This is a genomic window from Streptomyces sp. D2-8, from assembly GCF_023184515.1.
Classification (GTDB): Bacteria; Actinomycetota; Actinomycetes; order Streptomycetales; family Streptomycetaceae; genus Streptomyces.
Window position 1 is genome coordinate 1 of sequence record NZ_JAAHBP010000030.1, and the last position, 55,253, is coordinate 55,253.

49 protein-coding genes and 6 pseudogenes (1 of these 55 running past the window's edge) are annotated in these 55,253 nt (G+C 72.6%); 29 read left to right on the plus strand and 26 right to left on the minus strand.

What is annotated here, in order from left to right; all coding sequences use genetic code 11:
- Positions 1-190 (plus strand): annotated as a pseudogene (locus tag G3I77_RS36585) (IS256 family transposase); the annotation flags it as partial.
- A gap of 222 nt (positions 191-412) precedes the next feature.
- Here the strand turns inward: G3I77_RS36585 and G3I77_RS36590 are convergent.
- The 5 genes from G3I77_RS36590 to G3I77_RS36610 all read right to left on the minus strand — a co-directional run bounded on the left by G3I77_RS36590 (position 413) and on the right by G3I77_RS36610 (position 3,113).
- On the minus strand, positions 413-775 hold the full coding sequence (locus G3I77_RS36590; RefSeq protein ID WP_248510911.1) for an NUDIX domain-containing protein: 363 nt from the start codon (positions 773-775) through the stop codon (positions 413-415).
- A 103-nt stretch (positions 776-878) separates the two neighbouring features.
- Positions 879-1,139, minus strand: a complete 261-nt coding sequence (locus G3I77_RS40985; RefSeq protein WP_308311440.1) for a hypothetical protein — start codon at positions 1,137-1,139, stop codon at positions 879-881.
- Between the two features lie 425 nt (positions 1,140-1,564).
- A complete protein-coding gene (locus tag G3I77_RS36600; RefSeq protein ID WP_248510914.1) occupies positions 1,565-2,389 on the minus strand; it encodes a rod shape-determining protein in 825 nt (274 codons plus the stop codon).
- Positions 2,386-2,757, minus strand: a complete 372-nt coding sequence (locus G3I77_RS36605; RefSeq protein WP_248510922.1) for a TraR/DksA C4-type zinc finger protein — start codon at positions 2,755-2,757, stop codon at positions 2,386-2,388. The genes G3I77_RS36600 and G3I77_RS36605 overlap by 4 nt, the downstream gene beginning before the upstream one ends.
- A gap of 44 nt (positions 2,758-2,801) precedes the next feature.
- Positions 2,802-3,113, minus strand: coding sequence for a TraR/DksA C4-type zinc finger protein (locus G3I77_RS36610; protein ID WP_248510923.1), 312 nt, complete (start codon positions 3,111-3,113; stop codon positions 2,802-2,804).
- A 374-nt stretch (positions 3,114-3,487) separates the two neighbouring features.
- Between G3I77_RS36610 and G3I77_RS36615 the strand changes: the two genes are divergently transcribed.
- From G3I77_RS36615 to secD, 4 genes are all read left to right on the plus strand, one after another.
- Entirely contained in the window at positions 3,488-4,441 is a 954-nt protein-coding gene (locus G3I77_RS36615; protein ID WP_248510925.1) for a sensor histidine kinase, read from the plus strand.
- Between the two features lie 2 nt (positions 4,442-4,443).
- Positions 4,444-5,127 (plus strand): response regulator transcription factor, encoded by a 684-nt coding sequence (locus tag G3I77_RS36620; protein WP_248510927.1) that lies wholly within the window; start codon positions 4,444-4,446, stop codon positions 5,125-5,127.
- Between the two features lie 68 nt (positions 5,128-5,195).
- Positions 5,196-5,621 carry a hypothetical protein gene (locus tag G3I77_RS36625; protein ID WP_248510929.1) on the plus strand — a complete coding sequence of 142 codons (426 nt, stop codon included), beginning with the start codon at positions 5,196-5,198 and terminating at the stop codon, positions 5,619-5,621.
- Between the two features lie 86 nt (positions 5,622-5,707).
- Positions 5,708-7,945, plus strand: coding sequence for a protein translocase subunit SecD (gene secD, locus G3I77_RS36630; RefSeq protein ID WP_248510932.1), 2,238 nt, complete (start codon positions 5,708-5,710; stop codon positions 7,943-7,945).
- On the opposite strand, the pseudogene G3I77_RS36635 reads toward secD, so the two are convergent.
- From G3I77_RS36635 to G3I77_RS36650, 4 genes and pseudogenes are all read right to left on the minus strand, one after another.
- Positions 7,935-8,436: pseudogene (locus tag G3I77_RS36635) on the minus strand (glycosyltransferase); the annotation flags it as partial. The gene secD and the pseudogene G3I77_RS36635 overlap by 11 nt on opposite strands.
- Before the next feature lie 83 nt (positions 8,437-8,519).
- A complete protein-coding gene (locus G3I77_RS36640; RefSeq protein ID WP_248510933.1) occupies positions 8,520-9,527 on the minus strand; it encodes a peptidase in 1,008 nt (335 codons plus the stop codon).
- 231 nt (positions 9,528-9,758) lie between these two features.
- On the minus strand, positions 9,759-10,244 hold the full coding sequence (locus G3I77_RS36645) for an SRPBCC family protein (protein ID WP_248510934.1): 486 nt from the start codon (positions 10,242-10,244) through the stop codon (positions 9,759-9,761).
- Between the two features lie 289 nt (positions 10,245-10,533).
- Positions 10,534-10,821 (minus strand): zinc-ribbon domain-containing protein, encoded by a 288-nt coding sequence (locus tag G3I77_RS36650; RefSeq protein ID WP_248510935.1) that lies wholly within the window; start codon positions 10,819-10,821, stop codon positions 10,534-10,536.
- On the opposite strand from G3I77_RS36650, the pseudogene G3I77_RS36655 reads away from it, so the two are divergent.
- Positions 10,814-11,466: pseudogene (locus G3I77_RS36655) on the plus strand (DUF5949 family protein). The gene G3I77_RS36650 and the pseudogene G3I77_RS36655 overlap by 8 nt on opposite strands.
- A 54-nt stretch (positions 11,467-11,520) precedes the next feature.
- On the opposite strand, the gene pgm reads toward G3I77_RS36655, so the two are convergent.
- Together pgm and G3I77_RS36665 are read right to left on the minus strand one after the other, a co-directional pair.
- Complete coding sequence (gene pgm / locus G3I77_RS36660) at positions 11,521-13,161, minus strand: phosphoglucomutase (alpha-D-glucose-1,6-bisphosphate-dependent) (protein WP_248510936.1); 1,641 nt, start codon at positions 13,159-13,161, stop codon at positions 11,521-11,523.
- 229 nt (positions 13,162-13,390) lie between these two features.
- Entirely contained in the window at positions 13,391-13,819 is a 429-nt protein-coding gene (locus G3I77_RS36665; protein ID WP_248510938.1) for a hypothetical protein, read from the minus strand.
- A gap of 137 nt (positions 13,820-13,956) precedes the next feature.
- Between G3I77_RS36665 and G3I77_RS36670 the strand changes: the two genes are divergently transcribed.
- Together G3I77_RS36670 and G3I77_RS36675 are read left to right on the plus strand one after the other, a co-directional pair.
- Positions 13,957-14,103, plus strand: a complete 147-nt coding sequence (locus tag G3I77_RS36670; RefSeq protein WP_179878731.1) for a hypothetical protein — start codon at positions 13,957-13,959, stop codon at positions 14,101-14,103.
- A gap of 106 nt (positions 14,104-14,209) precedes the next feature.
- Complete coding sequence (locus tag G3I77_RS36675) at positions 14,210-15,076, plus strand: hypothetical protein (protein WP_248510939.1); 867 nt, start codon at positions 14,210-14,212, stop codon at positions 15,074-15,076.
- Between the two features lie 7 nt (positions 15,077-15,083).
- Here G3I77_RS36675 and G3I77_RS36680 read toward each other — a convergent pair whose 3' ends face one another.
- Positions 15,084-16,034, minus strand: a complete 951-nt coding sequence (locus tag G3I77_RS36680; protein ID WP_248510941.1) for a DUF1731 domain-containing protein — start codon at positions 16,032-16,034, stop codon at positions 15,084-15,086.
- Positions 16,035-16,150: 116 nt separating this feature from the next.
- On the opposite strand from G3I77_RS36680, the gene G3I77_RS36685 reads away from it, so the two are divergent.
- Complete coding sequence (locus G3I77_RS36685) at positions 16,151-16,477, plus strand: antibiotic biosynthesis monooxygenase (RefSeq protein WP_248510943.1); 327 nt, start codon at positions 16,151-16,153, stop codon at positions 16,475-16,477.
- Positions 16,478-16,551: 74 nt separating this feature from the next.
- On the opposite strand, the gene G3I77_RS36690 is transcribed toward G3I77_RS36685, so the two are convergent.
- Positions 16,552-17,904, minus strand: coding sequence for a diacylglycerol kinase family protein (locus G3I77_RS36690; protein ID WP_248510945.1), 1,353 nt, complete (start codon positions 17,902-17,904; stop codon positions 16,552-16,554).
- 315 nt (positions 17,905-18,219) lie between these two features.
- Between G3I77_RS36690 and G3I77_RS36695 the strand changes: the two genes are divergently transcribed.
- The 4 genes from G3I77_RS36695 to G3I77_RS36710 all read left to right on the plus strand — a co-directional run bounded on the left by G3I77_RS36695 (position 18,220) and on the right by G3I77_RS36710 (position 22,538).
- Complete coding sequence (locus G3I77_RS36695; RefSeq protein ID WP_248510947.1) at positions 18,220-18,726, plus strand: SRPBCC family protein; 507 nt, start codon at positions 18,220-18,222, stop codon at positions 18,724-18,726.
- Positions 18,726-19,772, plus strand: coding sequence for an LLM class flavin-dependent oxidoreductase (locus G3I77_RS36700; RefSeq protein WP_248510949.1), 1,047 nt, complete (start codon positions 18,726-18,728; stop codon positions 19,770-19,772). Before G3I77_RS36695 ends, G3I77_RS36700 begins: the two co-directional genes overlap by 1 nt.
- 65 nt (positions 19,773-19,837) lie before the next feature.
- Positions 19,838-20,284: a hypothetical protein gene (locus G3I77_RS36705; RefSeq protein ID WP_248510951.1), complete on the plus strand. Its 447-nt coding sequence runs from the start codon at positions 19,838-19,840 to the stop codon at positions 20,282-20,284.
- Between the two features lie 1,150 nt (positions 20,285-21,434).
- A complete protein-coding gene (locus tag G3I77_RS36710) occupies positions 21,435-22,538 on the plus strand; it encodes a GNAT family N-acetyltransferase (protein ID WP_248511084.1) in 1,104 nt (367 codons plus the stop codon).
- A 75-nt stretch (positions 22,539-22,613) separates the two neighbouring features.
- Here the strand turns inward: G3I77_RS36710 and G3I77_RS36715 are convergent, their stop codons facing one another.
- Positions 22,614-23,204, minus strand: a complete 591-nt coding sequence (locus G3I77_RS36715) for a hypothetical protein (protein WP_248510953.1) — start codon at positions 23,202-23,204, stop codon at positions 22,614-22,616.
- Positions 23,205-23,353: 149 nt separating this feature from the next.
- On the opposite strand from G3I77_RS36715, the gene G3I77_RS36720 reads away from it, so the two are divergent.
- Both G3I77_RS36720 and G3I77_RS36725 read left to right on the plus strand, forming a co-directional pair.
- Positions 23,354-25,921, plus strand: coding sequence for a SpoIIE family protein phosphatase (locus G3I77_RS36720; protein WP_248510955.1), 2,568 nt, complete (start codon positions 23,354-23,356; stop codon positions 25,919-25,921).
- A 113-nt stretch (positions 25,922-26,034) separates the two neighbouring features.
- On the plus strand, positions 26,035-26,727 hold the full coding sequence (locus G3I77_RS36725; RefSeq protein WP_248510957.1) for a GAF and ANTAR domain-containing protein: 693 nt from the start codon (positions 26,035-26,037) through the stop codon (positions 26,725-26,727).
- A gap of 22 nt (positions 26,728-26,749) precedes the next feature.
- Here the strand turns inward: G3I77_RS36725 and G3I77_RS36730 are convergent, their stop codons facing one another.
- Positions 26,750-28,873 (minus strand): SpoIIE family protein phosphatase, encoded by a 2,124-nt coding sequence (locus tag G3I77_RS36730; protein ID WP_248510959.1) that lies wholly within the window; start codon positions 28,871-28,873, stop codon positions 26,750-26,752.
- A gap of 212 nt (positions 28,874-29,085) precedes the next feature.
- On the opposite strand from G3I77_RS36730, the gene G3I77_RS36735 reads away from it, so the two are divergent.
- Positions 29,086-29,814: an ankyrin repeat domain-containing protein gene (locus G3I77_RS36735; RefSeq protein ID WP_248510969.1), complete on the plus strand. Its 729-nt coding sequence runs from the start codon at positions 29,086-29,088 to the stop codon at positions 29,812-29,814.
- A 10-nt stretch (positions 29,815-29,824) separates the two neighbouring features.
- On the opposite strand, the gene G3I77_RS36740 is transcribed toward G3I77_RS36735, so the two are convergent.
- On the minus strand, positions 29,825-30,007 hold the full coding sequence (locus G3I77_RS36740; protein WP_248510970.1) for a hypothetical protein: 183 nt from the start codon (positions 30,005-30,007) through the stop codon (positions 29,825-29,827).
- Positions 30,008-30,429: 422 nt separating this feature from the next.
- On the opposite strand from G3I77_RS36740, the gene G3I77_RS36745 reads away from it, so the two are divergent.
- The 4 genes from G3I77_RS36745 (at position 30,430) to G3I77_RS36760 (ending at position 35,645) form a co-directional block, all read left to right on the plus strand.
- Positions 30,430-31,251: a chitosanase gene (locus G3I77_RS36745; protein ID WP_248510973.1), complete on the plus strand. Its 822-nt coding sequence runs from the start codon at positions 30,430-30,432 to the stop codon at positions 31,249-31,251.
- An 88-nt stretch (positions 31,252-31,339) separates the two neighbouring features.
- Positions 31,340-32,299 (plus strand): DMT family transporter, encoded by a 960-nt coding sequence (locus G3I77_RS36750; RefSeq protein ID WP_248510975.1) that lies wholly within the window; start codon positions 31,340-31,342, stop codon positions 32,297-32,299.
- Between the two features lie 58 nt (positions 32,300-32,357).
- A complete protein-coding gene (locus G3I77_RS36755; RefSeq protein ID WP_248510977.1) occupies positions 32,358-34,619 on the plus strand; it encodes an MMPL family transporter in 2,262 nt (753 codons plus the stop codon).
- 219 nt (positions 34,620-34,838) lie between these two features.
- A complete protein-coding gene (locus tag G3I77_RS36760; protein ID WP_248510980.1) occupies positions 34,839-35,645 on the plus strand; it encodes a YsnF/AvaK domain-containing protein in 807 nt (268 codons plus the stop codon).
- 106 nt (positions 35,646-35,751) lie between these two features.
- Here G3I77_RS36760 and G3I77_RS36765 read toward each other — a convergent pair whose 3' ends face one another.
- The 4 genes from G3I77_RS36765 to G3I77_RS36780 all read right to left on the minus strand — a co-directional run bounded on the left by G3I77_RS36765 (position 35,752) and on the right by G3I77_RS36780 (position 40,518).
- On the minus strand, positions 35,752-36,519 hold the full coding sequence (locus G3I77_RS36765; RefSeq protein ID WP_248510982.1) for a sulfite exporter TauE/SafE family protein: 768 nt from the start codon (positions 36,517-36,519) through the stop codon (positions 35,752-35,754).
- A gap of 185 nt (positions 36,520-36,704) precedes the next feature.
- Positions 36,705-38,738 carry a DUF1996 domain-containing protein gene (locus G3I77_RS36770; protein ID WP_248510984.1) on the minus strand — a complete coding sequence of 678 codons (2,034 nt, stop codon included), beginning with the start codon at positions 38,736-38,738 and terminating at the stop codon, positions 36,705-36,707.
- Positions 38,739-38,990: 252 nt separating this feature from the next.
- Entirely contained in the window at positions 38,991-39,671 is a 681-nt protein-coding gene (locus tag G3I77_RS36775) for a lytic polysaccharide monooxygenase (RefSeq protein WP_248510987.1), read from the minus strand.
- A gap of 214 nt (positions 39,672-39,885) precedes the next feature.
- Positions 39,886-40,518, minus strand: coding sequence for a GNAT family N-acetyltransferase (locus G3I77_RS36780; protein WP_248510990.1), 633 nt, complete (start codon positions 40,516-40,518; stop codon positions 39,886-39,888).
- A gap of 111 nt (positions 40,519-40,629) precedes the next feature.
- Between G3I77_RS36780 and G3I77_RS36785 the strand changes: the two genes are divergently transcribed.
- Positions 40,630-41,766 (plus strand): YihY/virulence factor BrkB family protein, encoded by a 1,137-nt coding sequence (locus G3I77_RS36785; protein WP_248510993.1) that lies wholly within the window; start codon positions 40,630-40,632, stop codon positions 41,764-41,766.
- A gap of 111 nt (positions 41,767-41,877) precedes the next feature.
- Here G3I77_RS36785 and G3I77_RS36790 read toward each other — a convergent pair whose 3' ends face one another.
- From G3I77_RS36790 to G3I77_RS36800, 3 genes are all read right to left on the minus strand, one after another.
- The gene (locus G3I77_RS36790; protein WP_248510995.1) at positions 41,878-42,330 is read right to left on the minus strand and encodes an NAD(P)H-dependent oxidoreductase; all 453 of its coding nucleotides are present in this window, start codon (positions 42,328-42,330) and stop codon (positions 41,878-41,880) included.
- A 68-nt stretch (positions 42,331-42,398) separates the two neighbouring features.
- Positions 42,399-42,893 carry a DUF3618 domain-containing protein gene (locus G3I77_RS36795; protein WP_248510997.1) on the minus strand — a complete coding sequence of 165 codons (495 nt, stop codon included), beginning with the start codon at positions 42,891-42,893 and terminating at the stop codon, positions 42,399-42,401.
- Positions 42,890-43,333 carry a phage holin family protein gene (locus tag G3I77_RS36800; RefSeq protein WP_248510999.1) on the minus strand — a complete coding sequence of 148 codons (444 nt, stop codon included), beginning with the start codon at positions 43,331-43,333 and terminating at the stop codon, positions 42,890-42,892. Before G3I77_RS36800 ends, G3I77_RS36795 begins: the two co-directional genes overlap by 4 nt.
- 150 nt (positions 43,334-43,483) lie before the next feature.
- On the opposite strand from G3I77_RS36800, the gene G3I77_RS36805 reads away from it, so the two are divergent.
- Positions 43,484-43,933, plus strand: a complete 450-nt coding sequence (locus G3I77_RS36805; protein WP_248511001.1) for an SRPBCC family protein — start codon at positions 43,484-43,486, stop codon at positions 43,931-43,933.
- Between the two features lie 59 nt (positions 43,934-43,992).
- On the opposite strand, the gene G3I77_RS36810 is transcribed toward G3I77_RS36805, so the two are convergent.
- Both G3I77_RS36810 and G3I77_RS36815 read right to left on the minus strand, forming a co-directional pair.
- A complete protein-coding gene (locus G3I77_RS36810; RefSeq protein ID WP_248511002.1) occupies positions 43,993-48,321 on the minus strand; it encodes a cation-translocating P-type ATPase in 4,329 nt (1,442 codons plus the stop codon).
- 16 nt (positions 48,322-48,337) lie between these two features.
- Complete coding sequence (locus tag G3I77_RS36815; protein ID WP_248511003.1) at positions 48,338-48,892, minus strand: hypothetical protein; 555 nt, start codon at positions 48,890-48,892, stop codon at positions 48,338-48,340.
- 298 nt (positions 48,893-49,190) lie between these two features.
- Between G3I77_RS36815 and G3I77_RS36820 the strand changes: the two genes are divergently transcribed.
- The 5 genes and pseudogenes from G3I77_RS36820 to G3I77_RS36840 all read left to right on the plus strand — a co-directional run bounded on the left by G3I77_RS36820 (position 49,191) and on the right by G3I77_RS36840 (position 53,686).
- The gene (locus tag G3I77_RS36820) at positions 49,191-49,868 is read left to right on the plus strand and encodes a nucleotidyltransferase family protein (RefSeq protein ID WP_248511004.1); all 678 of its coding nucleotides are present in this window, start codon (positions 49,191-49,193) and stop codon (positions 49,866-49,868) included.
- Between the two features lie 10 nt (positions 49,869-49,878).
- The gene (locus tag G3I77_RS36825; RefSeq protein ID WP_248511005.1) at positions 49,879-50,166 is read left to right on the plus strand and encodes a BON domain-containing protein; all 288 of its coding nucleotides are present in this window, start codon (positions 49,879-49,881) and stop codon (positions 50,164-50,166) included.
- Positions 50,163-50,927, plus strand: a complete 765-nt coding sequence (locus tag G3I77_RS36830) for a metallophosphoesterase (RefSeq protein ID WP_248511009.1) — start codon at positions 50,163-50,165, stop codon at positions 50,925-50,927. Before G3I77_RS36825 ends, G3I77_RS36830 begins: the two co-directional genes overlap by 4 nt.
- 229 nt (positions 50,928-51,156) lie before the next feature.
- Positions 51,157-52,126, plus strand: a pseudogene (locus tag G3I77_RS36835) (alkaline phosphatase D family protein).
- A gap of 189 nt (positions 52,127-52,315) precedes the next feature.
- The gene (locus G3I77_RS36840) at positions 52,316-53,686 is read left to right on the plus strand and encodes an alpha-lytic protease prodomain-containing protein (RefSeq protein ID WP_248511011.1); all 1,371 of its coding nucleotides are present in this window, start codon (positions 52,316-52,318) and stop codon (positions 53,684-53,686) included.
- A gap of 7 nt (positions 53,687-53,693) precedes the next feature.
- Here the strand turns inward: G3I77_RS36840 and G3I77_RS36845 are convergent.
- Positions 53,694-54,501, minus strand: a pseudogene (locus G3I77_RS36845) (serine hydrolase domain-containing protein); the annotation flags it as partial.
- Here G3I77_RS36845 and G3I77_RS36850 point away from each other — a divergent pair.
- Both G3I77_RS36850 and G3I77_RS36855 read left to right on the plus strand, forming a co-directional pair.
- Positions 54,438-54,749 (plus strand): annotated as a pseudogene (locus G3I77_RS36850) (amidohydrolase); the annotation flags it as partial. The pseudogenes G3I77_RS36845 and G3I77_RS36850 overlap by 64 nt on opposite strands.
- Before the next feature lie 64 nt (positions 54,750-54,813).
- Positions 54,814-55,253 carry the 5' portion of a DoxX family protein gene (locus G3I77_RS36855; RefSeq protein WP_248511012.1) on the plus strand. It continues 94 nt past the right edge of the window, so the window shows 440 of its 534 coding nt (coding positions 1-440); its start codon is at positions 54,814-54,816; its stop codon lies off the right edge, out of view.

The following is a 55,253-nucleotide window of genomic DNA, read 5'->3' on the forward strand; positions in this document are numbered from 1 at the left end:
GATCCGCAAGGCCGTCCGGGCCCGAGGGCACTTCCCCACCGACCAGGCCGCCCTCAAATGCGTCTACCTGGCCGTCATGAGCCTGGACCCGACCGGCACCGGACGCAAACGCTGGACCATGCGCTGGCAGGCCGCACTCCAAGCCTTCGACATCACCTTCGACGGCCGGCTCACCGCCGGACGACGCTGAAGAAAACCGACCGAGTTCCACCGTTCACTACACAGACCCCGTCCGGGGGAGGCGGTGTCGTCGCTTCCGTCGTCGACGACAACAGAAGCACACCACGCGTAGCTCCCTGCCCGGTTACAGGGTTCCCGGTCGAGGCTCAGCCCGTCGAAACAGCCGTTCGAGCCGTCCCTGGGCGGCTCGGACGGCTGCAGGGCATTCTCGTCCGCTCAGCGGGCCTGCTCGTCAGGGCAGTCGGCCAGAGGTGTGCAGCGCGTCGAACACCATCCGGTCCACGGCCGAGACCCGCGCACGGTCGCCATAGCCGAACCAGTCCGACTCCGCGATCTCTCTTGAAGGAACCAGCGGACCGGTGTACTCGGCGGTGTCACAGATCATCCGGAACTCGGTGCCCCCGTCGTGGTCCCTCCGCGTCTCGAAGGTGCCGACGTGCACCATCGTGGCGGTGTCGACCCGGGACCGGAGTTCCTCGGCGATCTCGCGCTCCAAGGTCTCGGCATCCGACTCACCCGGCTCCCGCTTCCCGCCCGGGAAGTAGAAGACCTCCACACCGCGGTTGCCCGTCACCAGCACCCGCCCGTCACGCACCAAAACCCAGGCCACCTTCTCCGGAACGACCTCGATCTGCTCCCTCCCCGGACACTACCCACCTGCCCGCCCGCCTCAACTCCGCCCGGGCGAAAGCCCGAGGCTACGGGGATGTCGTCCAGCGACGGGCCGTTCTGGTCCAAGCGGCTTCCCACGCGGCGAGGTTGTGGTGATGGATGACGCGGTGGGCCGTGCCGTAGGCGGCGGCTGCTGCGGCATGGACGCCGAGGACGGCGATCAGGGCGGAACCCATGGCACGGCTGCGGATCTGATCGGCGCTCAGGGGCGGGTCGGTGAGCTTTCCGTCGGTGTCGGCCCAGACGCGGATGGTGCTGCCCTTGGGGAGAGTCGGCGGCGTCGGCATGGGCCGTGTGGGTGCGTCCGGAGGGGTCGGTGAAGCGGACCTTGGTGGGGTAGGGGGTCTGTCTCCCTTCGGCGGAGCCGGGTTCGGGGTGGTGACGGGCGTCTTCGACGAGTACCGCCGTCGTGTGGTGGCGGGTGGCGGCCTGGTGCCGGGCGGTGCGGGAGTAGTGGCGCTGGGCGGCGTCGCCGACGAGGAACAGGGCGAGAGGGCCGGCCGCCGGCACCGCCAGGGTCAGGCCGAGGCCGATCCACGTCTGGGCCAGGTCGCTGCGGCGGCGCAGGGGGTTGCGCCGCAGGCGCCAGAACATGACCCGGGGCGGCTCCCGCGGAGGCATCGGTGGGGGTGTGCGGCCCGGCATGTGTCCTCCTTTCGGCGGTGGACGCGGCGCATACGGGTGCCGACCGTGCGCGGGGACGGGGCGCGGCTCAGTAGGGGTGGGCAACGGGCGGGAGGGCCGCGGAGGCGGAGGGGTGACTGTGGGCGGCCTGCAGAAACCTTGCCGCGCCCCGGACGGCCGCGGTGTGCGGGGCCGGGACGATGCGCAGCGGTGCCTTCAGACGAGCGGTGAGCGGGTGGGTGATCTCGGGGCGCAGGGCTCCCCCGCCGGCCAGGAGGATGCCGCGCCGCAGAGCACCGGCGGTGACAGAGGTGCGGTCGTGGCGGCGGATCGCGGTCAGCATCGTGACCACCGCTTCGACGATCTGCTCGGGCGTGGTCGTCTCGCCGAGGTCGCCGGTGCCCAGGGCCGTGCGGTGCGCGTCGGTGACGGCGCCGTCGCACAGCAGGACCACGTCGGTGAGGTGGGCGCCGATGTCCACCACGACCAGCGGCCGGGACAGGTCCGCGTCGGCGGCCAGGGCGATGCTCCGGGCGCTGGGAACGGTCAGGACGCTGCGCGGCCGCAGCACCTCGACCGCGGCGCGGGCCCGGGTGCGGTAGGCGACGCCGTCCAGGACGGGAGTGGTGACGATGACCATGGGGCGGGTGAACCGGGGCAGCCGGTGACCGAGCAGGCGACGCAGCATCCGGGAACACCCCGGGGTGTCGATGATGGTGCCGCGCTGGGCGGGATGGACCGCGCCGGTGCCGGGGAGGGTGACGGTGGGCACGTCGACGACCGTGCCCTTGCCGGCGAGCCAGACGCGGGTGCGGGCGCTGCCCATGTCCAGCGCGATGCCAATGCAGCGCCGGCACATGGGCCACGGCCGGTGACGGGTGGCGTCGCCGGGCAGGTCGGGTGCTTCGGTCATGGCTGGGCCTCCTTGACCTGCTGGCAGCGGGCGCAGTAGCGGGCCTGCGGCACGATCATGAGCCGTTCCCGTTCGATCGGGCGCCGGCACAGGTGGCAGGCGCCGTACGAGCCCTCGTCCATGCGGTTGAGGGCTGCTTCGACGTCGGTGAGGACCATGCGCGCGGAGGCGGTGAGTTTGACGCGGACCTCGATCTGCGCGGCGGCCCGCTGCCGCCGGTCCTCGGCCCGGGAGGTGACCGGTCCGGCGAGCAGGCGCAGTTGCTCCTGGCGGAACAGGCGCTGCTCGTGGAGGTTCTCGCGCAGCGCTGCGAGGTCCTCGGCCGACAGGTGCGTCGTGCCCTCGTCGATGGTCTGGTGGTTCACCACGTCACCCCTTTGCGGCAGGGCGTAGGAGGTCGGTACGGGCGGGGTCAGGCCGCGCGGCGCCGGCAGGCGACGCAGTGGCGGGTGTAGGGCAGGATTTCCAGCCGTTCCGCGGGAACGGGCTTCGCACAGCCCACGCAGATTCCGTAAGTGCCGTCGTCGATGCGGGTGAAGGCTTCCTCGATCTCTTCGAGGGCCCGCTCCATCGCCGTCTTCTGCGCGGACAGCAGATGATCGTCCGAGCTGCGCTCGGTCTCGTCGAGGGCACGCAGCTGTGCCAGCCGGGAGGCGCGGGCATGTTCCAGGCGCCGGCGGGCCTCGTGCGGGTGGGGCTCGGCCCGGGTGACATCGAGCGACATGGCGGTGCCTTTCTCGGCGGCATGGGGCAGGCCCGCGGTTGCGCGGGCCGGTCATGCGCGGCGAGCGGCCCGGCGGCGTTGCCGGGCCGCCCGTCGGCTGTCGGGTGGTCGTGTGTGCTCCAGCCTGGCCCGGTCCGCGGCGGATACCCATCGGGCGCGGGCCCCATTTGCACCGGGGCGAGGGACCCATGCGGCCGCGCCATGGGTGGTGCGTGCCCGGGGAAATGGGGGTCAGGTCCCATGGACGGGACACGCGGGAAGGGGGCAGCCTGACCACAGGCTTGCTCAAGCGCCCGGGCCGCGAACGCGGTGGGCTCCGCGATGCCCGACAGTGGAGGTGAGACCGAGGTCGCAGAAGGGGAGGCGCAGGGCCGGTGTCCTTGTTCTGGCGGATCTTCGCCCTCAACGCCGTGGTGCTGGGCACGGCCACGGCCCTGCTGCTGTGGGCTCCGGTGACCGTCTCCGTGCCGGTGCTGCTGACCGAGGCGGTCATCCTGGTCGGCGGTCTGGTCGTCATGCTCGTCGCGAACGCCGCGTTGCTGCGGTTCGGTCTCGCCCCGCTGGACCGGCTCACCAAGCTGATGACCACCGTCGACCTGCTGCGCCCCGGCCAGCGCCTGCCCGCGTCCGGCGGCGGCGGTGTCGCCGAACTCATCCGTACGTTCAACGCCATGCTGGAGCGGCTGGAGCAGGAGAGGGCCGCCAGCAGCGCCCGGGCTCTGCTGGCCCAGGAGGGGGAACGCCGCCGCATCGCTCAGGAACTGCACGACGAGGTCGGCCAGAGCATGACCGCGATCCTGCTCGGGCTCAAGCGCTCCGCGGACGACGCACCGGAGCCGCTGCGCAAGGAGTTGCAGGAACTGCAGGAGATCACCCGGGAGAGCCTGGACGAGGTCCGTCGCCTGGTGCGCCGGCTACGGCCCGGAGTGCTGGACGACCTGGGCCTGGCGAGCGCGCTGACCTCGCTCAGCGAGGACTTCGCCACCCATACCGGGCTGCTGGTCACACGCCGCTTCGACGCCGACCTGCCCGCTCTGGCGCCGGAGACGGAACTGGTCCTCTACCGCGTCGCCCAGGAGTCGCTGACCAACGTCGCCCGCCATGCGGACGCCGGGCGGGTCACCGTCGCCCTGCGCCGCGCCGACGACGGCGTGGTGCTGACGGTGACCGACGACGGCAGCGGCATCGAGGCCCCCCGCGAAGGCGCCGGTATCCGCGGAATGCGCGAGCGGGCCCTGCTCGTCGGGGGCACCCTCGAGATCACCCCGGCACCCCGGGCCGGCACCCGAGTCCAGCTCACCGCGCCCCTTGCAAGGAAGCAGCCCTGACCATGCCCGACACGGCCACTCCCGCCCTGACGGATTCGAGCACGATCCGCATCCTGCTCGCCGACGACCACGCGCTGGTCCGCCGCGGTGTGCGGCTCATCCTCGACCAGCAGCCGGACCTCGAAGTGGTCGCCGAGGCCGGTGACGGGGCCGAGGCCATCGAGCTGGCCCGCACCCGCGATGTCGACCTGGCCGTGCTCGACATCGCCATGCCGCGCCTGACCGGCCTGCAGGCCGCCCGCGAACTGGCCGCCCTCAAACCGGGTCTGCGGATCCTGATGCTCACCATGCACGACAACGAGCAGTACTTCTTCCAGGCCCTGAAGGCCGGCGCGAGCGGGTATGTGCTGAAGTCCGTCGCCGACCGGGACCTGGTCGCGGCCTGCCGGGCCGCGATGCGGGACGAGCCCTTCCTGTACCCCGGCGCGGTCACCGCCCTGATCCGCAACTACCTGGACCGGGCCCGCCACGGCCAGGAAACCCCCGACCAGATCCTCACCCCCCGCGAGGAAGAGGTTCTCAAACTGGTCGCCGAGGGCCACTCCTCCAAGGAGATCGCCGACCTGCTGTTCATCAGCATCAAGACCGTCCAGCGCCACCGCGCCAACCTGCTGCAGAAACTCGGCCTGCGCGACCGTCTCGACCTCACCCGCTACGCCATCCGCGCCGGACTGATCGAACCCTGACCCACCGGCCGCCCACCTCCCGCCGGGGAGCCGGGCCCGGCCCGCACGCCACGACGAGAGGGGGGACGGTGCACGACACCGCGCGCACGGCGCCCGTCACCGGCACCACCCGGCCCCGCTCCCCCGTCGCCGCGGCCGTGGCAGTCGTCGTCCTGGCGGTGCTGGCCACCCTGGGCATCGTCGCCCCGTCGCACGGCACATCGGGCACGGGAGTGCCCGGCGCATCTGCGGCGGCGGACCATCACCGGTACGACGGGACGCGCGCCGACGACGGATGCGATGCCGCCCGCACCGTCCGGGCGGCCACCCGCCACGAGCCGCACGGCGAGCACCCGGCCCCTCGCGGACACCTCGGCACCCGCGGCCGGAGCGCGGACACCGTCCCGTGCCCGGTTCCGGGCCCGCACCAGGCGTCCACCGGGCCTGTGCCCTCCTCACAGCCACACGCGGCCCAGGACCAGGGGCGGGCGCCCCCGATGTTCTCCGGCACCTGACGCCCCGTCCCTTTTCACGTCCCCACCCGCTCCGCTGCGGCCCGCGCCGGCCGCTGCCGTGGCGTGCCTGCCTGCCGGAGGCCCCGTTGAACCGTTTCCTGCGTGTGAGGGCGCTGCTCGCCCTCGCCGTGCTCGCCCTGTCTCTGTTCGTCGCTGTCACCGTGCCGGTCCGGCTCGGACTGGACCTGCGCGGCGGGACGCAGATCGTGCTCGAGACCCGCTCCACCACGGCCGGCGCCGACAGCGCGGCCACCGACCGCACCCTGGAGGTGCTGCGCGGCCGCATCGACGCGCTCGGCGTCGCCGAACCCACCCTGGTGCGCTCCGGCGACGACCGGATCATCGTCGAACTGCCCGGTGTACAGGACCCGAGGAAGGCCGCCGACGTCCTGGGCCGCACCGCGCAGCTCACCTTCCACCCCGTGCTCGGCATCGCGGACGAGGCCGGCGGCACCTCCCGGCCGCTGCCGAAGCGCCCCCGGGAACGCGTCCTGCCCGACGAGTCCGGCTCGCCGCTGCGCCTCGGTCCCACGTCCCTGACCGGCGAGGACGTCAAGGAGGCAGCCGCCCGGTTCGACCAGCGGGGCGGCGCCGGATGGCACGTCACCGTCGGCTTCGAAGGCGCCGGCGGTGCCGGCTGGGCCCGCCTGACGGGCGAGGCCGCCTGCCACGGGGCGGGCGACCCGGCACGGCGGGTCGCCATCGTCCTCGACGACAAGGTCATCTCCTCCCCTCAGGTCGACCCGTCTCTCGCCTGTGGGACCGGCATCCGCGACGGCGCCACCCAGATCACGGGCTCCTTCAGCCCCGAGGAAGCGCGCGAACTCTCCCTGCTCATCAACGGCGGGGCCCTGCCCGTGCCCGTCGAGACCGTCGAGCAGCGCACCGTCGGTCCGACCCTGGGCGCGCAGGCCATCACCGCCAGTGCCTGGGCGGCGGCCATCGGCACCGCGCTGACCTCGCTGTTCATCATCGCCGTCTACCGGCTGATGGGTGCCCTGGCCGCCCTCGCCCTGGCCTGCTACGGCCTGGTCTCCTACGCCGCCCTGGCCGCCCTCGGCGCCACCCTGACCCTGCCGGGCCTGGCCGGTTTCGTCCTGGCCATCGGCATGGCCGTGGACGCCAACGTGCTGGTCTTCGAGCGGGCGCGCGAGGAGTACGCCGTCCGCCGCCGGCCCACCATCCGCTCGGCGCTCGCGGCCGGCTTCCGCAACGCCTTCAGCGCGATCGCCGACTCCAACATCACGACGCTGATCGCGGCCGCTCTGCTGTTCTTCCTCGCTTCCGGGCCTGTGCGCGGCTTCGGCGTCACCCTCGGCATCGGTGTGCTCGCCTCCATGTTCAGTGCCCTGGTCATCAGCCGTGTACTCGCCGAGTTCGCCGTGAGCCGCCCGGGCGTACGCCGTCGACCCCGTCTCACCGGCATCGCCACCACCGGCGCGGTCCGCGACCGCCTCGCCCGTCGCAACCCGCTGCTGATGCGCCGCCCGCACCGCTGGCTGGCCACTTCCGCGGCCGTGCTCGTGCTGGCGGGCTCGGGCATCGCGGTGCGCGGCGTCGACCTCGGCGTGGAGTTCACCGGAGGCCGCCTCATCGAGTACTCCACCAGCAGCCCCGTCGATCCCGGCCGGGTCCGTACGGCCCTCGCCGACGCCGGGTTCCCCCGTGCGGTCGTGCAGTCCTCCGGCGACACGGGTCTGACGGTGCGCACCGATCCCCTGACCGACGCCGAAGAGTCGGAGGTCACCGGTGCCCTGCGCGAACTCGACGGCCGGGCGGACAAGGTCCGGGACGAGCTGATCGGTCCCAGTCTCGGAAAGGAGCTGCGCCACGGCGCGCTGATCGCGCTCGCCGTGGCCCTCGGGGCGCAGTTCGTCTACCTCGCGGCTCGCTTCCGCTGGGTGCTGGGTTCCGCCGCGGTCGTCGCCCTCGTCCACGACGTGGTCATCCTGCTCGGAGTCTTCGCCTGGCTCGGCAAGCCCGTCGACGGGGTGTTCCTGGCGGCCCTGCTCACCGTCATCGGCTACTCCGTCAACGACTCCGTCGTCCTCTTCGACCGCGTCAGGGAACTGGCCCGGCGCAGTCCCGGGGCGCCGTTCTCCGGCACCGTGAACCGGGCGATCCTGCAGACGCTGCCCCGCACGGTGAACACCGGCACGGGCGCGGCGTTCATGCTCACCGCCCTCGCCGTGCTGGGCGGCTCCTCACTCACGGACTTCGCCCTGGCGCTGCTCATCGGGCTCGTCGTCGGGACGTACTCCTCGGTGTTCACCGCGGCGCCCGTCGCGATCCGGCTCCACCACCGCGGACCGGTCAGGAGGTGAGCCGGTCCAGCGCGGCCCGGACCGGGGCCACGCCGTCCTCTTCGGCCAGGCCGCGGGCCAACTTCTGGGCGCGGCTCCGGTGGTGAGGGTCGCCCGTGGCGTGGCGCAGGGCGGAGGCCAGGGTTTCGGCGGTGAGGCGGCGCAGGGTCGACGGCGTACGGGGCCATCCCCAGGGCGACCAGGCGCGCCGCCCAGAAACCGCCGTCGAACTGCACCGGCACCGGAGCCGTGGGAACGCCCGCGTGCAGGACGGCCGCGGTGGTGCCGGCTCCGGCGTGGTGGACCACGGCGGCCGTGCGGGGGAACAGCAGCGCGTGCGGCACGTCGTCCACGGTGATCACGTCATCGTCGTCGCCGCGGGCGGCGAGGCCCGCCCAGCCCTGCTGGATGATGCCGCGCAGTCCCGCCGTCCGCAGCGCGCGCATGGGTCCCAGTGTGGACCGGCCGGGCGGAGGAGACACGGTGCATGGCCGCACGTGGACGAAAATTGGCCCGCCGACGTGTCGCACCACCGCCCGGAGCCGGGTCCTCCGCCCGGTGTGGCGGAGGACCCGGCTCCCGGTGGGACGGTGGGTCAGGACGACTGGGCGCTCTGGTAGAGGTTCTGGGCGTCCGCGCCGAAGTACGGGCCGTACATGGCGTTCGGCAGGAAGTTGTACTTGAAGCTGTTCACCGAGGACAGCAGGCCCGTCCCGGTGGCCTCGCTGAACTGGGTGAACCAGGGGCCTCCGCTGGAGCCGCCGGTCATGTTGCAGGTCAGGCCGTGGTCGCTGGACAGCAGGAAGTCGCGGGTGGTGGTGCCGCTGCAGTAGATGAACTTCTCGCCGTCGTACGGTGCGGCGGCAGGGAAGCCGAAGGAGTACATGGCCTTGTTGTAGCCGGTGTTGAAGGCCAGGCCCTGGCCGCCGACGACGTCGGTCAGCTTCTTGCCGTCCAGCGGGGCGACCACGGCCGCGCCGATGTCGTAGTTGATGTCCTCACTGGCCGTCCACTGCGGCGTGGACAGGGTCTTGGACGCGGCCCAGGTGCCGTACGGGCGCTGGCCGTCGTGGTAGCCGGGTACGAACACCCAGTTGGTGTGCCAGGCGCCCTCCAGCTTCACGCAGTGGCCCGCGGTGATCACGGTGCTCTTGTTGGCGCTGGTGACGGCGTTGCCGGAGCAGGACGCGGTGCGGCCCTGGTGGCTGAAGAACACCCGTCCCGCGGTCTTGGTCACCGCTCCCCCGCCGGACCAGGCTCCGCCGCGGTGCGGGAAGGCCAGGGGGCCCATGGCGGAGGCGGGCGCGCTGGGAGCCACGACCGCTTCCTTGCCCTTGCGGGGTGCCGGTGCCCGTACGTCGGTGCGGTCGACGGTCAGGAGGTCGAGCGGGGTGGCCTCGCGCATCCGCTGCGGAGTCCAGAAGGCCAGGGCGCGTTCCTGCGCCGAGGCGGTCGTCACGCCGGTGTCCGGTGCGCCGCTCGCCGGTGCGGCGGCGACGCCGGTCGCCAGGAGCGCGGCGACGCCGGCGAGCGCGCCGAGCACGGAGCGGCGGGCACGGGTGCTGCCGCCGGACGGGCGGGAGCTGCGGGGTCGGCCTATCACGCGGTCTCCTTCTGCTGTGGGGGCCGGGCGGCGGGAAGCCGGTCCACCCGGTCAGGCAGGGGTGTCACTGCGGACGGTCAGGGGGCAGCGTGCCACCAGGAGGCCGATATGGACAGGTGCATGTCATGACGTTGGCCGAAAGTCACGCCCTCACCGCGCGGAGCGGGACACGCGGGCACAGAAGAACCCGGCCTCACCGTGGAGGCCGGGTTCGGAAAGCTGCGGCTGGTGTCAGAGGATGGGGCCGGGGCCGCTGGGGCCGCCCGGCTGGACGCGGCCGCGCCACGCGCCGGATTCGATTCCGCGCTCCTCGATGTACTGCTTGAAGCGCCTCATGTCGCCCTTCACCCGGCGGTCGATCGTGCCCATCATGTCCGCGGCCTTCTCCACCGCTCCGCTGGGCTCGACTTCCAGTACGAGCTCCACCCTGGTGTGGGTGTCGTCCAGGCGCTCGAAGCGGACGGAGCCCCTCTGGTGGGTGTCTCCGCTGGTCGTGCGCCACGTGACCCGCTCGTCGGCCAGCTGGTCGACGATCTCCGTGTCGAACTCGCGCTTCACCCCAGCGATCTTGGTGGTCCAGTGGTTGTGGCGGTCGTCCAGTTGCCGCACCTCCTCGACGCCCTCCATGAAGTTCGGGAACTCCTCGAACTGCGTCCACTGGTTGTAGGCGGTGTGGACGGGGACGTCGACTTCCACGGTTTCCTTGATGGTGCTCATCTGAATGCCTCCGTATTCACTGATCGCCTGCAGGAGGCCCATCGGCCCACACAGGTCCGGGCCTGTGGAGGCCGAGTACCCGGGATGCTCCGGTTGCCACATCGGATGCGATCAGCGCCGTGGCAGACGGTCGGACGGGATGCCGCCCGCACACCGCCGGCCCGGTACGGTCAGGCCGCGGGGCAGGGCCCACACGGAGGAGATCGGTGCACGGTTGACGGTGCCGTCGGCGTTCCCGGCGCCGGTGACCGGCGTCGAGGCGTGTGCCGAAGCGGTCCGGCCGCCGGGATCAGAACCGGTCGTGCTGCTGCGGCTGCCCGTATGCCTGGCCGCTCGGGTCGTTCGTGCTCTGGGTCTGCAGCTGCTCCGCCTGCTCCTTGGTCACCTTCTGCTCCGCGCCGCAGAAGGTGCACTGCGTCAGGTACTTCGTCGAGATCGGGAACAGCGGGACGAAGAACAGGGTGAACTTCGTGACGCGCTTCCTGAGCGTGTGGGCGGCGGGGTTCTTGCACTGGCCGCACACCAGCGTCAGTATCGCCAGCTGGTACAGGTATCCCTTGGTGCCGAAGATGATCACGTGTCGGTCCTTCCCGGTCGGATCTTCACCCAGTGTCCTGCATCGCGGGCATGTCGGGCGCGCGGGCCCCTCGTTCGTGTGGAGAGCCCGGCGGGGGCTGCTCCAGTCGGGTGACGGCGGGCCGGGTGCCTCCGGCGCGCCGATACGGTTCCGCGGTGACCTCGATCTCACCCGAAACGCAGTCCGTGCCCACCGACGACCTGAGCTCCCTCGTCGTCCAGTCCTGGCGGGGCACGACCCCGACGGGGACGTCCCCTACCTCCTGGCCTGCTCCCTCGGAGACGATGCGAACGGTCCGGAGGGCACGTCGAAGGCCATCGAGCAGCTGCTGCTGAGCGCCGGGCTCCCCCTGGGCGAGGGACTCGTCCACGCGGCCCAGGGCCAAGCCTGCCGGTCAGCCTGCTGGTCGTGCCCGGGTCGGCCGTCCTGACCGTGCAGCACCTCAAGTCCCAGTTCGTCCCGCCGGAGACCTGGCTGGAGGCGGTGGGCGAACTCGGCTACGCGTACCTCATCTTCACCACGCGGCCGTGGCCGGAGGGCGCCGAGCCCGGTGACGTCGAAACGCTCGCCGCCTTCACCTCCGACGAGGACGCCATGGCCTCGGCGGCGCATGTCGTCCTGCCCGCCCGCAGCCTGCGCAGCTGACGCGCGTACAGCCCGGGCCACGTGAGGGTGGCCCGGGCTGTGGTGTGCCCGGCGTCAGCCGGACAGGGCCGCCAGCACCACGGACTTGGCCTCCTCCTGGACCCGGCCGAGGTGGTCGGGGCCGAGGAACGACTCGGCGTAGATCTTGTAGACGTCCTCGGTACCGGAGGGGCGGGCCGCGAACCAGGCGTTGTCCGTGGTCACCTTGATGCCGCCGATGGCCGCGCCGTTCCCGGGGGCCTCGGTGAGCACCGCCGTGACCGCGTCCCCGGCCAGGGTGTCGGCGCTGACCTGGGCCGGGGAGAGCTTGGCGAGCAGGGCCTTCTCCTCGCGGGAGGCGGGCGCGTCGATGCGCGCGTACGCCGGTTCGCCGAAGCGGGCGGTCAGCGCCGCGTAGTGCTCGGAGGGGGTCTCTCCCGTGACCGCCGTGATCTCGGAGGCGAGCAGCGCCAGGAGGATGCCGTCCTTGTCGGTGGTCCACACGGAGCCGTCCCGGCGCAGGAAGGACGCCCCGGCGGACTCCTCCCCGCCGAAGCCGATGGTGCCGCCGGCCAGTCCGTCCACGAACCACTTGAAGCCCACGGGCACCTCGACCAGCTCGCGGCCCAGGTCGGCGGCGACCCGGTCGATCATGGCGGAGGAGACCAGGGTCTTGCCGATGCCGGTGGTGGCGGGCCAGCGGTCGCGGTGGGCGTAGAGGTAGGAGATGGCGACGGCCAGGTAGTGGTTGGGGTTCATCAGGCCCGCGTCCGGGGTGACGATGCCGTGCCGGTCGGCGTCGGCGTCGTTGCCGGTGGAGATCTGGAAGCGGTCGCGCTGCTCGATGAGCGAGGCCATCGCGTACGGCGACGAACAGTCCATGCGGATCTTGCCGTCCCAGTCCAGCGTCATGAACCGCCAGGTGGGATCGGTGTGCGGGTTGACCACGGTGAGGTCGAGGCCGTGCTGTTCGGCGATGCGGCCCCAGTAGGCGACCGACGCTCCGCCGAGCGGGTCGGCCCCGATACGGACGCCGGCCGCGCGGATCGCGTCCAGATCGAGCACGCCGGGCAGATCGGCGACGTAGGTGCCGAGGAAGTCGTAGCGGCCGGTGGTGGGTGCGGCGAGGGCGCGGGCGTAGGGGACGCGCCGTACGTCCTTCAGGCCGCCCCGGATGATCTCGTTCGCCCGGTCCTGGATCCAGGAGGTCGCGTCGGAGGCGGCGGGGCCTCCGCTGGGCGGGTTGTACTTGAACCCGCCGTCGGCGGGCGGGTTGTGGGAGGGCGTGACGACGACGCCGTCCGCGAGGCCGGCGGTGCGGACGCGGTTGTGGGTGAGGATGGCGTGCGAGACGGCCGGGGTCGGCGTGTAGCCGTCCGCGTCGTCGATCAGCACGGTCACCTCGTTGGCGGCGAACACCTCCAGGGCGGTCACGCGCGCGGGCTCCGACAGGGCGTGGGTGTCGGCGCCCAGGAAGAGGGGGCCGTCGATGCCCTGGCCGGCGCGGTACTCGCAGATGGCCTGGCTGGTCGCGGCGATGTGATCGTCGTTGAAGGCGCTCGCCAGTGACGATCCGCGATGTCCGGAGGTCCCGAACGTGACGCGCTGCCCCGGATCGTCCAGGTCGGGGTGGCGCGCGTAGTACGCGGTGACCAGCCGAGCGACATCGACGAGATCTTCGGGTCCGGCCGGACGTCCCGCTCGCTCGTGCTGCATGGGCCCGCTCCTCCGCATGGGTTGATCCTTCGCTTGTGGTCTCATCCTTCCTCGTCACAGCGGCGCCGCGCGAGGGGGGCACCCCGGTGACGGACGGATGTGCGCCAGACCACGCGGAAGAAAGCGGCACGGAGCACGAGGAGGCGGCGCTACGGACCACCGGTACACCCGGTGGCGCGTCGCGCCGCCTGCTCCCCTCGTGCCGGCACGTCCAGCGCGCCGGTCGTGCTCAGATCCGCCCGCCGGTGAGCCGGGTGAGGGGGCCGTGCGCGCCGCGTTCCGCGCGGCGTCCGACGGCGTAGGACGCCGCGCCCAGGGCGGTCAGGCCCGCTCCGACGCCCGCGGCCACGAGCTTGCGGTGGGCGATGACCGTCCAGGCCGTCTTCGCCGTGGCGGCGACGTGGCCGGAGGCCGTGACGACCGCCTGGCGGCCCACTTCGACGCCCTTGGCCGCGGTCTGCGCGGCCGCCTTCGCCGACTCGGCGGAGCGTTCCGCGCCGGACTTGGCCGCTGACGCCGCCTCACCGGCCTTGCCCGCGGCGCCCTTCGCCGCCTGGGACGCCGGCGCCGTCGCCTTGTCCGCCGTGCGGCGGGCCTTGGACTCGGCGGTCTGTACGGTGGTCGGCTTCTGATTCGTGCGCTTGTTCTCTTCAGTCATGGACACCGACTTGCCTCTGACTCCGGACGCAAACACATTCGGTCGCCCACCGACCGGGCAAGGATGCGCCTGAGCACCTCGCCGAAGGGTAGATGTGCTGCAGGCAAGCCACATCGCAACAGGAAGGAAGGTGCGTCATGGCCGGAATGCTGGATCGCATCAAGCAGTTCGCCCGGAGCCCGCAGGGGCGGCGGGCCGTGGACCAGGCACGGCGGGCCGCGGCCGACCCCCGCAAGCGGGCCCAGGCCCAGCGTCTGCTCGGCAAGCTCAGGGGCCGCCACTGACCGGGTCGACCGTTCCTCCCGGTTTCCAACTCCTTGGACACACAGGTGTGTTCATGCCCGGCTTGGGCACTTGGGTCGCACCACACACCTGAGAGGAGCTGGTTCGATGGGCAGGGCGGGAAACAGCGGGCGGGTCTGTGCCTTAGGCGTCGCCGGAGTCCTGGCGGGGACGGTGCTGGTCGGCTGCGGCGACGACGGCGACCCGGGCGACGGCACCTCGGCGAAATCGAGCGCCGGTGCCCGGGAGCAGGGCACGCAGGCGGTGCGCTCGGCCTACGACAGGACGGCCGAGCAGGACACCGCCAAGGTGAAGCTCCGGGTGCGGACCTCGGCCGAGGGCGCCTCGCAGACCGCGAACGGGCAGGGCGTGGTGGACCTGGACGACGGCGACAGCGTCATGACGCTCACGGTGCAGGGGCAGCAGATCGAGCAACGGGTGATCGATCAGGTCCTCTACCAGAAGATGCCCAAGGGTCAGGCGCCGGGCGGCAAGCCCTGGATCAAGATCGACCTGGGGAAGGTCGCCGCGCGGCAGGGCACCGGCGACCAGTCCATGAGCGATCCGGCGCAGTCCGCGGCATACGCCAAGGCGATCACCGACAAGGACGTGACCGAGAAGGGCACGGCCACGGTCAACGGCGTGCAGACCACGCACTACCGCGTCTCGGTCGACGTCGCCGAGCTGCCCAACGGCGACACCCTGCGCAAGCAGGTCGGCCCGACCCTGCCGATGGACGTGTGGCTGGACGACGAGGGCCGGATGCGCCGTCAGCAGATCGACATGACCCTCAAGGCCCCGGCGGCGACGCAGGGCTCCTCCTCCGACGCCTCGGCCGCGCCCGAGAAGGTCACGGTCCGCACGGTCATGGACTTCACCGACTTCGGCACCGAGGTCGAGGCGGACGAGCCGCCGGCCGGGCAGGTCACCGACATGACCGGCAAGGTCCTGGAGCAGGGCAAGGGGCAGAGCTGACCCGAGGTCACTTCACCGCGCGGCCGCGGACGCGTCGTACGAGCTCGTCCGCGGCCGCCGGCCACTCGGGACACTCGAAGACGAAACCCGCGTCGAGCAGGCGGCCGGGGACGACCCGACGGCTCTTCAGCAGCAGTTCGGTGTCCGAGCGCAGGACGAAGGCGCCGATCTCCGCCAGCCAGCGCGTCGCGGGCAGACCCACCGGGACGCCCCACGCGGCGCGCAGGGCGCGCATGAAGGTGCGCTGGGGCACGGGGCCCGGCGCGGCGAGATTGACCGGGCCCTCGATGTCGTCCCGGGCGACGAGGAACTCGACCGCCCGGGCGAAGTCCCGGTCGTGGATCCAGGACACGTACTGGGTGCCGCCGTCGACGGGCCCGCCGAGGCCGAGCCGGGCCAGCCGCAGCAGGACGTCGAAGACGCCGCCGCGGTCCGGGCTCATCACCATGGCGGCGCGCAGGGCCACCTTCCGGGTGTGCGGGGTGTCGGCGCTCTCCTGTTCCCGCTCCCAGGCCTTGGCGATGTCGACGCTGTATCCCCAGTAGCCGGGTGCGCCGGGTTCGGTGCCGCCGATCACGCCCGTGGCCTCGTCGTTGGGTGCGTCGAAGCGGTGCGCGTAGACGGTCGCGGTGCTCATCTGCAGCCAGACCCGGGGCGGCCGGCCGGCTGCGGCGATGGCCTCGCCCACGACCCGGGCGGAGTGGACCCGTGAGTCCATCATCTGCCGGAGGTTGGCGGGCGTGTAGCGGCAGTTGACGCTCCGGCCGGCCAGGTTGACCACGACATCGCTGCCGTCGATCTCCGCCGCCCAGGGCCCCGGGGTCGCGCCGTCCCAGTGCACTTCACCCGGCCCCGCGGGGTGCCTGCTGAGCACCACGACGTCATGTCCCGCCGCGCTCAGCGCGCGCTTCAGGACCGTGCCGACCTGCCCGGTGCCGCCGGGTATCACGAACTTCACGAAGGCCTCCCCCTCGATGTCCGAGAGCGACCCTAGCCCATATTTGAACGCGTTCAAAACCTTCGGGTGCCGTAGGGCTCAACCTGCGCGGATGCGCCATCGGGCAAGATGGGCCCATGAGCGTAGTCAAGATCAACGTACTGACCGTGCCCGCCGAGCAGCGGGAGACGCTGGAGAAGCGGTTCGCCTCCCGTGCACACGCCGTGGAGAACTCCGACGGGTTCGAGTGGTTCGAGCTGCTCCGCCCGGTGGAGGGCACCGACACCTACCTCGTCTACACCCGGTGGCGTGACGAGGAGTCGTTCCAGGCCTGGATGGAGGGGCCGATGAAGAGCGCGCACCAGGGCGGCGGCGAGGGCGGCGAGCGGCCGAAGCCCGCGGCGAGCGGCTCGACGCTGTGGTCCTTCGAGGTGGTGCAGCAGGCCGCGCCCAAGGAGGCGTGACCGGCGGCGCGACGCACGAGGTCCCCCATGCCGCACCGCATGGGGGACCTCGTGCGTGACGGCCGTACCGGCGCTCAGGTGCGCCGGGAACGCGCGGGTACGGCGGTGCGGCCGACCGCCGCCGCCAGCTTGCGCAGCCGGCGCCAGTCGAGACGCGGGGGCGCCTCGGGGACTCCGGGACGGTTGCGGGGCACCCGGACGCGCAGGGCGCGGCGGGCGATGCGGCAGCGGACGGGGGCGGGCATGGTGAGTGCCTCGCCGTCGAGGCCGACCTCCAGCTGCGGCGCGTCGGCCTCGACGACGACGCGCTGGGCGGTGAGCACGGTGAGCCCCTCCGGGCGGGGGGACAGCAGGAGTTCGGCCGCTTCCACGGCACTGTCCACGCGGACCGCGAGCACGCCCAGCCGCCCGGAGTTGAGCCGCTCGCGCCGGCCGAAGCCGAAGGGGTCGTCCATGCGGTAGGCGTTGTTGCTGACCAGGATCGCCTGCGGGTCGGCGACGGTGGCGCCGTCGGCGGTGACCGTCAGACGCGGGCCGCTCTGCCGGGTGAGCAGGTCGGGCAGGCGATCCAGGGCCGCACCCACCTTGTCCTCGCGATAGCCGGGGCTCTGGACGACGGCCCCGTACACACCGAACGAGGCGTTGTTGACGAACGGACGGTCATCCGCGAACCCGAGATCGACGCGGAGTTCGACGCCGTCGGTGAGGGCGTCGAGGCAGGTGGAGGGGTCGTCCCGGTCCAGGCCCAGGTCCATGGCGAAGTGGTTGCGCGTGCCGGCGGCGATGACGAGGAACGGCAGGCCGTGTTCCGCGGCGACCGCGGCGACCAGGGCCTGGGTGCCGTCACCGCCCGCGACGCCCAGGAGGTCGGCTCCGTCGGCCACGGCGGCCTTGGCCAGGGCGGTGACATCCTGATGCTGGTCCGGGTCGAGCAGGAGGACCTGCGCGCCCAGCGACTCGGCCTTCTCCTGCAGGTGGAACTTCTCGACCTTGCCGCCGCCGGAGCGCGGGTTGAGCAGCAGGAAGGGGCGCAGGGGCGGCGGTGTGCGGTACTCCTTGACCCGTACGGATCGCAGGCCCGTGCTGCGCAGGGCGTAGCGGCCGCTCCAGACCGCCCCGCACCACAGGAGCAGGGACAGGAAGACCACCCAGAGCAGATTCGCCGCGGCGAAGAGGGTGATGAGACCGACGGGCGCGACGACGGCCAGCGCGGCCGACGCGATACGGACCACTCCTCGCCGGGAGAGCACCCACCAGAGCGCGGCCGCGGTCAGGGCGAGTCCGGCAAGACCTGCCACGAGCAGCAGCAGCCCTCGCAGACCGCCGGAGACGAGCGGCAGCAAGGCCGCAAGGGCGGCCGCGGCCAGGGCGCCCCTGGCGGCCCATCTCTGCCGGCGGTGAAACCGTTCGTCCATCGCCGATCCCATGTCGTCCCTCCGCTCGAAGGCCGGCACGGGCGGACCTTCGACCCGCGCGCCCGGCCGTGACCATGGTGCCCGCCGACGCGTCGGCTCCGCCACTGCCGTCCTGGACGGCTCCCCCACCGCCGGGCACGTCCGACGTGAAGATCCCTGGGGGCGGAGCCATCGGTAGCGTACGCGGCCTCATGGGCGCGGTTTCGCGCACCGGGGCACACCGGCACGCCCCCTCCCCTCCTTCGAGCCTGCCCTCCCTTGACCTGGTGAGTCTCATTACGCAACTCTATCGGTCACAGTTCCTGTCGATGAGGAGGCCGGCACGCGATGGAGTGGACGGGCGCGCGGTACGCGGACCGACCGACGGTCGAGGTGACGACGTGGGTCGCCGCCCCGCCGGGGAGGGTGTGGGCGCTGGTGTCGGATGTGACGCTGATGCCGGAGATGAGCGAGGAGCTGCAGTCGGCGCGGTGGGCCGAGGGTGCGGCCGGGCCGGCTGTCGGGGCCCGGTTCGTCGGCCGGAACAGGCATGAGCAGTTCGGCGAGTGGGAGACGACCTCGACCGTCGTCGCGTGCGATCCGGAGCGGGTGTTCGCCTGGGCGGTCGGGGATCCGGCGGAGCCCAGTGCCGTCTGGCGGTTCGGGCTCGAGCCGAGGGGCGGCGGGACCGGGTTGTCGCAGTGGATGCGGATGGGGCCCGGGCGCTCGGGTCTCTCGTTCGCGATCGACGCCATGCCGGAGAAGGAGCAGAAGATCGTGTTCGTGAGGCTGCGGGAGTTCGAGCGGGGCATGACCGCCACGCTGGAGCACATCAGGCAGCGGGCGGAGGCGTGATGCGCGCGGCGACGACCGTCGAGGCGGCGGCTCTGGGCTCCTGGTCCCGGCAGGCCGACTTCGTCGTGGAGGCCGAGAAACTGGGTCTCGACGTCTGCTGGGTGGCCGAGGCCTGGGGTTCCGACGCCCCGTCCGCCCTGGGCTACTACGCGGCCCGTACGGAGCGGATGCTGCTCGGCTCCGGGGTCATGCAGGTCGGCACGCGCACGCCGGTCGCCCTCGCGCAGACGGCGATCACCCTGTCCAACCTGTCCGGCGGACGGTTCCTGCTGGGGCTCGGCCCGTCCGGCCCGCAGGTGATGGAGGGCCTGCACGGAGTGCCGTTCGCCCGCCCCCTGGCTCGGGTGCGCGAGACGGTGGAGATCGTGCGGCAGGTGGTCGCGGGCGGCAAAATCTCCTACTCGGGCTCGGAGTTCGGCATTCCGCTGCCCGGCGGGGAGGCGGTCCCGATGCGTCTGTCCATGCGGGCCGAGCACCCCGTCCCCGTCTACCTGGCCGCGCTGTCACCCGCCATGCTGCGGCTGACCGGCCAGGTCGCGGACGGCTGGCTCGGCACCAGCTTCGTCCCCGAGGGCGCGGCGGAGGCCTACTTCGCTCCCCTGGACGAGGGTCTGGCCGCCGCCGGCCGTGAGCGCGCCGGGTTCGATGTCTGCCAGGGCGCCGAGGTCGCGTTCGCCCGGGACGAGGAGGCGCTGGCCGCCATGGTCGCGGACCGGAAGAAGGAACTCGCCTTCAGCCTGGGCGGCATGGGCTCGGCGTCGACCAACTTCTACAACCGGGCCTACAGCCGTCAGGGCTGGGCCGAGGTCGCGGCGGAGGTCCGGGAGCGCTGGCAGGCGGGCGACCGGGACGGTGCGGCAGGTCTCGTCACCGACGAGATGGTGCTGGCCACCACGCTCATCGGCACGGAGGAGATGGTGCGGCGGCGGCTGCGCGTCTGGCGGGAGGCCGGTGTGGACACGGTCCGCCTCTACCCGGCCGGAGAAACCCTCGCCGGCCGGCTCGACACACTCGGCAGGGCGATCGAGCTGGTCCACGCGACCTAGACGCGCCGGTAAGCTCCCCTGCTGATCATCGGCCGACACGAACAACAGGGGGCTCCGTGCGGGCCATGGCTACCGTGACGACGACCGCGCTCTGCCTGCTGGCGAGCGCGGCCCTGGCCGGGTGCGGCGCCGGCGGCACCGGCGAGGACAGATCCGCGGGCGACATCCTCGACGAGGCCAACGCGAGGATGCGGAAGCTGGACACCGTCACCGTCGACATCACCAACCGCACCAAGAGCAGCGGCACGGTCACCAGCCACCTCGTGACCGACCTGGACGGCCGGTGCAGGTCGAAGACCACCTGGTCCGGCGGCGGCGCCCTGGAGCAGATCCGTCTGGGCACGACCGACTACGTCCGTCCGAACCGGGCCTACCTGCAGAAGTGGAAGAACAAGCCGGGCGTCACCAGCGAGCAGAAGCTGTGGGTGAAGACGCCCGTGGACCCGGCCTCTTCGGGCGGCGACGGACTCACCTCCTGCGAACGGCCCTTCGACTCGTTCGGCACGGCATAGAAGGGCGACTCCACCCGCGTCGGGGACACGAAGGCCATCGAGCTGATCGTCACCGACAAGGCGGACAAGGAAGGGACGTACACCTTCTACGTGGCCGAGGAGGGCGAGCCGTATCTGCTGAAGACGGTGTACAAGAGCGCCGCGCAGCGCACCACCACGTCGTTCAGCGGTTTCGGCGAACCGCTGGACGTCCGGGCGCCGAAGCCGGGTGAGGTGCTGAGCGTCGGCGGGCCGGCGGCTGACCCGGTCAGGAGGCAGCGGCGACGACGCGGCGTTGTGGGCGCTGGCCCGAATGAACGACCCGCGCTGCCTGCCCGGCACAGCCCGGGTCCTTCCGGTGCGCAGGGACGTGTGCCGCCTCATCGGCGAGCATCGCCACGAGATCCAGCACCGTACGACGGCACGGCACGTCCGGATGTCCACGGATTTCCGTGCCCTGGCGCCCCGTGAGCCGGAGCCGGGGCGGGAGACTCTCCGGCAGCGCTTTCCGTTGGATTTCCGGCGGCAACCGGCCGAGTGGGACGAATCGTCACACCAGGGCTTGACGGGGTGGAGCCGGGCTCGGCCTACTGGAGGCGCAGCCGGCCGTGTCGGGGGGTCTGGTCCGGTGCCGGCCCTGGGGTCGAGTCCACTCCGTACTCCCCCGCCGGAACGCAGGTCAGGGGTCTGATGGTGCGGCGACGTTGGGCAACCGCGGTGGGTCTGGTGGCCTGCCTGCTGTTGCTGCACCTCGTCGTTCCGGGACTCGCACGCGAGGGGCGTTCGGCAGTGGCGGTCACCTCGGCGGTGGACGTGGTGGAGCCGGGCGCGGCTTCGAGTGCCCAGGCCGAAGGGGCCGGGGAGTCGTGTCCGTGCGAGGAGGAGCCCTCGGTTCGGCAGCTCGCGGCGCGGACGCCGCGGGCCGCGGGGGCGGCCGGAGCGAGCCCGGTGGTGACCGGGGCGGCCGTGGTGGGCCGGGGTGGTACGGACCTCCGTGCGGCGGGAGCGGGCCCGTGTCCGGGGGCGATCGGGTCCGCCCCGAGCGCCGCCCGGTTGCAGACGTTCCGCTGCTGAGTGACGGCGGTACCGCCAAGGGCCTGCGCCGTGCGGCCTGAGTACTGCCCTGGTGCCGAATCGCGGTGAGTGCAGGCCTTCGTGTGTCCCCATGCCGATGACACAGGAGGCAGAGTTGCCTGGAAAGCGCGTTCTCGTTCTCAGGCCGGACGAACTCGGCTCGAACGACCAGAAGATGTGGCGGGAGATCCGGACGGAGTCCGGCGCCCCGGCGAATCCCTTTCTCGACCCCGCGTTCACCATGGCGGTGGGGCAGGTCAGGCCGGGGGCCAGGGTGGCGGTGCTGCAGGACGACGGTTCCCCGGCGGGGTTCTTCCCGTACGAGGCGGGGGCGTTGGGGCGGGGCCGGGCCATCGGGCTGGGGGTGTCCGACAGCCAGGGGGCCGTGTTACGTCCCGGGATCCGGCCGGACGCCCGCCGGTTGTTACGCGTCTGCGGGCTGTCGTCCTGGGAGTTCGACAATCTCGAAGCCGGTCAGGGGGTGTTCGTGCCGCACGCGGTCGAGGAGCTCGCCTCCCCGGTCGTCGACATCGGCGAGGGGTTCGAGGCGTACACGCAACGGCTGCGGGCGCAGTCGCCGGGTTTCCTCAGACAGACCCTGGCCAAGGAGCGCAGGCTGGTCCGGCACGTGGGTGAGGTGCGGTTCGTGTACGACGCCCGGGACCCCGGTGCGCTGCGGGCACTGATGGAGTGGAAGTCGGCGCAGTACCGGCGGACCGGCCGGCGGGACCGTTTCTCGCAGGAGTGGATCACCCGGCTGGTGGGGCTGCTCGGGGAGAGCGAGGAGCCGGAGTGCCGCGGGGTGCTGTCCGTGCTGTACGCGGCGGACCGGCCCGTGGCCGCGCACTTCGGGCTGCGCTCACGCACGGTGCTGTCCTGGTGGTTCCCGGCGTACGACCGGGTGTACGCCAAGTACTCCCCCGGTCTCGTACTGCAGCTGAAGATGCTGGAGGCCGCCGCGGCCGACGGCGTCGAGACCGTCGACCTGGGGAGCGGTCCGGCCCGCTACAAGGAGTCGCTCAAGACCCGTGACCTGCGGGTGTACGAAGGAGCGGTGATGCGGCCGGTGCCGGGCGGAGCCGCCCACTGGCTGGGCCGGGAGCCTGCGCGGGCGGCCCGTCGCTTCGTCCGCAACCGGCCCCGCCTGGCCGGTGCGGCGGCACGGACGCTCGAGGAGCTGGGCCGGTTGCGCGGCAGCTGAGGCCGTGTCAGCCGGCCCCCGTACTCATGGACCGTGACCTGGGCGCCCGGCCCCGGAGAGCCGGGCGCCGGGCGGTCAGCCCGTGGCGGTCCAGCTGTGGGCGACGTCCACGATGACGCGGTCCTCGAGCTGCTGCACCCGGAAGGGCAGCCGGGCGCGGACGCCGAGGCCTATCTGGGTCTCGCCCTCGAAGCTGCCGGCGAACCGGGTGTCCCGGAAGGTGCGGTACCCGGTGAGGTCCACGCCCGGCAGCGGGCGCGCCACCCGGCCGGGGTACGTGGCCGCGCCGGTCTCCGGGTCGTAGGCGGGCGCGGTCACCCGCACCTCGATGACGGCGCCGCCTGCCACGGGGATCTGGCGGCCCGAGCCGTCCTGGTAGAGCCGGTCGACGTACTGGACCCTGTAGCCGACGCCGCTGCCCGCGCCGGGCACGTCGACGACCATCCGGTCGAAGCAGGTGTGACGGCCGGTCCTGACGTTCGTCACCGGTGCGACGGTGCCGTCGGCGCCGGTCTTGGCGAGGCTTCCCCAGCCGGTCGGACACGCCGTGGCCTGTGTGGTGGACTGCCCACCGGCGGCCGGTGCGGCGCCGGCCGGGATCGCCGCCGCCCCCACCGTGGCGCCCACGAGTGCGAGAGTCGCGCATGCTCTTCTGATTCGTACCATTGCCGCCCCCGAGGCTTGCATGTGGCTGATACCGGGTGAGACGACCGGGCTGACCGAAAGGTTGCACTTACCGCGCCGGACCGCCGCCCATGGCACATCCTGGTGGGGAGCGATTGGTGTCCGGTGCGTCCGTACCGGGAGGACGCGACATGGATGAGGCAGCCGCCGTACCGGACAGGCCGCGGTCAGCCGATGGCCGGAGCCGGGACGGGGCTGACGGCCGGGTCCCGAGCGGGGACACGGGCCGGATCGAGGATGCCCTGACGACGCCGCTGGTCGAGGCCGTCCGGGACCTCGACGGCTACGGCGGACTGGTGTATCTGCGCTCCCGCGACCGGCGCTCGCTGGTGCTCGCGATGGTCACCGGGGTGCCGCGCTCGCTGCTCAAGAGCTGGTGGCGGGTGCCGGTGGGCGGTGCCCTGCCCATGGCGGAGGCCTACCGGCGCGACGAGACCCTGTGGCTGCCGGACGAGCGCGCCACCATGGTGCGCTTCCCGCACTTCACCGCCGGGCTGCCCTACTCCTTCGGATCCGCCTACCAGCCCGTCCGGGCCGGCGGCCAGGCCGTGGGCGTCCTCGTCGTGCTGCGCTCGGCGGCCCGGACGCCGATGGAGGCGGAGGTGGTGGATCTCGCGCTGCGCCCCGCCGAGCGGGCCATGGAGGAGCGCCTCGACTCCCTCAGCACGGCCCGGACCGCCCCGGGCTCCGCCGCATTCCGCGTCGAGTACGACGACGAGCCGATCAGCGTGCGGCTGCCCACCACCTCCGCCCGCCCGGTCCGGGTCGGGCTCATCGACTGGAACCTGGACAGCGACCGGTGCACGGCGGACGACGAGGCCCTCGCGCTCCTGGGCATCGACCGGGCGGAGTACGGCGGCACCATCACGGACGTCGAAGCCCGTGTCAGCTCCGACGACCTGCACGAACTGCGGGAGAGCCGGCACGACGCGCTGGCCAGCGGCCGGGTCAGGTCCCGGCACTTCCGGGTACGGGACGAGTCCCTGGGCGAGGGGAGGACCAGCTACCGGCCGGTCGAACTGTGGGGCCATCTCGTGCACGGCGGCGCCGGCTCCGGACGGATCCTGGTGGGCGCCCTCGTCGACGCGGCCGGCGGAGTCACCGCGGCCGAAGCGGCCGAGCGGCTGCCCGACGGGATCTTCTCCCTGGACCAGGACGGCCGCCTGACGTACGCCAACCGCCGCTGCGAGGAGCTGCTGGGCTCCGGGCGGGAAGAGCTCTTCGGCCGCTACCCGTGGGAGGTGATCACCTGGCTCCGGGATCCGGCGTACGAGGACCGCTACCGGGCGGCGATGCTGTCGCAGGAGCAGGTGTCCTTCCTCGTCCGGCATCCCGACGGGGACTGGCTGAGCTTCGTGCTGTACCCGGACGTGCACGGGCTGACCGGCCGGGTCTTTCCGACCGGCCCGCCCACCGGGGCCGAGCCGGGACCGGAGGCCGGTTCCGCGACCGGTCCCGGCGTCACCGCCGCCGCGCCGCCGCCCGGGCCGGTCGCCGCCGCGCGGGCCGGAGCGCTGTACCACGTGGTGCAGATGGCGAGCGTGCTCACCGAGGCGGTCACCGTGCAGGACGTCTGCCGGGCCGTGTCCGAACAGTTGCTGCCCGCCTTCGGTGCCCGGGAGCTGGCCCTGTACACCGTTCGTGAGGGCCGCATGTACCTGCTGTGGGAGTCGGGCTATCCGGAGGGCTTCCTCACCCCGTTCGAAGGCGTCACCCTCGACACGCAACTGCCCGGCGTTCACGCGCTGACCACGCGGCTCCCCCTGTTCTTCGAGTCGCCCGAGGACCTCTCCCTCGCCTATCCGGGCATCACCCTGGACCGCATGAACGCCTGGTCGTTCCTGCCGCTGATCGCCTCCGGTCATTCCGTCGGCTCCTGCATCCTCGGCTGGGAGGCCCCGCACCGGTTCACCCCCGACGAGCGCTCCGCCCTCACCGCGCTGAGCGGCCTGACCGCCCAGGCGATGGAGCGGGCGCGGCTCTACGACTCGGAGTCGGCCGTGGCCCGCGGCCTCCAGGAGGGGCTGCTGCCGCACCGCCTGCCCACCGTCGAGGGCCTGCGCACCACCGGCCGCTATCTGCCCGGTACGCAGGGCATGGCGATCGGCGGCGACTGGTACGACGTGATCACCACCGGGCGTGGCGTGGCCCTGGTCATCGGGGACGTCGAGGGTCACAGTGTCGGCGCCGCCGCGGTGATGGGGCAGCTGCGCAGTGCGGTGCACGCCTTCGCCGCGAGCGAGCGCCCGCCGCAGGAGGTCATCACGCACACCAACCGGCTGCTGACCGAGCTGGAGTCGGACGTCTTCGCCACCTGCTGCTACATCGAACTCGACCCGAGGACCGGACGCGCCCTCGCGGTGCGGGCCGGCCATCCCCCGCCGCTGCTGCGCCACCCCGACGGGCGGGCCGAGATGCTGGATCTCGTGGGCGGCGTCATGTTGGGCGTGCAGCCCGACTCGGTGTACCCCGTCACCGCGCTCACCCTGGCCCCCGGCAGCGTGCTCGCGCTGTACACCGACGGGTTGGTGGAGCGGCCCGGCAGCGACATCGAGACGGGCATCGACGCGGTCCGCCGCCGACTGTCCGAGACCCCGGCGGACTCGGTGGAACATCTCGCCGACCGGTTGGTGGGGACGGCGCGGCGGGCCCGGGAGCGGCCGGACGACGTGGCGCTGCTGTTGACGGCGTACCGGTGATTGCGGCGCTCGGCTCGGGGCATGCTGCCCGGACACCCGGCTGATCGGACGAACAGCCGTGCGAAGCGGTGCGGAGTACCGTGGGCGGGACCGGTGAGCAAGGCGGTGGTGGCGTGGAGTGGCAGCGGTACGCCGAGCAGATGGCGCTGCTCGCCCGGGATCTGGTCGCCCAGGATTCGGTTCAGGCGACGCTGGAGGCGATCTCGGCGTCGGCGGTGAAGCTGGTCGAGGGCTGCGACGCGGCGGGGATCCTGACGGTCTCGAAGGGCCGGGCCGTGACGCTGGCCGTGTGCGGTGACCTCGTCGAGGATTCGGACCGGCTGCAGGGCGAGTTCGGTGAGGGCCCGTGCTTCGACGCCGCGCGCCGTGTGGGCGGTCAGCGGCTGTTCCGGATCGCCGACATGACCCGGCCGCAACCGTCCTGGCCGCGGTTCAGCCAGGCGGCCCGCGATCTCGGGATCGGCAGCATGACCGGCGTTCTGCTCTACACCGACGAGCAGGACTTCGGCGCGCTGAACCTCTACTCACGCCGTCCCGGTGCCTTCGGTCAGGACATCGAGGCCGCGGGCTGGCTGCTCGCCTCGCATGCCGCGGTGGCGCTGGCCACGGCCCGTACCGTCGACCAGCTCGAGCACGCCCTGGAGACCCGGCACACCATCGGGGAGGCCATGGGGATTCTGATGGAACGCCATCAGCTGAGCGAGGACGAGGCCTTCGGCGTGCTGCGGCGCATCTCCCAGGACCACAACCTCAAGTTGCGCGACGTGGCGCGGCGAGTCCGGGCCGAGTTCCCGGATCCGGCCTGACGGGCCGGTCCGGGCGGCGGGCTCACGCCGGTCCGTCGCTCAGGCGGGAGGCGCGCAGGAGGAGCACCGCGATGTCGTCGGTGTGCTGTCCGGTGGGGGTGGTGTGGCGGACGAGCCGGTCGATGAGCCGTTCCAGGTCGTAGCCGTCGGCGGTGTCCAGTTGCCCGGCGAGGTCGGTCGTGGTGCGGGTGAGGTCGGTGCCGGGGAGTTCGACCAGGCCGTCGGTGTAGAGGGCGAGGGTGGTGCCGGGGAGCAGGGGCACGGTGGTGACCGGGTAGTGGGCGCCGGTGTCGATGCCCAGCAGCGGGCCGGGCTCCACGTCGAGGACGCCGGCGGGGTGCCGGGCCTGGCGCAGCAGCGGCGGCACGTGTCCCGCGCTGGCGAAGGAGGCCTGGTGGCGGCCGAGGTCGAGGTGGGCGTAGAGGCAGGAGACGAGCAGTTCGGAGTCGAGGTCGGCCAGGAGCCGGTTGGTGCGGGCGAGGACCTGGCCGGGTGCGGCGCCGGCCGTGGCGTGGGCGTGGATGGCGGTGCGGACCTGGCCCATGAGGGCGGCGGCGGCGACGCTGTGGCCTTCCACGTCGCCGATGACGGCGGCCGCGGTCGTGCCGTTGAGGCGCAGGACGTCGAAGAAGTCCCCGCCGACCTCGGTGCCGTGGCCGGCGGGCAGGTAGCGGGCGGCGACGTCGAGGCCGGGCAGACGGGGCAGGGCCCGGGGCAGCAGGGCACGCTGCAGTTCGTGCACGAGCCGGTGTTTGGTGTCGTAGAGCCGGGCTCGGTCGAGGGCCTGGGCGATCAGGCCGGACAGCGAGGTGAGGACGGCGCGTTCGTCGGCGGTGAAGGTGTGCGGCTCGGCGTAGGACAGGATGCAGCAGCCGACCGGCCGGCCGGAGATGGTCAGGGGGAGGAACGCCCAGGCCTGCTTGCCGCTGATCCGGGGTGCTCTGGGGTAGCCGGCGGCCAGCTCGGCGGGGTGGGCGAAGAAGGCCGGGGTGCCGCTGGCGAGGACCTGGCCGGCGGGGGTGAGGTCGGTGTCCAGGGACAGGGCGTCGAGCCGCTCCATCACGTCGGCCGGGTAGCCGTGATAGCCGGTGATCTTCAGCCGGCCGGCGTCGACGCCGGACAGCACGAGGCCCTGGGCGCCGAAGGCGGGCAGGATCTGGTGGGCGATCAGTGCGACGAGGTCGCGCACGGTCACCGTCTCGGTGAGCGCGGCGGCCAGGTGCACGAGTTGGTAGAGGCGTCCCGTCGGTGCCGCGACGGGTGGCCGGGCGCCGGTGGGCGGCGGGTCCTCGGTCTGTTCCGCGCTGTGCAGGACGCGGACGCTGATGCCGCTGGCGTCGGGGTAGAGCTGGAAGGTCAGCGGCTGGTCCGGCGGGCGGAGCGCGGTGAAGGAGACGGGGGCTCGGCTGATGAGCGCCGTGCGGTAGTGGTCCTCGTAGACGGGGTCGTCGAGCCAGGGCAGGGACTGCCAGGGCCGGGTGCCGAGGAGCCGGTCGGCGCCGCGGCCGAGCAGGCGGGCCGCGGTGGCGGTGGCGAAGGTGATGCGGCCCTCCAGGTCGAGGGCCAGGGCGCCCTCGGGGAGGCGTTCGAGGTAGTCGGCGGCGGCCAGGCCGGTCTGCGCGGGGTGGCGTGCGGCGTCGACGGGGACGACGCGCGGCAGCTCGGGCAGGGACGGTGCCCGGGTGGCGTCGTCCAGGAGGCGGGCCATGCGGCGGGCGCTGGAGGTGATGCGGTCGCGTTCGCGTGGCGTGACCCGGCGTGGCCGGCCCGCGGGCCACATCAGCACCAGGCCACCCCAGGAGCGCCGTACGCCGGTCAGGGGGACGGCGGCCAGGGCGAACGGGTAGGGCAGGGTGGCAGCCGCACGGGGGTAGCGGCGGGCCATCTCCTCCTGGCCGGCGACACAGACCAGGGTGTCGTCGTGGATCGCGTCGGCGACCGGGACCGGTGCGGTCAGGGGCAGCCGCTGCCAGGGTGCGGTGAAGGCCACCGGCAGCCCGCACAGGGCCACCAGGCGGAGCACCGGCTCCGCCTCCTCGATGAGGTAGAGGCCGCCGATCGAGGCGCCGGTACCGCGCACGGTGTCGGCCAGAGCCGCCCCCAGGGCGTCGTCCGGCGATCCGGCCTGTTCGTTGCTCCCGGGCATGGTGTCCTCCCGCTCCTCCCCGGACGCTACGCCTGGCGGAGCGTCCGGGCATGTCGTTCGGACGGGTGCCCGGTTTGGAGGTGAATGTGCAGATCCGGGGCGGGTTCGCAGAGCTGCCGGGGGCGGTGGGTTCGGTCGTTTCGTGCGGGCGGCCGTGCACACGGACTCCGGCTGGCAGAATCGGGGGCCCTGGACGGCATCGGGAGGCCGGCTTGCAGACGCTGACATCGCAGGACCCGCTGGCCGTCGCCGTCACGGAGGCGATCCGGGCCGGGGATCTGCCCGGGCTCCGGCAACTGCTCGCCGACCACCCCGGCCTCGCCACCGCCCGCATCACCGAGCAGGGTGAGGACGGCAGGGGCACGCGCAGTCTGCTGCACATCGCGACCGACTGGCCCGGTCACTTCCCCAAAGGCCCCGAGGTGGTCGCGGCCCTGGTCGCCGCCGGGGCCGATCCCCGGGCCCGCTTCGGCGGTGCGCACGCGGAGACGCCGCTGCACTGGGCCGCCAGCAGCAACGACGTACCCGTGCTGGACGCGCTCATCGCGGCCGGCGCCGACATCGAAGCGCCCGGGGCGGTGATCGGCGGCGGCACTCCGCTCGCAGACGCCCGGGGATTCGGGCAGTGGCGCGCCGCGCACCGGCTCATCGAGCACGGCGCCCGCGTCACCCTCCAGGACGCCGCCACGCTCGGCCTGCTCGACCGGGTCCGGGCGTACGTCGACGCGGACGAGCCGCCGTCGCCGGAGGAGATCACCAGCGCCTTCTGGGGTGCCTGCCACGGCGGGCACCTGCCCACCGCGCAGCACCTTCACCAGTGCGGCGCCGACCCCGACTGGTGCGGCTACGACGGCATGACCCCGCTCGACATCGCCCGCGCCCAGGACGCCGACGACGTCGTGCGGTGGCTGTGCGACCTGGGCGCGAAGAGCCGCGCCTAGGGGGAACGCCTCACAGGCAGTAGCGCACGAGCCATTCGTCCTGGTTGTACGCGGTGCGCGCCGGGTCGGGCACGCTGGCCGCCCGCTCCTCGACCATGTCCTCCACGCGCACCGGCTCCGGCAGCGCCCCGAAGCGGACCCGGCGGGCGGCGCTCTCCCTTTCGCTCCCCTGCTGTGACGTCGCCTCGTCCATGGCGATTCCCCTCTCCGGCTGGCCAATCCGACCGTTCGACCCTAGGCGGGCAATGAGTTGACGTGCGGGAGGGGCGCATGGTTCCCGCGGCGCGGCTCAGCCGTAGAAGTTGCGCTGCCACCGGTGCCCGGCGAGCGTGACCGGCCGGCCGTCCGTGAGCGGCCGGCCGTCGCTCAGGGCGGTGTTGCGCTCGACGTTGCTCCACGGCTCGGCGGTCCTGCGACGGGCCGGTGCCGTCGGCTCCGCCGACCCCAGGCGATCACCCGCCGGAGATCACGGCGGTTTCGCCGGGCGAACCGGCTTGTTCGACCCTACGAACTTGCAGCTCGGTTGTTTCCCTTGCACCTTCACAGTGATAGGAAACCTTCCTATCAGTTCTGCACGGCCGGCTCTTCCAACCCCCCACTCTGCTTGGAGGCACCGTGAGACACCCCTCGGCCCCGGCCACCCGCCGCACCGCCCTGGCGCTGTTCGGCGCGGCCCTCGCGACCGCCCCGTTCCTGAAGCCGCCGCGCGCCACGGCGTCCGTGCGCGCGATCGGGCTCGACGACCCGGCGAAGAAGGAGATCGCCATGCAGCTCGTGTCGAGCGCGGAGAACTCCTCCCTCGACTGGAGGGCCCAGTACCGGTACATCGAGGACATCGGCGACGGCCGCGGCTACACCGCCGGCATCATCGGGTTCTGCTCCGGCACCGGCGACATGCTGGACCTCGTCGAGCTCTACACCGACCGCAAGCCCGGCAACGTCCTCGCGACGTACCTGCCGGCCCTGCGCGAGGTCGACGGCTCCGACTCGCACGACGGACTCGACCCCGGCTTCCCGGGCGACTGGCGCCGGGCGGCGCGTGACGCCGAGTTCCGGCGCGCCCAGGACGACGAGCGCGACCGGGTGTACTTCGACCCGGCGGTCCGGCAGGGGAAGGCGGACGGGCTGCGGGTGCTGGGCCAGTTCGCCTACTACGACGCCCTCGTCATGCACGGCGACGGCGGCGACCCCCTGAGCTTCCGCAACATCCGCAAGCGGGCCCTGCGGACGACGCAGCCGCCGGCGCGGGGCGGTGACGAGGTGACGTACCTCGAAGCCTTCCTGGACGCACGGGTGTGGGCCATGAAGCAGGAGGAGGCGCACAGCGACACGAGCCGCGTCGACACGGCCCAGCGCGTCTTCCTGCGCCGGCGCAACCTCGACCTCGACCCGCCGCTGGACTGGAAGGTCTACGGCGACAGCTATCACATCGGCTGACCACCACCGGCCCGGGAGCGATTGGTCCGTCAAGCACGCGTGGAAGTGGACCTCCTCCCGGGCCGCCCGGCTGCCTAGCGTCGCCGGCATGAACGCCACCACGACGCGCGGGGCCCTGCTCGCCGCGCTCGCCTGCGTCCTCGTCGGAGGATCCTTCACCGCCAACAGCGTCCTGGGCGACTACCCGTACGCGGGCGGCCAGTTCCTGCGCTACGGGCTGGCCTGCCTGCTGCTCGTCCCGGCGGCGGGCAAGGGCGCTGCCGACCGGCTGCGGGCCCTGACACCCCGCCAGTGGGGCCGACTGGCCCTGCTCGCGGCGGTCGGCATGGTCGGCTTCAACCTGGCCGTCATCGCCGCGGAGCGCACGGCGGAACCGGCGGTGCCCGGCGTGTTCGTGGGCTGTGCGCCGGTCGCCGTCGCCGTGCTCGTGCCCCTCCTGGACGGGCGCAGGCCGCAAAAGGCGGTGCTGTACGGGGCGTTGCTCGTGGCCGCCGGCGCCTTCACGGTCCAGGGCTGGGGGCGCGCGGACGGTACGGGCATCGCCTTCTCGGTCTGCGCCCTGGCCGGGGAGGTCGGGTTCGCGGTGCTCGCCGTGCCCGTGCTGCGGCCGCTCGGGCCCCGGCTGCTGTCCGCGACCGTGTGCGCGGTCGCCGCACTGGAGTCGGCGGCGGTCGGGCTGCTGGTCGACGGGGGCGCCTGGCTGCGGCGACCGGACACCGTCGAGACGGCCGCGCTGCTGTGGCAGGCGGTGGTGGTCACCGTGGTCGGCTTCGTCTGCTGGTACATGGGCATGCAGCGGATCGGCGCGGAACGCGCCACCCTGTTCTCCGGTCTCATCCCGGTCGCGGCGGCCTGCACCGCGCCGCTCGTCGGCACGGGGTCCTACGGACTCGCGCAGGCGGCGGGCAGTGCGCTGGTCGGGCTCGGCGTGGCGCTCGGGTCGGGAGCGCTGAGGCGGGCAAGGCGCGAGCCGTTCACGGGGCGGGCCTTTCGGGGGAACGGGCGCCCGCAGTCCCGCGGAGTCCGCGTGCCTGAAAAGCCGGAGTGATCCCGCGTGCATCTAATGGACGGCACTGAACTCCCGGCCCACACAGGAGACGACGTCCATGCCGCACAGCCGCACCGGTGATGGGGACCAGAAGGCCGCGCGCGGGGGTGTACTGCGGCGGCTGGGCGAGTGGTGCGCACGCCACTTCGTGATCGTCATCATCGCCTGGCTGGTGGCGCTGGTGGCGCTGCAGGTCGTCAGCCGGACGTTCGGCGGGGAGTACTCCGACAACTTCTCCCTGCCCCAGGCGCAGTCCCAGAAGGGCCTGGACGTGCTCAAGGCGCACGATCCACAGGCGGGCGGCTACAGCAGCCAGATCGTGCTGCACGACGACCAGCAGGCCCTGACCGCGCTGAGTTCGCAGATCTCCACCACGGTCGCCGACCTGGAGAAGCTGCCGCACGTCCTGTCGGCCCAGAACCCGCTGTCCGCGCCGGGCTCGTCCTCGGGGCAGTCGCAGCAGCAGAACGTCGGGCCGCTGTCGGACGACCAGAAGACGGCGTACATCACCGTCCGCTTCGACCAGCAGCCCTCGACGCTCGGCGACGACTATCTCAACGGGGTCGACAGCGCTGTGCAGTCACTGCGGTCGGCCGGTGCGGAGGTCGAGTACGGCGGGCCGCTCGGCGAGCTCGCCCGGCCGGAGGCCGACGACCGGGTGAGCGAGCTGATCGGGTTCGGCGTGGCCGTCATCGTGCTGCTGATCGGGTTCGGGAGTGTCATCGCCGCCGTCGTCCCGCTGCTCACCGCGCTGATCAGCGTCGTCGGCGGCCTCGCGATTCTCGGGCTGCTGGCCGTCGCGTTCACCTTCGCGACGGTCTCCCCGACCCTGGCCACCATGATCGGGCTCGGTGTCGGGATCGACTACGCCCTGTTCATGATCACCCGGCACCGGCAGAACCTCATCGACGGTGCGGACCCGGTGCGGGCCGCCGGGCAGGCCACGGCGACCAGCGGTCACGCCGTCCTCGTCTCCGGCTGCACGGTGATCATCGCCCTGGCGGGCCTGTCGGCCTCCGGGGTCGGCTTCATCAGCCTGCTCGGGGTCGCCGCCGCGGTCACCGTCGTCTCGGCCGTCGTCGGCGCGCTCACCCTGGTCCCGGCGCTGCTCGGGCTCATCGGCCGGCGCATCGACCGCTACCGGGTGCGCCGCCCCGTCGCCGAGACCGACACCGAGGCGGGCGGGACACCACGGGGGACCTGGCACCGGTACGCGCAGCGGGTGGAGCGCAGACCGCTGTGGTTCCTGTCGGCGGGTGTCGCCGCGGTCGCGGTGCTCGCGATCCCCGTGTTCTCCATCCAGCTCGGGCACATCGGGGACGGCGCCGATCCGACGTCCTTCACCGACCGGCGGGCCTACGATCTGATGACCGACGCGTTCGGGCCCGGGTCCAACGGACCGCTCACCGTCGTCATCGACCAGACGGACGTGCCGGGCTCGCAGCGTTCCGATCTGGCCTCGAAGGCCCAGCAGACGCTCGACTCGGTCCAGGGGGCGGCCGTCGTCACCCCCCTGACACCCACCCAGGACGGCGACGTCCTGATCGGCACCGTGTACTCGACCCAGTCGCCGCAGAGCGCCACGACCACGGACCTGAGCAACCGTCTGGTCGACCACACCCTGCCGGACGCGGTCATGGGAACGGACGCCAAGGGCTATGTCACCGGTACGACGGCGGCCCAGGTCGACTTCCGCGACATCGTCGCCTCCCGGCTGGTCGTGATCATCCTCGTCGTGGTCGGCCTGGCTTTCCTGATCATCCTGGCCGTGTTCCGGGGGCTGCTCGTCGCCGTCAAGGCGGCCGTCCTGAACGTCCTGTCGATCGCCGCCTCGTACGGTGTGGTCGTCGCGGTGTTCCAGTGGGGCTGGGGCGGTCCCGCGCTCGGCGTCAACGGCAAGGTGCCCGTCGAGAGCTATGTGCCGATGATGATGTTCGCCATCATCTTCGGCCTCAGCATGGACTACGAGATCTTCCTGCTCTCCCGCGTCCACGAGGCGTGGCTGCGCACCGGGGACGCCAAGGCCTCCGTCGCCCACGCCCTGGAGATCACGGCCCGGGTCATCACCTGCGCCGCGCTGATCATGGTGAGCGTGTTCGCGGCGTTCATCGTCAGCGACAACATCGTGGTCAAGATGCTCGGGCTGGGGCTGGCCGTCAGCGTGCTCATCGACGCGACCGTCGTACGGCTGCTCATGGTGCCGGCGGTGATGACGCTGCTCGGGCGGCACGCCTGGTGGATGCCGCGGTGGCTGGACCGGGTGACGCCGCACATCGACGCCGAGGGGCCACCGGCCGGGGCACGTTCGGCGTCTCCCTGAAGCGTCCTCCAACTCCCTTGCGGCATCGGCTGCTTGCGACGGCTCCGCACCTCACCCCGAACTCCCCTGTCTGAAAAATCCCCTTTTTACTGTTTTGGCCTTACGGGTGTGGTTAATCGAGGAGGGTGCGTATGGGGCGGACGCCGAAGCGCGGTGATGGACGCGCATGCCGTCGCCGCGGGCGGTCCGGTTCCTTATCGAGAATTCTGGGAGTTGAAAATGATCACTCGAGAGCAGATTCCCACCGTGCTGGACCACCCGGTCCATGACGCCAGGGGCGACAAGATCGGCGATGCCAGGCACGTCTTCATCGACGACCTCACCGGCGAGCCCGAGTGGGTCAGCGTACGAACCGGCCTGTTCGGCACCAGCGAGTCCTTCGTGCCCATCCACGACGCGGCCCTCGTCGAGGACCACCTCGAGGTGCCGTACGCCAAGGACCAGGTCAAGGACGCGCCCAACGTCGACATAGACGCCGGCGGCCACCTGTCCGAGCAGGAGGAGGAGCGCCTGTACCAGTACTACGGCATCAACTGGGACGCCGCCTGGCAGGACGCTCGTTCCGGTACCGGCCAGGCCACCGGCACCACCGGCACCACCGGCACCACCGGCACCACCGGCACCACCGGCACCACCGACGACGCGATGACGCGGTCCGAGGAGGAAATGCACATCGGTGTCGAACGCCGCGAGGCCGGCCGGGCGCGGTTGCGCAAGTACGTCGTCACCGAAGAGCAGCAGTACACCGTCCCCGTGCGCCATGAAGAGGTCCGCGTCGAGCGAGAGCCGATCAGCGACACCAACCGGGACCGGGCGATGAGCGGCCCGGACATCACCGAGGCGGAACACGACGTCACCCTCTACGAGGAGCAGGCCGTGGTGGAGACCAGGGCCGTACCGAAGGAGCGGGTCCGCCTGACCACCGAAGAGGTGACAGAGGAGGAGACCGTCACCGGCGAGGTCCGCAAGGAACGCATCGAAACCGAGGGAACCGACGAGCGCGGGGACCAGCGGCGCCGCCACTGATCTCCACCGGGATCCTGGGACGGGAGGACCGGCGCCCCTCCCTCCCGGGCGTCCTGCGTGGCCGCCGGGACGAACGAGCACTCCGTCGGTGAGGGGTGGCCGGGGGTCAGTGGAGCACCAGGTGGACGAGGGCGAGGGTGCCGACCGACACGATCAGGGTCCGCAGGACGGTGGGGCTGAAGCGGCGGCCGGTTCTGGCTCCGATCAGACCGCCGAGCGCAGATCCGGCGGCGATGAGCACGACGGCCGTCCAGTCGAAGTGGGCGAAGAACAGGAACAGCAGGGCGGCGACGGTGTTGACGAGCGCCGCCAGCACGTTCTTCACGGCGTTGAGCCGCTGCAGGCTCTCGTCGAGCAGCATGCCCATCAGGGAGACGTAGATGATGCCCTGTGCGGCGGAGAAGTAGCCGCCGTAGACGCTGGCCAGGGTCAGCCCGGTGAACAGCAGCGGGCCGCCGTCACGGCGGACGGGGCTGCTACCCGCCTCGCGACGGCGGCGCACTCTCCTCGCGATCCAGGGCTGGCACGCGACCAGGACGAGGGCGAGACCCACCAGGACCGGCACGATCCGTTCGAACGCCGAGGCGGGCAGGGTCAGCAGCAGCACGGCGCCCGTGAGGCCGCCCAGCACGGCACCGATGCCGAGCAGGAGGACGCGCCGGCCCTGGCCGCGCAGTTCCTCGCGATAGCCGACGGCCGCGGTGATGGAACCGGGGACCAGGCCCAGCCCGTTCGACACCGTGGCCGTGACCGGGGGCAGCCCGGTGGCGAGCAGGACCGGGAAGGTGATCAGCGTCCCAGAGCCGACGACGGCGTTGACGGCCCCGGCACTTGTGCCGGCGGCGAGCACGGCGGCCATGTCCCACGGCGTCATGCCGGCGCCCCTCGGCGTGTGCCGTTCCAGGTGAGGTTCATGGGGTCACGCTAGAGGGCGGGTGATTCGGCCGTCGTCGAAGGGTGCCGGGGTCCGGCCTCGGCCGGACACGCGCGACGGCGGCGGGATCCGGTGGGATCCCGCCGCCGTTCGTGGCTCACGCCCGGGGATGACTTCTAGCTGCTCTAGCTGCGCCTGACCCGGCGGAGGACGACGAAGCCCGCGATGACCAGGACTGCGCCCGCCGCGGCGGGCCAGAGCTGGGCGCCGGTGTCGGCCAGGCCGCCCTGGCCGACGGCCTGCGGCTCGGTCCGGGACGGGACCGACGGGGTCGGCGCGGCACTGGTCGCCGTGCCGACGGCCTGGGACTCGCCGAGGCCGTCCGTGTCCTCGTCGTTGCCGTCCTTCGAACCGCCGCCCTGCTCAGCTGCGTTGCCGCCGTCGGCCGAGGCCGTCGCCTTCACCTCGGGCCGGGCGTTGCCGGGGGCCGTGGACGCGTCGCCGGACTCCGGTTCGGGGGCCGGCCTGTCCGCCGGGGGCTTCGCAGCCTCGCCCTTGCCGTCGTCACCGGCGTCGCCCTTGTCACCGGGCTTGCCGGCATCGTTCCCGCCCTGCGGCGCGTCGGGAGTGCGGGTGGGCTGCTCCTGCGGGGCCTCCGGCGTCTTGGTCGGCTGCTCCTGGGGGGCATCGGGGGTCTTCGTCGGCTCCTCCTGCGGGGCCTCCGGCGACTTGGTCGGCTCCTCCTGGGGCTCCTCGCCCGGTGCCGGGTCCTGCCCGCCGTCCGCTCCGGCTCCGCACGTGCGGCCGTCGTTGATGCAGTCGACCATCTCCCCCATCAGATCCTCGTCGAAGATGTTGATGAAGTCGCCGTGGTCCGTGACCGGCTTGTGCAACTGCTCCGGGAAGGAGTCGACCGCGAACAGCGGTGTCGTCCGGCCGCCGTCCTCAAGGCTGGGCGCGTCGATGTCGTAGACGATGCGCTGGACCAGCTGCGGGATGGGGCGGAAACCGGACGGGCAGGTGCCGGCGGCGTCCGCGAACGCCACGTGGGTGCGGTGGTTGGCGCTGTCGATGTTGCGGCCGTCCCAGCAGCTCTGGAACTTGAAGGTCCGTACGACGTCGCTGCCCTGCGGGCACAGCGGGTACTTGTCCTTCAGCTGCCGGTCCTCGAAGCCCGTGCAGCTCCAGGAGGCGTTGGCGTTGGCGGGGCCGTTGACGAACGACTTGGCGTCGCCGGTGATGATGCGCAGCAGCCGCGGCATGGCCGTGACCTTCTCGCGCGGGTTGCCCACGAAGTTCAGCGTGACCTGCTTCGGCGTCACGATCTCGCCGGCGTTGCCCTCGATGCCGCCGCCGGGCGAGTTGGCGTCCTGCTCCTGGGCGCCGTTCTGCAGACGCACGACGGGCCAGTAGTAGGACGACTTGTCGCCCTGGTCGTCGCAGCTGGTCTCGGCCTTCGCGAGGTCCTGGTCGCTGGCGAAGGCGTTGTTGGCCTGGTTGCCGACGTAGTCGTGGAAGTGGTGGGCCCCGTTGGTGACGCCCGGGGCGGCGATGATGTTGTCGGAGTTGAACAGGCCGTTCTCGTTCACGCCGCAACTGGTGGCGAAGGAGCCGCGGGACGCGTTGCCCTCCTGGCGGGGGTTGTTCACGTTGGGCTGGACGGTCTTGATGTCCGCGAAGTCGGCGGCGACGGGGCCGTTGCCCGCCTGTCCGCCGTTGGCGCCCTGCCCCTGGCCGTTCCCCTGTTCCTGGCCGTCCTGGCCCTGCTCCTGACCGGGCTGCTCGGTGGCGCCGCCGTCCTGGCCTTCGCCCTGCGCGGGGGCCTGGTTGCCGTCCTCCACGGTGCAGGCGGCGAGGGCTTCGAGCCCCTCGGGGCGGTCCCCCACGCGGTCGATGGCGATCGCGATGCGTTCGAGGGTCGCGGCCCGCTTCTCCTTCAGCGGGTTCACGATCGCGTTGTCGGCGAAGCCGGGGTCCTGCTGCACCTGTTGTGCCGATTCGCTCAGCTGCTGATAGGCCTTGGCGATCTGCTCGTCCAGGAGGGCGAGTTCCTTGTCGACCTCCCCTCGCGCCTGCTCGGGGACCGAGGTCAGCTTGCTGCCGACGTCCGGGCAGTCGATCGTGGCGCCCGCGGTCCGGACCCCCGTGCCGGACCGCGTCTGGGCGGAGTCACCGCCCGAACCGCCGTCCGTGGCGGAGGCGTAGACGTTCGCGGCCATCAGGCCGCCTCCGCCCAGGATCAGTGCGAATGCGGCGAAGGTCGCGCGTCGTGGGCCTGTAGGGCGTCTTCGCGTGTTGCGTCCCAAGGGTGCTCTCCTGCGCTTGTGGCGTGCCGGGCATGAAAATCCCCTCGCCCCATACGTACGGGAGCACCGGTGTGTTCACTCACCTCGAAAACTTTCGGAGAACTCTCATGAAGCCCGGGCCGGCCCGGTCCCCGCCGGACCCGGCGTCCGGCGGGGAGGCGCAGGTCAGCGGAAGTTCACGTCACTGCACAGGAAGTAGGTCTGGTCCATGTGCGAGGCCTGCCAGATCGTGTACACGACGTGCCGACCGCTCAGCCCCGAAGTACTCACGGGAATCTCGTAGTTCTGGCTGGGCGCGTACCTGCCGGTGCGCTTGACGAGCTGGAGGTCGTTCCAGGTCAGCGGCTGGGTGGTGGGGTCGAAGCCCTGCCGCGTGACGTACACCAGGAAGTAGTCGGCGCCGTGACTGGCCTGGTCGTACAGCTTCACCGTGAAGTCGCCGGTGATGTCCGTCGTCTTCCAGGCGCCGACCGCGTCGAGGGAGTTGTACCGGCCTCCCTCGGTCCGGCCACCGCTGCACAGCTGGCCGTTGGGGACGACGGCCTGGAAGTTCCCGCCGGAGCCGTTGCGGTACAGGCCGTTCCAGTTCCACATGGCGTTGGGGTCGGCCCGCCACGCCTGCCAGCACATGGGGTCCTGCTGGGCCATCGCGGGGTTCAGGTGGTCGCTGCCCCAGCGCAGCCAGCAGCCGTAGTTGCGGGAGGCCGGGTCGACGACCGAGCCGTGGGCGACGGCGGTGCCGCTCCACGGGATCAGACTGAGCAGCGCCGCGACCAGGACGCTCAGGGCGAGTGTCAGACGGGACCTGCTCCTGGAATGCCGTTTCTCATGACCATGACAATCCATGATCTCCTTCTTTCGCGTGTGGGGGTTGTCGCGCCTCGGGTCGTGCTTTCGATCATGTTTCGGTGTGCTTCCGTGGGGAGTGCGGGAGCGAATGGGAGCGCTCCCGCACCGCACAGGCTGCGCCCGATGACACGAGTCGGCAACGTGTGATTGCGCCACTTCCGCGCCTCCTGGCGCGTTCGATGCCGTTCGATGCATGCGACCGCACGGGCCGTCAGAGGCGGTCGGGTTCCTTCGTGGTGCGCCCGAGGCAGGTGGCCTCGCCCGGCTCGGGGATGTCGATCTCCTCGAAGCCCATGCGGTCGTAGAAGGCTCTGGCCCGGGTGTTGGCGGTCGCCATGGACAGGTGGACGGCCGGGACTCCCTCGTCCTGGAGGGCCTGCAGGAACGTCCGCATCAGGCGGCGTCCGTAGCCCCGGCCCTGCCACGCGGGCAGCAGGTCGATGTGCAGATGCGCCGGGTAGGCGGCCAGTTCGGGGAGCACCATCCGTTCGGGGTGGTGCAGCAGGCCCGCGATGACCTCGTCCGGGGTGCGCGGCGGCCGGGGCGGCTCCGGGTAGCGGCCGGCCACCAGGGGCAGCCACGTGCTGCGGAAGGCCCGGGCGAAGCGCGGGGTGTCGGCGGTGCCGAGGATGTAGCCGACCGCCTGCCCCCGCCCGTCGTCCAGCACGAAGACCAGTTCCGGCTCCAGATGGACGTACGGCGCCGCGAAGGTCGCCGGGAAGATGCCCGGGTCCGCGTAGTGAGCGCGGCTGTCCTCGCCGCGGTGCGCGGTGCGGATGCAGATGTCGTCGAGGGCCGGACGGTCCTCGGGGCGGTACGGGCGGACGGCGGGCGACGTGGTCATGCTGGCATCGTGCAGGCAGTGGGAGCGCTCCCTCACCTCTTTCGGCACAGCGGAGGTGCCCGGCGTGGACGAGCACGGCTTAAGCGCCCGGCCTGGGGTTACCCGTCTCACATGGTGAAGCTGCATATTCCGGGACGAAAAGAACAGCGCGAGACCGGCGAGACCGAGGCCCCACCTCCGGAGAGCCACCGTGCCGGGCCCGATGCGGGACGCCGGGAGACTCCCGAGGCGGAGCGCCGGGAAGCTCCCGCCCCCGCCGACGAGGATCCGGGGCCGGGCCCCGAGGTGGAGCGTGCAGCGCCCGACACACCGACCGACCTGCCACCGAAGTCGTGGGGCGCGGTGCTGAAGGGCAGTGTGCGGGAGTTCAAGGACGACGAACTCACCGACCGGGCGGCCGCCCTGACGTACTACGGCGTGCTGGCCATGTTCCCGGCGCTGCTGGTGCTGGTGTCGATGCTGGGCCTCACCGGCCGGTCGACCACGGACAAGGTCACCGAGAACGTCCGCGAGCTCGTGCCCGGCTCGGCGGGCGACATCATCACCCGGGCCGTCGACCAGTTGCAGGGCAACGCCGGAATCGGCTCACTGATGGCCATCGTCGGTCTGGTGCTGGCGGTGTGGTCGGCGTCCGGTTATGTGGGGGCGTTCATCCGCTCCGCCAACGCCGTCTACGACATGCCCGAGGGCCGGCCGGTGTGGAAGCTGCTGCCGATGAGGGTGGGCGTGACGGTCGTGCTGCTGGTGCTGGCCGTCATCAGCTCGCTGATCGTGGTCTTCACGGGCGGGCTGGCCCAGCAGGCCGGGGACGCCCTCGGCATCGGCGACACCGCGCTGACGGTGTGGTCGATCGCCAAGTGGCCCGTCCTGGTCCTGCTGGTCGTGCTCATGATCGCTATCCTGTACTGGGCGGCCCCGAACGCCAAGGTGAAGGGGTTCCGCTGGATCACCCCGGGCAGTCTGCTGGCCCTGGTCATCTGGATGGTCGCCTCCGCCGGCTTCGCGGTCTACGTGGCCAACTTCGCCTCGTACAACAAGACCTACGGCACGATGGCCGGTGTCATCGTCTTCCTGGTGTGGCTGTGGATCACCAACCTGGCGATTCTGCTGGGTCTGGAGTTCGACGCGGAGACGGTGCGGCAGCGGGCCATCGCCGGTGGGCATCCGCCCGAGGCCGAGCCGTACACCCAGCCGCGTGACACCCGGGCGTGGGACGAACAGGACCGCCGCCGGGTGGAGGAGACCTGACCGGGGGCGCGGCTGCCCGGGCCCGGGCCGTGCGGCTCGGGGTCGTCGGGCACGTGCGGCGCCATCGTGGCTTGTCGCGCAGTTCCCCGCGCCCCCGGGGCCCCGGACGGTTCAGCCCATGAGTCCGGCGGCGACCGTCGCGCCCAGTTCCCAGCATCGCTCGAGGTCGCCCTTGTCCGGCTCGCCGGTCACGGTCACGGCCTCGGCGGTGCGGCGCCAGCCGAGGCCCGTCGTGACCGATTCGATCCCGCGCACCGCTCCGGTGACGTCGTTGCCGCCGTGCACCCAGTAGCCGAAGGGGCGGCCGCGGGTGGCGTCCAGGCACGGGTAGTAGACCTGGTCGAAGAAGTGCTTGAGGGCGCCGGACATATAGCCGAGGTTCGCGGGAGTGCCGAGGAGGAAGCCGTCGGCGGCGAGGACGTCGGAGGCGGTGGCGGCCAGCGCGGGCACGCGGACGACCCGGACGTCCTCGATCCCGGGGTCCGACGCCCCGGAGACGACGGCTTCGAACATCGCCTGGCAGTTGGGCGAGGGCGTGTGATGGACGATCAGCAAGGTGGCCACGGCACCTGACCTTGCCGCCTGGGCCCCCGTCACCGCAAGCGGTGACGGGGGCCGGGTGTCGCCGTCGCTCAGCGCTTGCCGCGGCGGCGGATCAGCAGGCAGGCCACGAGTACCGCACCTGCGCCCGCCAGCAGGGCGGCCCGGCGGTCGCGCACCTGCTGCGGTGCCTTGTCCTGCCAGACCTGCTCGGCCTGTGCGGCCTTCTCCTTCGCGCCCTGAGCGGCGGCGGCGCCCTTCTGCTTCACCGGCTCGGGCAGCTTCTCCTCCACGGTGTGGGCGACGTGCGCGGCCTTGGCCTTGGCCTGCCCGCTCCACTCGTGGGCCTTGGCCCCGGCCTGCCCGCTCCACTCGTGGGCCTTGGCCCCGGCCTGGCCGCTCCATTCCTGGGCCTTGGCCCCGGCCTGTTCCCTGACCGCGACGGCCTTCTCCCGGGCTCGGGTCTTGACGTCGGCCCGGTCCGCCAGTGCCTGGACGGTGTCGCCGAGTTCGTGGCGGGTGTGCTCGACCTGCTCGCGCAGCTCCTGGCTGCGGGCGGTCGGCTCGTCGTGCGGAGGCTGGGTCATCGCTGTGCACTCTCCTTGATCTCGGCCACGTCGGCCTTCGCGCTGTCGATGGTCCGCTGCGGGGCGGGAGGGGTGGCGCTGCGCACCTGCTTGCGGCCGGCCAATGCCGTCAGGCCCGTGGCGACGGCCAGGACACCGGTGACGATCAGCGCCGCCGCCCACACCGGCAGCGGCACGGCCAGGGCGGCGATCACCGTGGCGACCAGCGCCTGCAGGGTGACGAAGCCGAGTACGCCGGCTCCGCCGAACAGGCCGCCGCCCTTTCCGAAGCGTTTGCCCTTCTCGGTCATCTCCGCCTGGGCGAGGCGCATCTCGCCGCGCACCAGGTCGGACAGCTGCTCGGTGGCCCGCTGCACCAGCTCGCTCACGGGCTCGTCCCCGGCCGCCGACGCGCTCCCCGCGCGGGGAGCGGCAGAGGCCGTGCGATCCGTGTCCGCCATGGCGATCACCTCCCGGTCCGTAGTCGTGGGCCGGGTACCCCGGCGAGGGCGGAAAGGACACCTCGTCCGACAACTCGTGATGACGATGAGTGAGCGGCACAAGATCTGGTACCCGTCCGTCGCTCACGTACCAGAAAGGGAGGCATCGCCTTGTCGCAGGTAGAGGAATCCATCGAGGTCCGCGTGCCGGTGCACACCGCGTACAACCAGTGGACGCAGTTCGAGTCCTTCCCCCAGTTCATGGACGGCGTCGAGCGCATCGAGCAGCGCACCGACACCCTCACGCACTGGGTGACGAAGATCGGCGGACAGGCGCGGGAGTTCGACGCGGAGATCACCGAGCAGGTCCCGGACGAGCGTGTCGCCTGGACGACCGTCGGTGGCGAGGCGCGGCAGGCCGGTGTGGTGACCTTCCACCGCATCCAGCCCGACACGACCAAGGTCATGCTGCAGATGGAATTCGACCCCACTGGAGTGGCCGAGACCGTGGGCGACAAGCTCGGGTTCGTGAAGCGGCAGGTCTCCGGTGATCTGCGGCGGTTCAAGGAGTTCATGGAGGCCCGCGGGGCGGAGACGGGCGCCTGGCGCGGCGCGGTCTGACCGGATGTGAGGAGGCCGCCACCCCGCATGGGGTGGCGGCCTCCTGCCGTGCGCGCCCGCTACGCCACCGGGGCGGCGATCCCGCTCCGGAAGAGCTGCCGGGTCTGCCGGCTCAGGTCGTTGAGGCGCAGGGCGAGCTGCGCCGCGGCGTCGTAGAGGGTGTGGACGGCCCGGAGGCGTTCCAGGCGGGGGGCCAGGGCCGACAGGGCGATGGCGAGGGCGACGCCGGACCAGGCCACGGGCCCGAGCGGGGTGCAGCCGAAGAAGTGGCTGACGCCGGGGGTCTGGACGAGGGCGGCGAGGACGGCGGCGGAACCGAGGGCCGTGACCCACACCAGGGTGCTGTGGCGCCGCCCGGAGAGGGTCTGCACGAGCTGGGCGCCGACCACGCCGCACAGGGCCATGGTGGTGGACCGTCGCTCGGTACCCGGGGTGAGGCGGCCGATGAGGTACGCCGCGACCGCGCCGAAGCAGGTGGTGATGCCGCGGCGGCGGATGGAGCGCATCAGGGGCGCGCCGAGGACGTCGAGGCGCATCGGGCCGGTCGCGGCGTGCTCGGCGGTCGAGGGGTCGCTGCTCGGCGTGACCGCCACGGCCATGGCCGGGAACATGTCGGTGAGCAGGTTGACCAGCAGCAGTTGACGTGTCGACAGGGGGGAGGCCCCGGCGAGCAGGGTGCCGAGGACGCTGAAGCCGACCTCGCCGGCGTTGCCGCCGATGAGGATGCTCACCGCGTCGGCGACGCTGCGCCACAGGGCACGGCCCTCGGCGACCGCGTCCACGAGGACGGACAGGTCGCCGGTGGTGAGCACGAGGTCGGCGGCGTTGCGGGCGGCCGCGGAGCCGCGGGACTCGACGCCGACCCCGACGTCGGCGGCGCGGATGGCGGCGGCGTCGTTGGCGCCGTCACCGGCCATCGCCACGACCCGCCCGGCCTGTTGCAGGGCCTCCACGACGTGCAGCTTCTGCTCGGGTGCGACCCGGGCGATGACGCCCGCGCCGCGCAGGACCCGGACGCGTTCGCGGCGCTCCATGGCGACGAGTTCGTCGCCGGTCACCGCCTCGGTCTCCTCCGGCCAGCCCAGTTGCAGGGCGATGGCGCGGGCGGTCTCCGGGTGGTCGCCGGTGAGCATGACGGGCAGGATGCCGGAGCGGCGCAGGTCCGCGAGCAGGGCGTGCGAGGTGTCGCGCGGGACGTCGGCCAGGGCGACGAAACCGCTGAACTCCAGGTCCGCGAGCGGCGCGTCGAGTTCGGCCTCGGCGTCGTCGGCCCGGCAGGCGCGGCGGGCGACGGCGAGGACGCGCAGTCCTTGCCCGGCCAGTTCGTGGGCGGTGTCCCAGGCGTGGTCGGGGAGGTCCCGGCAGGCGGGCAGGATCGTCTCGGGGGCGCCCTTGACGACGAGGAGTTCGCCCATGTCCGGGTCGCCGTCGCGGCCGACCGCGGCCGCGTAGCCCCGGCGGGTCTCGAAGGGCAGTTCGCCGGTGGGTGCCCAGCCCGCGTCGGGCGGGGCGACGTCGAGGACGGCCTCGTCGGTGGCGTGCGCGACGCGGCGGCCCTGCCCCGTCTCCTCCTGCGGGCAGGCGCGCGCGGCCAGGCGCTCGATCGGTGCGGCCTGTTCGTCGTCCGTGGCGAGGACGGTGCCGTCGGCGGTGGCGACGCGGACCAGGCGCAGTCTGTTCTCGGTGAGGGTGCCGGTCTTGTCGAAGCAGACGGTGTCGACCCGGCCGAGCGCCTCCAGCGTGCGCGGGGTGCGGACCAGGACGCCGCGGCGGGACAGCCGGCGGGCCGCCGCCATCTGCGCGACGGTCGCGACGAGCGGAAGTCCCTCGGGGACGGCGGCGACGGCGACCGCGACACCGCCGCTGACGGCGCGTCGGACGGGGCTGCCGCGCAGCAGGGACAGCCCGGTCACGGCCGCGCCGCCGGTGAAGGTCACCGGCAGGGCCTTGCGGGTCAGTTCCTGGAGCCGGGCCTGGACACCGGCGGGCGGCGGGGTGCGGGCGGCGAGGGCGACGGCCCGGCCCGCCTCGGTCCGGTCGCCGGTGTCCACGACCAGGGCGGTGGCCCGTCCGGCCACGACGGTGGTGCCCTCGAAGACCATGCAGGTGCGCTGCGCCACGGGCAGACCCGGTGTGGCGTCGACGCCCTTGGTCACCGGCAGGGACTCGCCGGTGAGCGCCGACTCGTCGACCTCCAGACCGTCGACGTCCAGCAGCCGTGCGTCGGCGGGTACGACGTCGCCGGCGCCGAGGCTGATCTCGTCGCCGGGCCGCAGCCGCGCCGCGTCGACGGTGACGGTGCGTTTGCGGCTGTCCTGCCTGCGGGCCTTGGGCTGCTGCCGGGCGGCGAGCCGGGCCAGGGCCTGTTCGGCACGCAGCCGCTGGAGTCCGCCGGTCACGGCGTTGAGGTCCATGGCGCCGACGACGAGCAGCGCGTCGACGACCGAGCCGAGCAGCGCCGAGGCGACGGCGCCCGTGGCAAGGACGGGGGTCAGCGGGTCGTCGAGTTCGCGGCGTACGGCTCCGGCCGCCTGCCACGTCCAGCGGGCGGGGGCGACGGCCGGGTGCCGGGCCACGCGTTCGGCCCGCTGCCGTGAACGGTCGGCGAGCAGGGCGATTCCGCGGGGCTCGCCGTCGCGGTCGGCGCGCCCGAGCCGGTCGCGGGCCTCGTGGGGCTCCAGGGCGTGCCAGGGGATGTGCAGGCGGGGCGGGGGCGGGGTGGCCCGGGCGACCCGGACGGCTTCGAACCAGCCGGTGATCAGGGCGTTGGCGGCGGCGATGTTGACGGGGGCGTGCCGGGTGAGGGGCCACAGGAGCTGACGGCCCGGGGGTTGCCCGCCGCGGGCGACCAGCAGCCCGGAGAGGGCCGCGCCGGCGCGGGCCAGGGTCTGCGAGCGGCGTCCTACGCGCCGGGCCGCGGGGATGGCGGTCAGCAGCCGCCAGACGTCGGCGAGGCCTCCCGGGGCCAGCACGTCGACGCCCCAGGAGACGGCCGCCCGTCCGTCGGTGAGGGCGATGGCCACGTCACCGGCGGGCAGCCCGGCCGCGACGTGCCCGTCGCCGGACTCGTCCAGGCGGGCGACGGTCACGACCACGCGCCCCTCGTCCTGCAGGGCCCGTACGACGTCGCCGAACGGCTTGGCGCTCGGGGCGACCTCGTCGGCGAGCCGGGTGATGTCCTTCAGGTCGGAGCCGCCCGCGATCACGACGTGCAGTCCGGCCCGGCGGGCGGCGTCCAGGACGGCCTCGGCGAAGGGGTGGACCGGGTCGTCGGGCAGGCCGTCGTCGGTGTCGTCCTGGCGCAGGCTGCGCAGGGCGTCGGCGTGCAGGACGAGGGCGTCGGCGATCTCCAGTTGCCGCAGGCGCTCCCCGTTGCGCAGGAGGATCCCGGCGTGGGCGAGGAAGGCGCCGAGGGTCGCTCCGAAGGCGGCCGGTCCGTAGCGGGCCGCCTTCGGGGATCCGGCGAGGACCGCCTCGGCCGCGTCCGTCGCGCGGTGCGTGACGAGGAGGGTGGCGGCGGCGCCGGCGAGGCTGCCGGTGCTGGCGTGGGAGGCGTACTCCGCGGCGGGGGTCACCTTGAGCGGCGGCCGGGTGTTCACGGGGCAGGGCAGGCTGGTGCGCCGGTGGTGGCAGACGTCGTCGTGCAGTGCCTCGAAGGCGGCGGCCCTGGCCACGGCTTCGGTGAGCTGGTTGCCGCGCAGGATGCCGTCGAGCACCAGTGCCAGCGGGGTCTGGCCGACGCCGTGGGCGGCGGCGTTGGCGGCGGCGAGGACGAGTTCCATGCCGGACGCGCCGAAGCGCTGCCGGAGCAGGGCCCGGAACCGCGGGTTCTCGCGCAGCAGCGTGACGGTGGCGGTGATGATGCGCGGGGTGGGCGGCAGCCGCAGGGACCGGCCGGCCAGGGCACCGGCCGCGCCGACGGCGTCCAGCAGGATCGCCGCCGCGGTGACACGCACCTCGGCCGGGTCGCCGGGGTGGCTGGTGTCGCGGGCGTTCGGGTCGGCACCCTCCTCCAGGCCGAAGCGGGCGGCGAGCGCGGTGGCCCGCTCGGTGACGCGGTCGGTGGCGGCGTCCTCGGCGACGGTGACGACCAGGCGGGCCAGTCCCCCGTCCCAGTACGCCGTGAGCACGTCCGGGTGCTCGACCAGTTCCTCGGCGACCTTGTGGGCGAGCGCCTCGGCCTCGCCGTCGGGGTGCCGCAGTGCGAGGTGGAGGTGCTGCCCGGCCTTCCAGTGCTGTCCGCCGGTCAGGGCGTTGCGCGCGACGTTGCGGACGCGGCGCGTGGTGTCGTAGACGGACGTCACCGACTGGGCGGTGCTGCGGGCGGCGCCTGCGGCGGCCCCGGCCAGGGCCCCGACGAGCGGGGTGACGTCAAAGCGTGTGAGCATCTGCTGCTGTCCCGACTCAGCCGGTGGGGCGGCTGGCGTGTCCGTGCCCGTGGGGCTCCTCGCCGTGGTGCGCGGTGGCCTCGGCGACCTGTTTCAGCGCGGAGGCGGTGGCGGTGTCTCCGACCTTCGCGGGCTGTTCGTGGACGTGCTGTTCCGGCTGCTCGTGCCGGTAGTGGGAGGAGGTGAGTCTGCCGCCGGGGCCGTACGCGGAGGTGTCCTCGTCGTCCCGGCCGGCCGGGGTGGCGGAGCGGTGGTCCCCGGTGGTGCCGGCCGGTGTTCCGCCGTTCGGTGACGCCTCGTCGGGCCGCTGTCCGGGGCGCGGCTGGGTCAGCCAGGCGACGGCCGCTCCGGTCACCGCCACCGGCCACTCCACCACTCCGGCCACACCGAGCACGCCGGCGCCGGCGTAGACGGCCATCCGGCGGCCACGCGGCGAGACGGCGCCGATCTTGTCCAGCGCGTCCGTGGCCACCTTGCCCACCTGCTCCGCACCCGGCAGGTGCCTGAGGCCCGAGGCCACGGCCCGCAACGGCTGCGGAAGATCGGACGAACGTGATGTCTCCTGGTTCATGGCGACCTCCACAAGCGCGTTGTCCGGCGGCGTCATCCGGCTTCCCAGCTATTTGCCCTATATTCCGTCTTTAGTGCGGTATGCGCTTGTCTTGTTCGGCCAAGGTGTCGGGGGCGGCCGGGGAGCCGCCACCCGGGAAGGAGGGTCCGGCCGCCGGGTGGATCCATCGATGTCGCCCTCGCCTCGGAAGCCGTCCGTGTCGGGTCGGGAGCGCCGGGTACTCAGTGCAGGCACACAGGCCGTCTCGGGTCCGGACCCCGCACGGGAGCGGAAGGTCCGGTTCGGCGAAGGAGTGCTCATGACGCAGAACGGCGATGACGCGACGCTCGTCCGGCGACCGGGGATCCCCGACCTCCGGACGGCACCGGACGGAGCCGAGCCCGCGCCACCCCAGGACCCGCGGGCGGACCGGCCGCCGCAAGAACTGCCCCTGGACCGCAACCAGGCGATCCTGGAGGCGGCCAAGCAGGTCGGTGCCCTGCTGAAGCGTCACGGGCACCTGTTCGCACTGGCCGGCAGCGTGGCCGCGTACGCCCACGGCGGCGAGAAGAACCTGCAGCACGACGTCGACTTCGCGATCCGCCCCGAGGACGCCGAAGCGGTGGCGGCCACACTCCGCGAGGCCGGGCTCACCGTCTACACCCCGCCGGAGGACTGGCTGATCAAGGCCACGTGCTTCGGCCAGCCGGTCGACATCATCTTCGAGTTGGCGCACCGGCCGGTCGGCGCGGACATGCTGGAGCGGGCGGAGGAGCTGTCGGTCGACTCGGTGCGCATGCCCGTGCTGGCCCCGACCGACCTGCTGTGGAGCCTGACCGCCGCGTTCTCCGAGCATCACTGCGACTTCGGGGCGGCCCTGCCCATCGCGCGTGCGCTGCGGGAGAGGGTCGACTGGGAGCGGGTGCGGCGCGAGTGCGGCGACGCGCCCATGCCGGCGGCCTTCTTCTTCCTCCTGGAGCGCCTGAACGTCATCTGAAGGAGCACCCATGACCACCCACGGTTCACAGGACGCGGGCGGCGGGCCGCCGGCCGAGAACCTGGACTACCGCATCGCCCACCTCCAGGACCGCCTCGCCTCCGGCGAACTCGGTGAACTGGGCGTACGGGTCGAGGCCCGCGGCCGGACGGTGCTGCTCACCGGCAGCGTGCCCTCGGCGCCCTGCCGCGACCAGATCCTGCGCACCGTCCACGAGGAGCTCGCCGGACTCCCCGTGCACAGTGACCTCGTGGTCACCGAGGCGTCCTCCCCCGACCACGCGGAGGAACTCTCATGATCCGCATCGCAGCCGTCGGAGACATCCACATGGGACCCGACAGCCAGGGCGTGCTGCGCCCCGCCTTCGAGACCCTGCCCGAGTGCGCCGACCTGCTGCTGCTGGCCGGGGACCTCACCCGGCACGGCACGCCCGAGGAAATGCGGGTGGTGGCACACGAGATCCAGGACCTCGCCGTTCCGGTCGTCGCCGTCCTCGGAAACCACGACCACCACGACGACCGCCCGGACGAGGTCACCGCCATCCTCCGGGACGCCGGCGCCCATGTCCTGGAAGGGCAGGAGACGGTCGTGGAGAGCGGCGGAGCCAGGATCGGCGTCGCCGGGACCAAGGGGTTCGGCGGCGGCTTCGTCGGCCGCTGCGCCGGGGAGTTCGGCGAGCCGGTGATGAAGGACTTCGTCCGCCATTCGCGCCGGTGCGCCGACAGCCTGCGGGCCGCCCTGGAACAGCTGCGCGAGGAGGGCTGCGACGCGCGGATCGCCCTGACCCACTACTCCCCCGTCGCGGACACCCTGGCGGGCGAGCCGCTGGAGATCTACCCGTTCCTGGGGAGCTATCTGCTGGCCGAGGCCATCGACACCGCCGGCGCCGACCTCGCGGTGCACGGGCACGCGCACGCCGGTACGGAGCACGGCATGACGAGCGGCGGGGTGCGGGTGCGCAACGTGGCCCAGCCGGTCATCGGGCGGGCCTTCCACGTCTACCACCTGCCGGTCCGGGAGCCCGCCGCGAGCGGCGCCGCCGCACAACAGGGCCACTGAGCCAAGGTCTCCCCCCTCCTCCGCCGCCGGCGTCTCGCCGGCGGCGTTTCTCTTGCCCGACGCCCGGCGCACCGAACCGCCCGTGTACCGCCTGTGGTGTGAACCCCCCGCACGTCGTGCCCGTTTCAGGCATTTTGTCTGCTTAGCATGCGAACTCCGCGCTCCGCACGCCGGCGATGTCCCCACGCGTCCGTCCGGGGCGCACGTGCCCCGTACGAGAGGACATCAGATGGCGCTGACGGGCCGTCAGAAATCATCCGCCGAGCATGCTTTCTCCCCGCACGACGCCGTACTGCGAAGCGCGGCGCCGCATGTCGCCCGCCGTCGCTTCCTGACCGTCACCGCGGCCGCCGCGATGCTCGCCTTCAGCACCAACCGGCCGGCCCGCGGCGCCACCGCCGCTCCCGAACTCGACGCCGCCCGGATCACCGACAACCCGTTCACCCTCGGCGTGGCCTCCGGGGACCCGCTGTCCGACTCGGTGCTGATCTGGACACGGCTCGCGCCCCCGCCGCTCACGGAGGACGGCGGCTGGCCTGGGGCTCACTCGCCCAGTTCGACATCCTCGACACCCGCCAGTACCGCTCCGACCAGGCCTACAACGACCGGCCGCACGCGCCGGGCACCGAGTCGGACGATCCGGTCCGCACCCTCACCGGCGCCGATCAGGAGAGCTGGCTGCTGGACGGCTGGCAGAAGTCCAGCACGCTGTGGCACGTGATGCCCCAGCAGGTGTGCTTCCCCCAGCGCAAGTCCGACCTGACCGAACCGGCCCGGGTCTCCATGGACGCCTGGGACGGCTACCGGGCCTCCCGCAACCGCGTCATGGCCGGCGCCAAGGCCGCGGGCATCGAGAACTGGACCTCACCGGCGACGTCCACGTCGGATACGCCTTCGACATCAAGGAGGACTTCGACGACCCGGCCTCCAAGACGGTCGGCACGGAGTTCACCTGCACCTCCATCGCCAGCGGCGGGAACGGCACCGAGAAGCCGGGCGACTGGGACACGTACATGAAGGCCAACCCGCACATGAAGTACTTCGACGGCCGGCGCGGCTACGTCCGGGTCGACATCCGCCGCGAGGAGGCCCAGGTCGACTTCCGGACCGTCTCCGCCATCACGACGCCCGGCGGCGGCATCTCGACGACCGCGTCCTTCGTCACGGAGGTGGGTTCGCCTGGCCTGATGTCCGCGTGAGGCGACCGCCCACTGCAATGGCACCGTTCCCCGCACCAATGCGCGAAACGGGGCTGCCCAGGACATCACACCGGGCCGTTCCGGCAAGGCCTGTGCGGGAGCTCACCAAGATCGACACCGCAACGAAACCCGCACCGACATCCACGCCTACATCCGTATCGAACGCTGTGATCGAAGGAGACGCATCGCATGGTCCACAGACATGCCGTGACCGGGCGCCGGGTGGCGCTGACCGCGCTCGGCGCACTCGTCGCCACCGGGATCACCGCCGCCGTGGCGGCCGAGCCGACGCCCGCAGCGGGCCCCCTGCCCTCGGCCGCCCAGACCCTCGGCGCCGACCGGCCGTCGGCTCCCGTGCTGCGTGCGCTGGAGCGCGACCTCGGGCTGACGCCGGACCAGGCCTCCCGGCGGTTGGTCAATGAGGAGGCGGCGGGCACCCGGGCGGGGCGGCTGCGCAACGCGCTGGGCGACCGCTTCGCGGGGGCCTGGCTGCGCGGCACGACGTCGCAGGAACTCATGGTGGCGACCACGGACGCCGCGGACGTGCCCGCCATCAAGGCGCAGGGCGCGAAGGCGGCCGTCGTGAAGAAGACGCTGCGCGACCTGCAGTCCGCCAAGCAGAAGCTGGACACGGCGGCCGCCCGGATCAGCACCCGCGAGACACCCCTGTGGTACGTGGACATCCCCGCGAACCGAGTCGTGGTGGAGGCCGGGAGCAACGCCGCGGCGGCCGCGTTCGTCAAGGCCGCCGGCCTCGACGGCAAGAGCGTGAGTGTGAAGGTCACGACGAACCGGCCGCGGCTCATGGAGGACATCACCGGCGGCGACGCCTACTACATCATCGACGGCACCGCCCACTGTTCCGTCGGCTTCTCCGTCACCAAGGGCGAGCAGGAGGGCTTCGCCTCTGCGGGGCACTGCGGCAAGCCGGGTGCCAAGACGACCGGGCACAACCAGGCGGAGCAGGGCACGTTCCAGGCCTCCACGTTCCCCGGCAAGGACATGTCGTGGGTGGCGGTCAACGACCAGTGGACGGCCACGCCGAACGTCAAGGGCGAGGGCGGGCAGAACGTGCAGGTCACCGGCTCGGTCCAGGCTCTGGTCGGGGCGGCGGTCTGCCGCTCGGGCTCCACGACGGGGTGGCACTGCGGCAAGGTCGAACAGCACGACACGAGCGTCAGCTACGCCGAGGGCAGGGTGGACGGGCTGACCCAGACGACGGTGTGTGCCGAGCCGGGCGACTCCGGCGGGCCGTACGTCTCGGGCGTCCAGGCGCAGGGCGTGACGTCCGGCGGCTCCGGCGACTGCAAGACCGGCGGCACCACGTTCTACCAGCCGATCAACCCGCTGCTCAGCGAGTTCGGCCTCACCCTGAAGACCGTCGAGGCCGAGCCCCCGGCGCCGCAGGACAACGTCGCCCAGGCGTGGGCAGCGGGCCGCGTCTACGAGGCCGGGGTCACGGTGACGCACGCCGGCGTGCGCTACCAGTGCCTGCAGACCCACCAGGCCCAGGGCCTCTGGGCGCCCACCAGTACCCCTGCCCTGTGGCAGCGGGTGTGACGAAGGGTCAGGGCTGTCCGGCGCCGGCGCGGCACGTGCCGTCGGCGCCGGGCGGGCCCGGCCGGTCCTCCGCCAGCAGTGCGTACGCGGTGGCGACGAACGGGTCGTGTGCGCGGAAGCGGCGGGTGCAGACGGCGGCCAGTTCCGTGCCGGTGTCGGGGCGGAAGCCCAGGAACGCCTGCTGGCCCAGAGCCGCGCGGCTGTGGAAGTAGATCGGCCCGCCGCCGGTGGGGTCATGGAACCAGGCGATGGTGTGCACGTGCCGGTGCGTCAGACCCCTGCGAGCACGGGGCGGCGCACCGCGCACAGGGCGGGGGCGAGCTCCCGTGGCGCGTCGCCCGGATACAGATGGGCCTCAAGGAAGGCGAGCAGGTCGTACGGCGTGGCGCGTACGGCGCCGGCCGCCTGGAAGCCACCGGCGTCGAAGGGGGGACGAGTGTCTCGCCGTCTCTGCGGTGCCCGACGGCGTCGAGCCCGGAGTCGTCCGCGCGCAGGGTCGTGCCGTCGAGGCCGAGCGGGCGCAGCACCTGGTCGGTGAGCAGGTCCTCCCACGGTGTGCCGGTCGCGGCGGCCAGGGCGTGTCCGAGCACGGCGACGCCGTAGTTGGAGTAGCGCCAGCGGGTGCCGGGGCGCTGCCGCTGCCGGTGGCGCAGGTAGGCGTCGACGACCCGGGCGGCCGGGAAGCGGGCGTAGGGGTTGGTGTGCCAGGCGGGCAGGCCGTGAAGGAAGAAGCCGGCCGGGAGGGCGGGCAGCCCTGTCCGAACCGTTCGCCGCGCATCTGGCCCGGGCGGAGATCCCGCTGTCACCGCCCGCGCCCGGCGTGTACCTGGGGTCGTCGGACATCAGCAACGTCAGCACGCGGGTGCCCGCCATCCAACCGTTCGTCGCGATCACGGGCGAGGACGGCTCCGACCACGCCCCGGAGTTCGCCGAGGCGGCCGCCTCGCCCCGGGCCCGCGAGGAGCTGGTCGCAGCGGCTCAGGCCGTCGCGTGCACCGCCGCCGACGTCCTGCTGTCCGGAGAGCTGCGCGAGGAGGCGTGGGCACGGCACCGGGCGGCGTGACTGATTCGGCTCCGGCGGGGGAACCCGGCGAGCCCTGTACCCACCGACTCTCTGGAGAGGGCCCATGAGTCTGTTGCGTGTGCTCGGCCGCCCCATGCTGGCCTCGATGTTCCTCGCGGGCGGGATGAACTCCGTCCGCGACCCCAAGCAGGTCGCCGACGCCGCCGAGCCTGTCGTCCAACCGGTCACCGAGCGCGTGGCGGCGCTGCCGGACCGCACCGAGCAAGTCGTACGGCTCAGCGGCGCCGTGCAGGTCGCGGCGGGGCTGATGCTGGCCACGGGACGCATGCCGCGTCCGGCCGCGCTGGCCATCGCGGCCACACTGGTGCCCACCACACTGGCCGGGCACCGCTTCTGGGAGGCGGAGGACCCCGAGGAGCGGGCACAGCAGCGCATCCACTTCTTCAAGAACATGTCCATGCTCGGCGGGCTGCTGATCGCCGCCGACGACACCGGCGCCCGCCCGTCGGTGATGTGGCGCGGCACCCACGCCGCCCGCGGTCT

What these genes read in the sequence shown, in the direction of transcription:
- G3I77_RS36665 (WP_248510938.1), bottom strand. Translation starts at nt 13,819, where the DNA reads ATGACTGAAGAGAACAAGCGCACGAATCAGAAGCCGACCACCGTACAG.
- G3I77_RS36730 (WP_248510959.1), bottom strand. Translation starts at nt 28,873, where the DNA reads ATGCCCGGGAGCAACGAACAGGCCGGATCGCCGGACGACGCCCTGGGG.
- G3I77_RS36740 (WP_248510970.1), bottom strand. Translation starts at nt 30,007, where the DNA reads ATGGACGAGGCGACGTCACAGCAGGGGAGCGAAAGGGAGAGCGCCGCC.
- G3I77_RS36685 (WP_248510943.1), top strand. Translation starts at nt 16,151, where the DNA reads ATGAGCGTAGTCAAGATCAACGTACTGACCGTGCCCGCCGAGCAGCGG.
- G3I77_RS36775 (WP_248510987.1), bottom strand. Translation starts at nt 39,671, where the DNA reads ATGGATTGTCATGGTCATGAGAAACGGCATTCCAGGAGCAGGTCCCGT.
- G3I77_RS36765 (WP_248510982.1), bottom strand. Translation starts at nt 36,519, where the DNA reads ATGACGCCGTGGGACATGGCCGCCGTGCTCGCCGCCGGCACAAGTGCC.
- G3I77_RS36620 (WP_248510927.1), top strand. Translation starts at nt 4,444, where the DNA reads ATGCCCGACACGGCCACTCCCGCCCTGACGGATTCGAGCACGATCCGC.
- G3I77_RS36670 (WP_179878731.1), top strand. Translation starts at nt 13,957, where the DNA reads ATGGCCGGAATGCTGGATCGCATCAAGCAGTTCGCCCGGAGCCCGCAG.
- G3I77_RS36700 (WP_248510949.1), top strand. Translation starts at nt 18,726, where the DNA reads ATGCGCGCGGCGACGACCGTCGAGGCGGCGGCTCTGGGCTCCTGGTCC.
- pgm (WP_248510936.1), bottom strand. Translation starts at nt 13,161, where the DNA reads ATGCAGCACGAGCGAGCGGGACGTCCGGCCGGACCCGAAGATCTCGTC.
- G3I77_RS36770 (WP_248510984.1), bottom strand. Translation starts at nt 38,738, where the DNA reads ATGGCCGCGAACGTCTACGCCTCCGCCACGGACGGCGGTTCGGGCGGT.
- G3I77_RS36600 (WP_248510914.1), bottom strand. Translation starts at nt 2,389, where the DNA reads ATGACCGAAGCACCCGACCTGCCCGGCGACGCCACCCGTCACCGGCCG.
- G3I77_RS36785 (WP_248510993.1), top strand. Translation starts at nt 40,630, where the DNA reads ATGGTGAAGCTGCATATTCCGGGACGAAAAGAACAGCGCGAGACCGGC.
- G3I77_RS36840 (WP_248511011.1), top strand. Translation starts at nt 52,316, where the DNA reads ATGGTCCACAGACATGCCGTGACCGGGCGCCGGGTGGCGCTGACCGCG.
- G3I77_RS36825 (WP_248511005.1), top strand. Translation starts at nt 49,879, where the DNA reads ATGACCACCCACGGTTCACAGGACGCGGGCGGCGGGCCGCCGGCCGAG.
- G3I77_RS36755 (WP_248510977.1), top strand. Translation starts at nt 32,358, where the DNA reads ATGCCGCACAGCCGCACCGGTGATGGGGACCAGAAGGCCGCGCGCGGG.
- G3I77_RS40985 (WP_308311440.1), bottom strand. Translation starts at nt 1,139, where the DNA reads ATGCCGACGCCGCCGACTCTCCCCAAGGGCAGCACCATCCGCGTCTGG.
- G3I77_RS36800 (WP_248510999.1), bottom strand. Translation starts at nt 43,333, where the DNA reads ATGGCGGACACGGATCGCACGGCCTCTGCCGCTCCCCGCGCGGGGAGC.
- G3I77_RS36705 (WP_248510951.1), top strand. Translation starts at nt 19,838, where the DNA reads ATGGCTACCGTGACGACGACCGCGCTCTGCCTGCTGGCGAGCGCGGCC.
- G3I77_RS36760 (WP_248510980.1), top strand. Translation starts at nt 34,839, where the DNA reads ATGATCACTCGAGAGCAGATTCCCACCGTGCTGGACCACCCGGTCCAT.
- G3I77_RS36645 (WP_248510934.1), bottom strand. Translation starts at nt 10,244, where the DNA reads ATGAGCACCATCAAGGAAACCGTGGAAGTCGACGTCCCCGTCCACACC.
- G3I77_RS36780 (WP_248510990.1), bottom strand. Translation starts at nt 40,518, where the DNA reads ATGACCACGTCGCCCGCCGTCCGCCCGTACCGCCCCGAGGACCGTCCG.
- G3I77_RS36810 (WP_248511002.1), bottom strand. Translation starts at nt 48,321, where the DNA reads ATGCTCACACGCTTTGACGTCACCCCGCTCGTCGGGGCCCTGGCCGGG.
- G3I77_RS36720 (WP_248510955.1), top strand. Translation starts at nt 23,354, where the DNA reads ATGGATGAGGCAGCCGCCGTACCGGACAGGCCGCGGTCAGCCGATGGC.
- G3I77_RS36820 (WP_248511004.1), top strand. Translation starts at nt 49,191, where the DNA reads ATGACGCAGAACGGCGATGACGCGACGCTCGTCCGGCGACCGGGGATC.
- G3I77_RS36830 (WP_248511009.1), top strand. Translation starts at nt 50,163, where the DNA reads ATGATCCGCATCGCAGCCGTCGGAGACATCCACATGGGACCCGACAGC.
- G3I77_RS36610 (WP_248510923.1), bottom strand. Translation starts at nt 3,113, where the DNA reads ATGTCGCTCGATGTCACCCGGGCCGAGCCCCACCCGCACGAGGCCCGC.
- G3I77_RS36750 (WP_248510975.1), top strand. Translation starts at nt 31,340, where the DNA reads ATGAACGCCACCACGACGCGCGGGGCCCTGCTCGCCGCGCTCGCCTGC.
- G3I77_RS36715 (WP_248510953.1), bottom strand. Translation starts at nt 23,204, where the DNA reads ATGGTACGAATCAGAAGAGCATGCGCGACTCTCGCACTCGTGGGCGCC.
- G3I77_RS36675 (WP_248510939.1), top strand. Translation starts at nt 14,210, where the DNA reads ATGGGCAGGGCGGGAAACAGCGGGCGGGTCTGTGCCTTAGGCGTCGCC.
- G3I77_RS36695 (WP_248510947.1), top strand. Translation starts at nt 18,220, where the DNA reads ATGGAGTGGACGGGCGCGCGGTACGCGGACCGACCGACGGTCGAGGTG.
- G3I77_RS36710 (WP_248511084.1), top strand. Translation starts at nt 21,435, where the DNA reads ATGACACAGGAGGCAGAGTTGCCTGGAAAGCGCGTTCTCGTTCTCAGG.
- G3I77_RS36815 (WP_248511003.1), bottom strand. Translation starts at nt 48,892, where the DNA reads ATGAACCAGGAGACATCACGTTCGTCCGATCTTCCGCAGCCGTTGCGG.
- G3I77_RS36795 (WP_248510997.1), bottom strand. Translation starts at nt 42,893, where the DNA reads ATGACCCAGCCTCCGCACGACGAGCCGACCGCCCGCAGCCAGGAGCTG.
- G3I77_RS36690 (WP_248510945.1), bottom strand. Translation starts at nt 17,904, where the DNA reads ATGGGATCGGCGATGGACGAACGGTTTCACCGCCGGCAGAGATGGGCC.